Annotated in this window: 67 protein-coding genes and 2 riboswitches (1 of these 69 only partly in view); of the genes, 49 read left to right on the top strand and 18 right to left on the bottom strand. The window is 43.9% G+C overall.

Annotated elements, in window-relative coordinates; translation table 11 throughout:
- On the bottom strand, nt 1-375 hold the 5' end (the start) of the coding sequence (gene proC / locus FS666_RS00335; protein ID WP_144460267.1) for a pyrroline-5-carboxylate reductase. Its footprint begins 453 nt before the window's first position; the window shows 375 of its 828 coding nt (coding positions 1-375); the start codon lies at nt 373-375; its stop codon lies off the left edge, out of view.
- Between the two features lie 459 nt (nt 376-834).
- Between proC and FS666_RS00330 the strand changes: the two genes are divergently transcribed.
- Together FS666_RS00330 and FS666_RS00325 are read left to right on the top strand one after the other, a co-directional pair.
- Nucleotides 835-1,788, top strand: coding sequence for an MBL fold metallo-hydrolase (locus tag FS666_RS00330; protein WP_144460268.1), 954 nt, complete (start codon nt 835-837; stop codon nt 1,786-1,788).
- Between the two features lie 13 nt (nt 1,789-1,801).
- Nucleotides 1,802-2,602, top strand: a complete 801-nt coding sequence (locus tag FS666_RS00325; RefSeq protein WP_144460269.1) for an SDR family NAD(P)-dependent oxidoreductase — start codon at nt 1,802-1,804, stop codon at nt 2,600-2,602.
- A gap of 143 nt (nt 2,603-2,745) precedes the next feature.
- Here the strand turns inward: FS666_RS00325 and FS666_RS00320 are convergent, their stop codons facing one another.
- Nucleotides 2,746-3,090, bottom strand: coding sequence for a YolD-like family protein (locus FS666_RS00320; protein ID WP_144460271.1), 345 nt, complete (start codon nt 3,088-3,090; stop codon nt 2,746-2,748).
- Nucleotides 3,087-4,316, bottom strand: a complete 1,230-nt coding sequence (locus tag FS666_RS00315) for a DNA polymerase IV (protein WP_144460273.1) — start codon at nt 4,314-4,316, stop codon at nt 3,087-3,089. Before FS666_RS00315 ends, FS666_RS00320 begins: the two co-directional genes overlap by 4 nt.
- 217 nt (nt 4,317-4,533) lie before the next feature.
- Between FS666_RS00315 and FS666_RS00310 the strand changes: the two genes are divergently transcribed.
- From FS666_RS00310 to FS666_RS00295, 4 genes are all read left to right on the top strand, one after another.
- A complete protein-coding gene (locus FS666_RS00310) occupies nt 4,534-5,214 on the top strand; it encodes a toxoflavin lyase-like VOC family protein (RefSeq protein ID WP_144460275.1) in 681 nt (226 codons plus the stop codon).
- Between the two features lie 148 nt (nt 5,215-5,362).
- Entirely contained in the window at nt 5,363-5,908 is a 546-nt protein-coding gene (locus FS666_RS00305) for an RNA polymerase sigma factor (protein WP_144460276.1), read from the top strand.
- On the top strand, nt 5,862-6,809 hold the full coding sequence (locus tag FS666_RS00300; RefSeq protein ID WP_144460278.1) for a hypothetical protein: 948 nt from the start codon (nt 5,862-5,864) through the stop codon (nt 6,807-6,809). Before FS666_RS00305 ends, FS666_RS00300 begins: the two co-directional genes overlap by 47 nt.
- Nucleotides 6,810-6,877: 68 nt before the next feature.
- Complete coding sequence (locus FS666_RS00295) at nt 6,878-7,198, top strand: iron-sulfur cluster biosynthesis family protein (RefSeq protein ID WP_144460280.1); 321 nt, start codon at nt 6,878-6,880, stop codon at nt 7,196-7,198.
- Here the strand turns inward: FS666_RS00295 and FS666_RS00290 are convergent.
- The 3 genes from FS666_RS00290 to FS666_RS00280 all read right to left on the bottom strand — a co-directional run bounded on the left by FS666_RS00290 (nt 7,195) and on the right by FS666_RS00280 (nt 9,995).
- On the bottom strand, nt 7,195-8,091 hold the full coding sequence (locus tag FS666_RS00290; RefSeq protein WP_144460282.1) for a hydroxymethylglutaryl-CoA lyase: 897 nt from the start codon (nt 8,089-8,091) through the stop codon (nt 7,195-7,197). The two genes, FS666_RS00295 and FS666_RS00290, sit on opposite strands and share 4 nt — an antisense overlap.
- A gap of 75 nt (nt 8,092-8,166) precedes the next feature.
- Complete coding sequence (locus FS666_RS00285; protein ID WP_120068262.1) at nt 8,167-9,345, bottom strand: toxic anion resistance protein; 1,179 nt, start codon at nt 9,343-9,345, stop codon at nt 8,167-8,169.
- Nucleotides 9,342-9,995, bottom strand: a complete 654-nt coding sequence (locus FS666_RS00280) for a 5-bromo-4-chloroindolyl phosphate hydrolysis family protein (RefSeq protein ID WP_144460284.1) — start codon at nt 9,993-9,995, stop codon at nt 9,342-9,344. Before FS666_RS00280 ends, FS666_RS00285 begins: the two co-directional genes overlap by 4 nt.
- Before the next feature lie 204 nt (nt 9,996-10,199).
- On the opposite strand from FS666_RS00280, the gene FS666_RS00275 reads away from it, so the two are divergent.
- From FS666_RS00275 to FS666_RS00265, 3 genes are read left to right on the top strand one after another with little or no spacing between them, the layout of a single operon-like run.
- Nucleotides 10,200-11,396 carry an acetyl-CoA C-acetyltransferase gene (locus FS666_RS00275; protein ID WP_144460286.1) on the top strand — a complete coding sequence of 399 codons (1,197 nt, stop codon included), beginning with the start codon at nt 10,200-10,202 and terminating at the stop codon, nt 11,394-11,396.
- Between the two features lie 14 nt (nt 11,397-11,410).
- Complete coding sequence (locus tag FS666_RS00270; RefSeq protein WP_144460288.1) at nt 11,411-12,100, top strand: CoA transferase subunit A; 690 nt, start codon at nt 11,411-11,413, stop codon at nt 12,098-12,100.
- A gap of 16 nt (nt 12,101-12,116) precedes the next feature.
- On the top strand, nt 12,117-12,779 hold the full coding sequence (locus FS666_RS00265; RefSeq protein WP_144460290.1) for a 3-oxoacid CoA-transferase subunit B: 663 nt from the start codon (nt 12,117-12,119) through the stop codon (nt 12,777-12,779).
- Nucleotides 12,780-12,812: 33 nt separating this feature from the next.
- On the opposite strand, the gene sinI is transcribed toward FS666_RS00265, so the two are convergent.
- Complete coding sequence (gene sinI, locus FS666_RS00260; protein WP_144460292.1) at nt 12,813-12,974, bottom strand: DNA-binding anti-repressor SinI; 162 nt, start codon at nt 12,972-12,974, stop codon at nt 12,813-12,815.
- 21 nt (nt 12,975-12,995) lie between these two features.
- Nucleotides 12,996-13,325 (bottom strand): helix-turn-helix domain-containing protein, encoded by a 330-nt coding sequence (locus FS666_RS00255; RefSeq protein WP_120068244.1) that lies wholly within the window; start codon nt 13,323-13,325, stop codon nt 12,996-12,998.
- Between the two features lie 237 nt (nt 13,326-13,562).
- Here FS666_RS00255 and FS666_RS00250 point away from each other — a divergent pair, with 237 nt between their 5' ends.
- The 3 genes from FS666_RS00250 to sipW all read left to right on the top strand — a co-directional run bounded on the left by FS666_RS00250 (nt 13,563) and on the right by sipW (nt 15,595).
- Nucleotides 13,563-14,153: a CalY family protein gene (locus FS666_RS00250; RefSeq protein WP_144460294.1), complete on the top strand. Its 591-nt coding sequence runs from the start codon at nt 13,563-13,565 to the stop codon at nt 14,151-14,153.
- 150 nt (nt 14,154-14,303) lie between these two features.
- Nucleotides 14,304-15,035 carry a hypothetical protein gene (locus FS666_RS00245; RefSeq protein ID WP_144460296.1) on the top strand — a complete coding sequence of 244 codons (732 nt, stop codon included), beginning with the start codon at nt 14,304-14,306 and terminating at the stop codon, nt 15,033-15,035.
- Nucleotides 15,032-15,595, top strand: coding sequence for a signal peptidase I SipW (sipW, locus tag FS666_RS00240; protein WP_144460298.1), 564 nt, complete (start codon nt 15,032-15,034; stop codon nt 15,593-15,595). Before FS666_RS00245 ends, sipW begins: the two co-directional genes overlap by 4 nt.
- A gap of 124 nt (nt 15,596-15,719) precedes the next feature.
- Here sipW and FS666_RS00235 read toward each other — a convergent pair whose 3' ends face one another.
- The 4 genes from FS666_RS00235 to mciZ form a co-directional block, all read right to left on the bottom strand.
- Complete coding sequence (locus tag FS666_RS00235) at nt 15,720-16,040, bottom strand: helix-turn-helix domain-containing protein (protein ID WP_120068233.1); 321 nt, start codon at nt 16,038-16,040, stop codon at nt 15,720-15,722.
- Between the two features lie 92 nt (nt 16,041-16,132).
- Nucleotides 16,133-16,258: an anti-repressor SinI family protein gene (locus FS666_RS00230; protein ID WP_144460300.1), complete on the bottom strand. Its 126-nt coding sequence runs from the start codon at nt 16,256-16,258 to the stop codon at nt 16,133-16,135.
- Nucleotides 16,259-16,287: 29 nt separating this feature from the next.
- A riboswitch (cyclic di-GMP riboswitch) is annotated at nt 16,288-16,374 on the bottom strand.
- A 235-nt stretch (nt 16,375-16,609) separates the two neighbouring features.
- Entirely contained in the window at nt 16,610-17,530 is a 921-nt protein-coding gene (locus FS666_RS00225; protein ID WP_144460302.1) for an aldo/keto reductase, read from the bottom strand.
- Between the two features lie 223 nt (nt 17,531-17,753).
- Nucleotides 17,754-17,888, bottom strand: coding sequence for a Z-ring formation inhibitor MciZ (gene mciZ / locus FS666_RS00220; RefSeq protein ID WP_144460314.1), 135 nt, complete (start codon nt 17,886-17,888; stop codon nt 17,754-17,756).
- 70 nt (nt 17,889-17,958) lie between these two features.
- Between mciZ and FS666_RS00215 the strand changes: the two genes are divergently transcribed.
- From FS666_RS00215 to FS666_RS00140, 16 genes are all read left to right on the top strand, one after another.
- Complete coding sequence (locus tag FS666_RS00215) at nt 17,959-18,516, top strand: NUDIX domain-containing protein (RefSeq protein ID WP_144460304.1); 558 nt, start codon at nt 17,959-17,961, stop codon at nt 18,514-18,516.
- Nucleotides 18,509-19,669: an endonuclease Q family protein gene (locus FS666_RS00210; protein ID WP_144460306.1), complete on the top strand. Its 1,161-nt coding sequence runs from the start codon at nt 18,509-18,511 to the stop codon at nt 19,667-19,669. Before FS666_RS00215 ends, FS666_RS00210 begins: the two co-directional genes overlap by 8 nt.
- A gap of 99 nt (nt 19,670-19,768) precedes the next feature.
- Nucleotides 19,769-20,416: a stage II sporulation protein M gene (gene spoIIM, locus FS666_RS00205; protein WP_144460308.1), complete on the top strand. Its 648-nt coding sequence runs from the start codon at nt 19,769-19,771 to the stop codon at nt 20,414-20,416.
- A gap of 105 nt (nt 20,417-20,521) precedes the next feature.
- Nucleotides 20,522-21,004: a ferric iron uptake transcriptional regulator gene (gene fur / locus FS666_RS00200; RefSeq protein WP_120068213.1), complete on the top strand. Its 483-nt coding sequence runs from the start codon at nt 20,522-20,524 to the stop codon at nt 21,002-21,004.
- Nucleotides 21,005-21,165: 161 nt separating this feature from the next.
- Nucleotides 21,166-21,396, top strand: coding sequence for a YqzK family protein (locus tag FS666_RS00195; RefSeq protein WP_120068954.1), 231 nt, complete (start codon nt 21,166-21,168; stop codon nt 21,394-21,396).
- Between the two features lie 8 nt (nt 21,397-21,404).
- Complete coding sequence (gene xerD / locus FS666_RS00190; RefSeq protein WP_120068210.1) at nt 21,405-22,298, top strand: site-specific tyrosine recombinase XerD; 894 nt, start codon at nt 21,405-21,407, stop codon at nt 22,296-22,298.
- A 91-nt stretch (nt 22,299-22,389) separates the two neighbouring features.
- The gene (deoB, locus tag FS666_RS00185) at nt 22,390-23,583 is read left to right on the top strand and encodes a phosphopentomutase (protein WP_144460316.1); all 1,194 of its coding nucleotides are present in this window, start codon (nt 22,390-22,392) and stop codon (nt 23,581-23,583) included.
- Nucleotides 23,584-23,924: 341 nt separating this feature from the next.
- The gene (locus FS666_RS00180) at nt 23,925-25,088 is read left to right on the top strand and encodes a D-alanyl-D-alanine carboxypeptidase family protein (protein ID WP_144460310.1); all 1,164 of its coding nucleotides are present in this window, start codon (nt 23,925-23,927) and stop codon (nt 25,086-25,088) included.
- 109 nt (nt 25,089-25,197) lie between these two features.
- Complete coding sequence (gene spoIIAA / locus FS666_RS00175) at nt 25,198-25,548, top strand: anti-sigma F factor antagonist (RefSeq protein WP_120068202.1); 351 nt, start codon at nt 25,198-25,200, stop codon at nt 25,546-25,548.
- A gap of 2 nt (nt 25,549-25,550) precedes the next feature.
- Nucleotides 25,551-25,991, top strand: coding sequence for an anti-sigma F factor (spoIIAB, locus tag FS666_RS00170; RefSeq protein WP_120068199.1), 441 nt, complete (start codon nt 25,551-25,553; stop codon nt 25,989-25,991).
- 12 nt (nt 25,992-26,003) lie between these two features.
- Nucleotides 26,004-26,765 carry an RNA polymerase sporulation sigma factor SigF gene (sigF, locus tag FS666_RS00165; protein WP_120068196.1) on the top strand — a complete coding sequence of 254 codons (762 nt, stop codon included), beginning with the start codon at nt 26,004-26,006 and terminating at the stop codon, nt 26,763-26,765.
- A gap of 369 nt (nt 26,766-27,134) precedes the next feature.
- A complete protein-coding gene (locus tag FS666_RS00160) occupies nt 27,135-27,755 on the top strand; it encodes a stage V sporulation protein AA (RefSeq protein ID WP_120068193.1) in 621 nt (206 codons plus the stop codon).
- Nucleotides 27,742-28,167, top strand: coding sequence for a stage V sporulation protein AB (locus FS666_RS00155; RefSeq protein ID WP_144462897.1), 426 nt, complete (start codon nt 27,742-27,744; stop codon nt 28,165-28,167). The genes FS666_RS00160 and FS666_RS00155 overlap by 14 nt, the downstream gene beginning before the upstream one ends.
- Nucleotides 28,168-28,194: 27 nt before the next feature.
- Nucleotides 28,195-29,682, top strand: a complete 1,488-nt coding sequence (locus FS666_RS00150; protein WP_144462898.1) for a spore germination protein — start codon at nt 28,195-28,197, stop codon at nt 29,680-29,682.
- A gap of 132 nt (nt 29,683-29,814) precedes the next feature.
- Entirely contained in the window at nt 29,815-31,134 is a 1,320-nt protein-coding gene (gene lysA / locus FS666_RS00145; RefSeq protein WP_144462900.1) for a diaminopimelate decarboxylase, read from the top strand.
- A 245-nt stretch (nt 31,135-31,379) separates the two neighbouring features.
- Nucleotides 31,380-31,745, top strand: coding sequence for a GNAT family N-acetyltransferase (locus tag FS666_RS00140; RefSeq protein ID WP_120068181.1), 366 nt, complete (start codon nt 31,380-31,382; stop codon nt 31,743-31,745).
- 20 nt (nt 31,746-31,765) lie between these two features.
- On the opposite strand, the gene FS666_RS00135 is transcribed toward FS666_RS00140, so the two are convergent.
- Nucleotides 31,766-32,266 carry a DUF309 domain-containing protein gene (locus tag FS666_RS00135; protein ID WP_186306470.1) on the bottom strand — a complete coding sequence of 167 codons (501 nt, stop codon included), beginning with the start codon at nt 32,264-32,266 and terminating at the stop codon, nt 31,766-31,768.
- A 152-nt stretch (nt 32,267-32,418) separates the two neighbouring features.
- Here FS666_RS00135 and FS666_RS00130 point away from each other — a divergent pair, with 152 nt between their 5' ends.
- From FS666_RS00130 to FS666_RS00070, 13 genes are all read left to right on the top strand, one after another.
- Complete coding sequence (locus tag FS666_RS00130) at nt 32,419-33,177, top strand: segregation/condensation protein A (protein ID WP_144462904.1); 759 nt, start codon at nt 32,419-32,421, stop codon at nt 33,175-33,177.
- Nucleotides 33,164-33,748 carry an SMC-Scp complex subunit ScpB gene (scpB, locus tag FS666_RS00125; RefSeq protein WP_120068174.1) on the top strand — a complete coding sequence of 195 codons (585 nt, stop codon included), beginning with the start codon at nt 33,164-33,166 and terminating at the stop codon, nt 33,746-33,748. Before FS666_RS00130 ends, scpB begins: the two co-directional genes overlap by 14 nt.
- A 269-nt stretch (nt 33,749-34,017) precedes the next feature.
- Nucleotides 34,018-35,151: a D-alanyl-D-alanine carboxypeptidase family protein gene (locus FS666_RS00120; protein WP_120068170.1), complete on the top strand. Its 1,134-nt coding sequence runs from the start codon at nt 34,018-34,020 to the stop codon at nt 35,149-35,151.
- Nucleotides 35,148-35,741: a nucleoside recognition domain-containing protein gene (locus FS666_RS00115; RefSeq protein ID WP_120068167.1), complete on the top strand. Its 594-nt coding sequence runs from the start codon at nt 35,148-35,150 to the stop codon at nt 35,739-35,741. The genes FS666_RS00120 and FS666_RS00115 overlap by 4 nt, the downstream gene beginning before the upstream one ends.
- A gap of 2 nt (nt 35,742-35,743) precedes the next feature.
- Entirely contained in the window at nt 35,744-36,277 is a 534-nt protein-coding gene (locus FS666_RS00110) for a spore maturation protein (protein WP_120068164.1), read from the top strand.
- A gap of 128 nt (nt 36,278-36,405) precedes the next feature.
- A complete protein-coding gene (locus tag FS666_RS00105; protein WP_120068161.1) occupies nt 36,406-37,131 on the top strand; it encodes a pseudouridine synthase in 726 nt (241 codons plus the stop codon).
- A 120-nt stretch (nt 37,132-37,251) separates the two neighbouring features.
- On the top strand, nt 37,252-37,797 hold the full coding sequence (gene resA / locus FS666_RS00100; RefSeq protein ID WP_120068158.1) for a thiol-disulfide oxidoreductase ResA: 546 nt from the start codon (nt 37,252-37,254) through the stop codon (nt 37,795-37,797).
- A gap of 6 nt (nt 37,798-37,803) precedes the next feature.
- Nucleotides 37,804-39,447, top strand: coding sequence for a cytochrome c biogenesis protein ResB (gene resB / locus FS666_RS00095; protein WP_120068155.1), 1,644 nt, complete (start codon nt 37,804-37,806; stop codon nt 39,445-39,447).
- Entirely contained in the window at nt 39,444-40,637 is a 1,194-nt protein-coding gene (gene ccsB, locus FS666_RS00090) for a c-type cytochrome biogenesis protein CcsB (RefSeq protein WP_120068152.1), read from the top strand. The genes resB and ccsB overlap by 4 nt, the downstream gene beginning before the upstream one ends.
- A gap of 106 nt (nt 40,638-40,743) precedes the next feature.
- The gene (locus tag FS666_RS00085; protein ID WP_120068149.1) at nt 40,744-41,460 is read left to right on the top strand and encodes a response regulator transcription factor; all 717 of its coding nucleotides are present in this window, start codon (nt 40,744-40,746) and stop codon (nt 41,458-41,460) included.
- Nucleotides 41,457-43,235 carry an ATP-binding protein gene (locus FS666_RS00080; RefSeq protein ID WP_144462906.1) on the top strand — a complete coding sequence of 593 codons (1,779 nt, stop codon included), beginning with the start codon at nt 41,457-41,459 and terminating at the stop codon, nt 43,233-43,235. The genes FS666_RS00085 and FS666_RS00080 overlap by 4 nt, the downstream gene beginning before the upstream one ends.
- 195 nt (nt 43,236-43,430) lie before the next feature.
- A riboswitch (FMN riboswitch) is annotated at nt 43,431-43,566 on the top strand.
- Between the two features lie 159 nt (nt 43,567-43,725).
- Nucleotides 43,726-44,307, top strand: coding sequence for an ECF transporter S component (locus tag FS666_RS00075; protein ID WP_120068143.1), 582 nt, complete (start codon nt 43,726-43,728; stop codon nt 44,305-44,307).
- A 158-nt stretch (nt 44,308-44,465) separates the two neighbouring features.
- Nucleotides 44,466-47,468 (top strand): efflux RND transporter permease subunit, encoded by a 3,003-nt coding sequence (locus tag FS666_RS00070; RefSeq protein ID WP_120068139.1) that lies wholly within the window; start codon nt 44,466-44,468, stop codon nt 47,466-47,468.
- Nucleotides 47,469-47,502: 34 nt separating this feature from the next.
- On the opposite strand, the gene FS666_RS00065 is transcribed toward FS666_RS00070, so the two are convergent.
- Nucleotides 47,503-47,751 (bottom strand): ferredoxin, encoded by a 249-nt coding sequence (locus FS666_RS00065; RefSeq protein WP_120068136.1) that lies wholly within the window; start codon nt 47,749-47,751, stop codon nt 47,503-47,505.
- A 314-nt stretch (nt 47,752-48,065) separates the two neighbouring features.
- Between FS666_RS00065 and FS666_RS00060 the strand changes: the two genes are divergently transcribed.
- From FS666_RS00060 to FS666_RS00040, 5 genes are all read left to right on the top strand, one after another.
- Nucleotides 48,066-48,653, top strand: a complete 588-nt coding sequence (locus tag FS666_RS00060; protein WP_144462908.1) for a CPBP family intramembrane glutamic endopeptidase — start codon at nt 48,066-48,068, stop codon at nt 48,651-48,653.
- A 14-nt stretch (nt 48,654-48,667) separates the two neighbouring features.
- Nucleotides 48,668-49,303, top strand: a complete 636-nt coding sequence (locus tag FS666_RS00055) for a LysM peptidoglycan-binding domain-containing protein (RefSeq protein ID WP_186306468.1) — start codon at nt 48,668-48,670, stop codon at nt 49,301-49,303.
- 244 nt (nt 49,304-49,547) lie between these two features.
- Nucleotides 49,548-50,003 carry a DUF2663 family protein gene (locus FS666_RS00050; protein ID WP_164876239.1) on the top strand — a complete coding sequence of 152 codons (456 nt, stop codon included), beginning with the start codon at nt 49,548-49,550 and terminating at the stop codon, nt 50,001-50,003.
- A 184-nt stretch (nt 50,004-50,187) separates the two neighbouring features.
- Nucleotides 50,188-50,739, top strand: coding sequence for a DJ-1/PfpI family protein (locus FS666_RS00045; RefSeq protein ID WP_120068124.1), 552 nt, complete (start codon nt 50,188-50,190; stop codon nt 50,737-50,739).
- A 167-nt stretch (nt 50,740-50,906) separates the two neighbouring features.
- Nucleotides 50,907-52,124, top strand: a complete 1,218-nt coding sequence (locus tag FS666_RS00040; RefSeq protein ID WP_144462914.1) for an MFS transporter — start codon at nt 50,907-50,909, stop codon at nt 52,122-52,124.
- 49 nt (nt 52,125-52,173) lie between these two features.
- Here the strand turns inward: FS666_RS00040 and FS666_RS00035 are convergent, their stop codons facing one another.
- The 4 genes from FS666_RS00035 to FS666_RS00020 form a co-directional block, all read right to left on the bottom strand.
- Entirely contained in the window at nt 52,174-52,359 is a 186-nt protein-coding gene (locus FS666_RS00035) for a hypothetical protein (RefSeq protein ID WP_144462916.1), read from the bottom strand.
- 27 nt (nt 52,360-52,386) lie between these two features.
- Nucleotides 52,387-52,956 carry a manganese catalase family protein gene (locus FS666_RS00030; protein WP_144462918.1) on the bottom strand — a complete coding sequence of 190 codons (570 nt, stop codon included), beginning with the start codon at nt 52,954-52,956 and terminating at the stop codon, nt 52,387-52,389.
- Between the two features lie 218 nt (nt 52,957-53,174).
- Entirely contained in the window at nt 53,175-53,435 is a 261-nt protein-coding gene (locus FS666_RS00025) for a spore coat protein CotJB (RefSeq protein WP_120068111.1), read from the bottom strand.
- Complete coding sequence (locus tag FS666_RS00020) at nt 53,435-53,662, bottom strand: spore coat associated protein CotJA (protein WP_120068108.1); 228 nt, start codon at nt 53,660-53,662, stop codon at nt 53,435-53,437. Before FS666_RS00020 ends, FS666_RS00025 begins: the two co-directional genes overlap by 1 nt.
- A 168-nt stretch (nt 53,663-53,830) precedes the next feature.
- Here FS666_RS00020 and FS666_RS00015 point away from each other — a divergent pair, with 168 nt between their 5' ends.
- The 3 genes from FS666_RS00015 (at nt 53,831) to FS666_RS00005 (ending at nt 56,337) form a co-directional block, all read left to right on the top strand.
- Complete coding sequence (locus tag FS666_RS00015; protein ID WP_244943806.1) at nt 53,831-54,595, top strand: metallophosphoesterase; 765 nt, start codon at nt 53,831-53,833, stop codon at nt 54,593-54,595.
- A gap of 81 nt (nt 54,596-54,676) precedes the next feature.
- Complete coding sequence (locus FS666_RS00010; protein ID WP_144462922.1) at nt 54,677-55,255, top strand: adaptor protein MecA; 579 nt, start codon at nt 54,677-54,679, stop codon at nt 55,253-55,255.
- A gap of 89 nt (nt 55,256-55,344) precedes the next feature.
- Entirely contained in the window at nt 55,345-56,337 is a 993-nt protein-coding gene (locus tag FS666_RS00005; protein ID WP_144462924.1) for a YpdA family putative bacillithiol disulfide reductase, read from the top strand.
- Nucleotides 56,338-56,499: the final 162 nt, after the last annotated feature.

Genomic DNA, 56,499 nt, shown 5'->3' with positions numbered 1-56,499 from the left:
GACACTTGCGGATGTATTCGGCATGGCCCTTGCCACAGCGCATGGCACTTTTAATTTTTCTTCCATAAATGCAATGGATATGCCAGCCATGACGGATATGAAAAATGTATCCATCCGGATGTATGGCTGGATCTTCTGAAGGACGGAGTCCGCATCTTTCGGCTTCACTGCAAAAATGACAATGTCGGCGCCTTTGAACAGTCCTTCCATGTCATATGTCGGCCGGATTCCGTAACGGCGCTTAAGCTGTTCTAATTTCTTCCGGTCCTCACGGTTGGTGACAAGGATGTCTTCCCCCCGGCAAATATTTTTTTCAATTAAACCGGCAATGATTGCCTCTGCCATGGATCCGGCCCCGATGAATGAAATCTTCATATGTTCTCCCTCCATTTAAAAAAGCGCAAGCGCCTTGTTCAGCGTGTATAAAAACAAAAAACCCTTCATCCATCAAAGGACGAAAGGGTTGACTTTCGCGGTACCACCTTTATTAACTGCCAACGAAAAGCAGTCATCTCAAACCCTGTAACGCAGGGGGACGGTCAGTTTTGGCTGACAGCTCACTTGGGCAGGTTCGATAAGATAGTGGATGATGGAGCCTTCCAGCCGCTGGACTCCAATCTCTTTCATCATTTGCTTATCTACTGATCCCGATCATCGCTGTTTTAAGTCAAGTTTATATAAGATTATGCTGACAGAATACAAAATTGTCAAGGGATATAGATGAACAATTCCCTGTTTCTATCCAAATATAATGACATTATACGCAAAAATCGATAAACTATACATGTTTATGTTATGAATTCTTTTTTAAAATAATGAAGTTGAGGGATAAGTATGGACGAGAAAATTTTTAAGCTGGTTTTGCCAACACCGTTTGACGTGGGAGACGTCAATGTTTATCTTGTCAAAGGAGATTCTCTGACCTTGATTGATGCAGGGGTCAAAACCGAAGAGGCATGGGAAGCATTTAAGAAGCAATTCAAGGAAACAGGCTTTAAGCCCAGAGATATTGAACAGGTCGTATTGACGCACCACCATCCGGATCATGCAGGGCTGCTCGAATGGCTGCCGGAAGATATTCCTGTATACGGCCATCCGTATGTCCGCCCATGGATTGAAAAAGACAAAGAGTTTATAAGATCATATGATCAGTTCTACAGCCGCCTTTTCACTGAATTTGGCATGGAGGGGGACTCTGAGAAGATGCTTGCAGCTTTGAAAGCACCTCTCCGGTATTCGGCAAAGCGTGCGCTGACTTATGAAATTGAAGAGAGGGACGTCATTCCGGGATTTGAGAATTGGACGGTATTCGAAACACCGGGGCATGCGCAAAGCCATTTGGCTTTTTACCGTGAAGAAGACGGGACGCTGATTGCGGGGGACCACATCCTTGCGTCCATTTCTTCCAACCCGCTGCTTGAACCATCTCTTGACCCTTTGAAGGACCGCCCAAAGCCGCAGCTTCAATATAACAGGTCACTTCGTAAAATGCTGGATTTGGAGATCCGCGAAGTCTTTACGGGCCATGGGCCTGAGGTGAAAAAGGCGCACGAATTGATCGAACGCCGCCTTTCAAGGCAGCATGACCGCGCCATGCAAGTGCTGGAGCTGCTGAAGGAAAGGCCGTTCACAACATTTGAATTGACGAAAATCCTTTTTCCTGCTGTCTATGAAAAACAGCTCGGACTGACATTGTCTGAGACGACAGCCCAGCTTGATTATCTTTTGTCAAACGAAGCAATTACGAAGCGGATAAGCGATAATGGTACGGCTTATTTTTCAGCGTGACGGAGAATAGAAAATGAGAAAAAATGAGCGTTTAAAAGGGAAAACGGTTGTTATTACCGGAGCTTCGGGGGGATTGGGTGAACAGACGGCTTACCGGTGTGCAGCAAGCGGTGCAAATCTTGTACTGCTTTCCCGCAATGTGAAAAAGCTGGAAGAGATGGCTGAAAGCATCCGTGAAAAATACGGCGTAAGCTCCTTGGCCTTGAAGCTTGACATCTCCAGGCACGAGGACATTCCGGCTGTTTTTCGGGCCATTTTTGAAAAAACCGGCCACATCGACATTCTGGTTAATAATGCCGGTTACGGAATATTTGCCGAGGCGAAAGACGTGACACCGTCGGATGTCGAGGGGATGTTTGCAGTTAATGTCGTCGGGCTGATTGTCTGCACAAAAGAAGTGATCCCTTCCATGAGGAAAAGAAAATCCGGGCATATCATCAACATTTCCTCGCAGGCGGGAAAGCTGGCCACCCCAAAATCGAGCGTGTATTCAGCGACGAAGCATGCGGTATTGGGCTACACAAACAGCTTGCGTATGGAACTGGCCGGTGACGGCGTTTTTGTGACGGCCGTTAATCCGGGTCCTATGGCTACGAATTTTTTTGATCTTGCGGATCCGAGCGGAAACTATGTCAAAAACCTGGGCCGGCATATACTGTCCACTGAAAAGGTGGCTGAAAAAGTTGTGGATGCGATGCTGACGAACCGCAGGGAGATCAATTTACCCGGCTGGATGAACGCGGGCAGCATCCTGTACACTTTGTTTCCGAAGCTTGTTGAACGCCTTGGGAAAAAAGCATTTTTTAAAAAGTAATTTGGTGGAGCTATGGGTGCCCGTTAATCTTTTAAATTGCGAAACCCAGTCGCAGATTGTTCAACGAAATAGACAATCCCTAAAATTGTTCAGGTCTCAAGGGAGGTCTATTTCTTTTTTTCTTGTGATAGGTAAGGCCACCACTAATTAATTTCGGCATTTATAATTCTTTTAAAGGGAATAGTGAGAGTCTCTTCATTATGAACCATTTTTAACCAACCTTCATGTATATCTACTTTTTGAATCCACCCAAAAAAGTTTGCCGGCCCATGTTTTTTTGCATAAGTAATCGTAACAGCCTGCCTTGTTTCAATTGATTTAATGATTACACGATTGATTTCTTGAAGCTGATCGTTGTCTAGTATGGCAGGCGTAAATTCTTGCTGTTTACGCCTTTCCTCCAGTAACTGCTCCCTATGTTCAGGCAGCATCATTCTACTTGATTCCCAACGTAAATTGTAACCAGGAGTGAGCTTATTGGCCCTCATTTATAATGACCTCCAATTTTGTGCGCTCTCTCATGAGCTTGCCCGGCATTTGTGATGGATGAAGCTCTATATATGGCAGTACGTCCATATTTATCCCAGATGCTATCTAGCGCTGTATTCAACTGCTCCCGATAAAGGTAGTTGTCAAATAAATCGATCTGATACTGATGGGATGGCTGAAGATGAGACAAAGACACTCCTAAGCTTCGGATGGGTTGGCAATCCCAGTATTTTATAAATAATTTGTATGCCGCATGAAAAATGTCCAGGTCGTAATTGGTTGGAACCGGCAGCGTCACTTGCCGATTAAATCCGGTAGGACAATTAAAGTCTGCACCCCTGACGCTGCATGATACAGTTACACCCATATATCCTTTTTTTCGACATCTTCGAGCGACCTCGGTACACAATTCAAGGAGTACTATTTTTATGTCCTCTATTTTCGTGTAGTCTCTGGGCAAAGTCATATGATGGCCAACTGCTTTTTGTTGGTTATGGGTCTTGACAGTGACGGGCGAATAGTCGATCCCATTGGCTGTCTGCCATAAAACCTCTCCATTAATGCCCCATCTTTTCTTCAGCAATTCAACTGGAAATTTAGCCAGTTCTCCAATTGTAGAAATTCCCATTCCTCGCAAATGTCTCCCCATTTTTTCACCTACACCAAGTGTCTTTTCAATTGGCAATTTCCATAGTTGATCGATATTATCTTTATCTAATCGAAAAATGCCAACCTTATTTTTTTTGGCAAAATGATCGCATGCCATTTTGGCCAGCACTTTATTAGGACCGATGCCGATTCTTGAGTAGACGCCTATATCATTCAGTATTTTTATTTGCAGTTTTTTAGCCATCTCAAATTGATGGCCAAATATTCTTTGGCTGCCTGTGACATCCATAAACTGCTCGTCTATTGAATATGGTTCGACTAAATCAGTAAATTCTTCCATGATTCGGCTAATTTGAAGAGATACATCGATGTACAGCTGCATGTGAGGGCGGACCACTTCTACATGAGGACACTTTAGCTTTGCGGACCCTAAAGTCTCGGCAGTCGTGATGCCGAACTTTTTGGCTAATGGACATGCAGCTAGAACAATTCCGCTTCTGCGTTCCGGATCTCCTGCGACGATTACAGGTTTATCCTTTAATGAGTGGTCACGGACCTTTTCAACTGATGCGTAGAACGATTGGATGTCTGCAAGGAAAATCACTTTATTCTTCATTCAGTTATCTCCCACCTTTAAAACAGAACATATATTCGCATATTTATTATATGGGAATATATGTTCTTTTAATACTGGGAATTAATGTATTTTATCACAAGAGGACAAGGCAAGAGTTCAATAAATCAAAAAATTTGCTTAAAGGAGAAGTTCTATGGATATTAGATACAGAAACAAACATTTAAAGTACTTGAATTTTTAGGAGGGGATATTGTTTATGGAAATCAAGTTGCTGACGTTGCAAACTGCTCAGTTAGAGACGATGAAAGAATTTTATACGGAATGTTTAGGTTTTTCTCTTCGTGGTGAAAGTCCAAATGCTTTTCAAATCCAAGTGGGAACAAGCATTTTAGAATTTATCGATGAAAATGTAGCAGGGACCCCTTATTATCATTTTGCTTTCAATATTCCATCCAATCAATTTCAAGAAGCAAAGGCATGGTTGAAAGGAAAAACAACGCTGTTATTAGAGGATGGGGAAGATGAGGCAGATTTTTCATTCTGGCCTGCACATGCTTGTTATTTTGAAGATCCATCAGGAAATATTGTCGAACTCATTGCACGATACAGGGAGAATCCGATGAAGGAATCACCATTTTCGGTAAATCATATTTTGAATATCAGTGAAATTGGGTTGGTTGTAAAAGATGCGCCCAAAGTCGGCGAACAATTGAAAGCGATCAACATTTTTGAAAGTGATAATGAACCAATTACTCATTCTTCTCTACATTTCATGCAAGAAAATAAAAACGGGGTTTTCATAATTTTAACGAGCGTCGGTAGAAGGTGGTTGTTCTCCGAAAAAAAATCTGAAATTTTCCCACTGAAAATAACACTTGATAAGGCCGTTTTAGGTGTAAATGAACAAAATGAATTTTTTATAAATAACCGGCTGTAACAGGGCAGAGGACAAATTCCATGCAAATGAATAAAGCAGTTGTATGCGCGGGGAAATGGTTCTTTCGCGTGCTTTTTTATGGTATGAAATTTCATTGTAAGATAATTCATCCCCGATCGTCTAATATGTAGAGGAGAGGAGGGACGGTGTGAAGGAATATTCGATTGAAGACTGGTTTGAGAAATACGAGCGGGATATTACAAGCTTTCTTATTTACTATACAGGATTTACAGATGTGGAAGACCTGGTCCAGGACACTTTCCTGATCGCAATCAATAAAATTTCCAAATTCAAGGGGGGCTCCAATCCGAAAACCTGGTTAATAGCCATTGCGAGAAACATTGTGATAGACCGTTATAGAAGAAAAAGAGTCTGGCAGAGGATCAAGCATTATTTCACCTCCGATCAGGAGCAGGTCCCCGGATCGGAGGACATCATCATCCAAAGCCAGGAACAGCAGCAATTATACGATGCCATTGAACGGCTTTCTTCCCGGCAAAAGGAAGTGGTGATATTACGGGGGATTTTGGAGCTGTCATCCAATGAAACTGGCGAAATATTAAAATGCACTCCAAACAGCGTGAATGTCACTTATCACAGGGCATTGAAAAAGTTGAAGGAATTAATGGAAGAGGAGGGGTTTGATTTTGAGGGAAACAGAGCAAATCAAAGAAAGTCTAAAGAGCCTTCCTAAATATTCATTATCGAAAAAGCAGCGGCAAAATATATTATCGAAATTGCAGCAAGACAGCACTTATAAAAGAAAAAGCTTTAAACCGGCAGCAGCCATCGGTTCTCTTTCAGTCATTTTATTTATTCTGGTCTTTTCGCAGTTTGGAGGAAATTTTATTCAGGAACTCGCAATGAACAGTGAATCTTCCGAGATGGAATCTTCCATCGCCGACAAGGCTGAAATGTCGTTGGATATGGAGTATGCAGCGGAGGGACGCACCTTTACACTCCCGGATACAAAGCAGGAAGTCTTCGGCATTGAAGGAAAAGTCGGGATTTTAAATGTCTTTGACCATTTCGTCGCGGAAGATCCGAGAAGGGTTGCCAAGCTGATGATTTTCTTTTGGGGAAATCCCGAAGAGCTTGCCGGGAAGGATTATGAGATTGAAGCGGCGAACAATAATGAAAGGATCATTTTATCAGAAGGCATATTATCGGAGGGTCTTTACGGGGACGATGCCCATGTGTTGACACAATTTACGCCTTTTCCCGAGGAAGGGTTATGGCAGCTCTCGTTTTATGTGGATGGCCAATTATTTGATAAATTTTCATTGGAAGTCCTGCCTCCATTCCCTAAAACGGAAAACTATACGCTTGAAAAATCTCCAAAAGAAATGGAGATTCGCAAAGAAACAGACATGACGATAGAAAGTTCAGGGAAAGATAAAAAGAAAATTGGCGTACAATTATTAAATGAGGATGGAAAAACAGTGTCTGAGCATACTTTTGTGCAAGAGACCGAACATATTGATGCTTCGACGAACAGTCCTATTTATATATACGGCGGAAAACTGTCTTTTCCGGAGAAAGGGACCTGGAAGTTAAAAATTGATGGAGAAGAAACAGGAAGTTTCGAAAACTGAAATTGTGCTTCTCGTTTAGGCTTCCAGTACAAACCCTCCTAAAAAAGAGCAGGAAGGATGATAGAAAAATGGTCAACATTACCTTAACTCCCGAAGCAGCCAATCAAATCAAAAAAAAGCTTGCAGGCAGGGATTTGGACCTGAAGCTGATGTATGACATCGATGGCTGCTCCCTCAGCGGCATTCCCACCCTCAGGCTTATGGATAAGCAAGAGAGGGGAAGCGACGAGATATCGGTGCAGACAAACGAAATGCCTGTATGGGTGGAGAAATCAAAGCTTATTTTTTTTGATGATCATCTTGAAATTGATTTTTCTGAACAGAGTCATACCTACCAACTTGCCAGCACCGCTGAAATCTTGAACGGCAGAATGAGCCTGCTCGATTAGCTGGATGTTCCGGCCAATTGATAATAGCCGGTATTGATTGGCCTGGAGACGGCAGGAGCGATCAGGTCAATCGCTTCAGTCAGTTTGTCAAGGTCGATTCCCGTATCGATTCCCATGCGCTGCAGCATATAGACGACATCCTCCGTTGCCACGTTTCCGGTAGCTCCAGGAGCAAAAGGGCAGCCGCCGAGTCCGCCTGCTGATGTATCAAAGCGGTCGATGCCCGCTTGCAGTGCGGCAAAAATATTGGCCAAGGCTGTCTTTCTAGTATCATGGAAATGAGCCGCAACCATCAGTTCAGGAAGTTCCTTTTTGACCTTTGAAAAAAGTGAAAATGATTCAGTCGGCACAGCCATGCCGATCGTATCAGCCACGCTCAGCTCATCCACACCGGCTTCTGCAAATTCCCGGCAGAGCGATACTGTATCGGTTTCCGCTATTTTTCCCTCATAAGGGCAATAAAAGGCGGTAGAAATACAGGCCCTGACGAAATAGTTCTTCTTTTTCAATTCGGATATGACAGGTTTTAATTCCTCCATGCTTTCTTTCGTCGGCTTGTTGATATTTTTCTTGTTGAAGGTGTTGCTGACGCCTACAAATACTGCAACCGATTTGACGGAGGTTTCCATCACCCGGTCAACGCCGCGGCGGTTTGGAGCCAGCACGATGCTTCTGACCCCGGCAGGGGCGGTATGAACGATTTCAGCGGCATCGCGCATTTGCGGAACCCACTTGGGGGAAACAAAGGAAGTGATTTCCATTTCTTTGATTCCTGAAGCCGCCAACAGCCGGATGAATTCTTTCTTTACATCGGTATCCACAAAACTTTGTTCGTTCTGAAGGCCGTCCCTGGGACCGACTTCAATAATGGTCACATTTTTTGGTAAATTCACGTAAACACCCTCCCTAAGCCAGAAAAGCCGGACTATGCGTATCCGGCTTTTCGTGGTGTTGTTAGGTTTTGTTGGTCATTTTAAGCTAAGCAGCTTTTGCTTCAATTCGTTTTCCATTGTGACAAGCTCCTGCTCGGCCTGGGCGCGTTTCGTCCGGCCTTCTTCCTGGATCTTGATCGTTTCTTCCAGCGTGGAGATCAGGCTGGCCTGTGTTTTTTTCAAAGTCTCGATATCGACAAGGCCGCGCTCGTTTTCCCGGGCTGTTTCCAACGTATTGGATTTAAGCATTTCAGCGTTTTTAAGAAGCAAATCGTTCGTTGTTTTTGATACCTGTTTCTGTGCTTCAACAGCCTGCCGCTGGCGGAAAAGGGAAAGTGCAATCGCAATTTGGTTTTTCCAAAGCGGAATGGCCGTCACAATCGATGTTTGGATCTTTTCGGCCAAAGCCTGGTTCGTGTTCTGGATCATCCGGATTTGCGGGGCGCTTTGAATCGTTATTTGCCTGCTTAATTTAAGGTCATACAGCCTTTTTTCAAGCCGGTCGGCAAATTGGATCATATCATTTACATCCTGAAATGCCATCTGGTCCCCTGAGGCTTCCGCCTTTTTCTTCAGGGCAGGAATCGTTTCCGTCCGAATCTCCTCAAGCTTTACCTCGCCCGCTGCAATAAAAATATTCAATGCATGGAAATATTCTTTGTTTTTCTCATACAATTGTTCCAACATCTGTATATCTGAAATAAGCACATCTTTTGATTGATTCAGCTTCACGCTGATCCGGTCGATCTGGGCGCCGGTTTTTTGGTATTTTGACATCGTTTCCTGGATGGAGTTCGATATTTTTCCGAACATTTTCGAGAAAAAGTTCTTTTTCTCTGGTGAAAGCTCTTCGGGATTAATCGATTTCAGTTTCCCCATCAATTCATTCAAAATATCGCCAATCGGCCCGATATCCTTATTTTGAACATGGTCCAGCATGGAGCTTGAAAAATTGAGAAGCTGTGACTGCGCCTGCGTACCATATGAGATGATCGCCTGATGATTGGAAGGATCAATTTGCTTTGCAAGATCCAATGCCCGTTTTCTGCTTTCTTCCGGCAGGGCATCCACAAGCTTGGCTGGCTTGGGGGCAGCGGGCTCCGCCGATTGCGGCTCCAGGGCAAGCTCCTGCTCCCCGAACGGATTGGCAAGCAGATCATCCAATCCATCCGTAAATTCGTCTTTCAATACTTTTTCATTCAATGGTTCACTCATTCTTTCGTGCTCCTTTCATCATCAAGGGGGTGGTATTCCAATTTTTTCAGTGAGTGTTTTGCAACATCCAACTCGAATTGTAATTCATCCACATCCGTTGACAATACATGGTAAATGTCTTTTTTAATGGATTCATTCAGATCTTCGAGAGTGCTTTGCGTTTCTTTCAGCGATAGATAGATTTGATCATTTTTCACCGGCTGGGCAGCAAGCCGCGCATACCGCTCGGATATTTCAACAACCGAGTCAAGATGATAGAAGAAGAAGCGCTCCGACTGGTAAAATCTGCGCGGGTCTTTTTTGACAATGGAGTACATCCTTTTCACCAGTCTGTTTAGTTCATACAGCTGCTTGAAGGCTCCCATCGTCCTGACGGAAAAAAATGATTTTTGCAGGCGCGCCAGCTTCTTTTTGGCTTCCTGCAGATTTTTCTGGATGTAGGCATACTCTTTTCTGGTCAGCCTGTTCTTTTTTAAAAACCGGTAGTCTGAGACGAACTTGACCCCGCAGAATGTCAAAAAGCCCGCCAGGATCGAGATGCCTGAAGACGCAAGAAAGCCCATGTCAAAGCCCAAGAACAAAATAAGCCATATAAGAACTGCTTCAGCAGTAGCTAACATCCCCAGAAAAAAAGAAAAAACTGATTTCAAGCTGCATCCACTCCTGTCCATACTTGCTTATATCTTTAAATACGGTTGTCATCTATAGAAGTTTCATTATCTTCATTATAAGGAATTCAAAGATTTATTGAAAGACCGAGTGCCGGTTTTCACCCTTTCCTTTATCAAAAAGAGGATTTCTGTAATTTTTCACGAAAAAGTTACAGTAGGTACTATTCAAAGGAGGCTAAAAAAATGAGCCAGCAGGAAGTGGTGATTGTCGGTGCAGTCCGGACAGCAATTGGAAGTTTTCTAGGAACATTGAAAAATACGCCGGCCCCTGATTTGGGAGCGGCAGCCATCAAAGAGGCACTGCTTAGGGCAGGAGTTAAACCGGAAGATGTGGATGAGGTGATAATGGGGAATGTTCTCCAAGCAGGGATCGGGCAAAACCCGGCGCGCCAGGCGGCAATGAAGGCGGGTATTCCTGAAAACGTTTCCTCTATGACGATCAATAAGGTATGCGGATCGGGCTTGAAGGCCGTCCATCTGGCTGCCCAGGCTATTTTGGCCGGTGATGCGGAAATTGTTGTCGCCGGAGGAATGGAGAATATGTCCCAGGCACCGTACCTTTTGAAAAATGCCAGAGAAGGCTTCAAAATGGGTGACCAAAAACTTGTTGACAGTATGACGAGCGATGGCCTTACCTGCGTTTTCAATAATTATCATATGGGAGTCACGGCTGAAAATTTATGTGAAAAATATAATATCAGCCGGGAAGAACAGGATGAATTTGCTGCATTGAGCCAGGAAAAAGCGGTAAAAGCGATCGAGGAAGGGAGATTTAAAGAGGAGATTGTTCCAATTGAAATTCCGCAGAGAAAGGGGGAGGCGATTATTTTTGACACGGACGAATATCCGCGTAAAGGTACGACTGCTGCAAAGCTTGCAGGTTTAAAGCCCGCATTTAAAAAGGACGGAAGCGTCACTGCCGGAAATTCATCCGGCATCAACGACGGAGCTGCCGCTGTTGTCGTCATGTCAAGAAAAAAAGCGGATGAACTCGGCGTCAGCCCGCTTGCTTTTATCAGTGCCAATGCCAATGCCGGGGTTGATCCGGGCATTATGGGAATCGGGCCTGTATCGGCTGTGAAAAAGGCACTTCAAAAGACCGGTCTTTCATTGGATGATATGGAGCTGATCGAAGCAAACGAGGCATTTGCAGCCCAATCGCTTGCGGTGGACAGGGAATTGAATTTTGATAAGTCCATCCTGAATGTCAATGGAGGGGCGATTGCACTTGGACACCCGATCGGCGCCAGCGGAGCGAGAATACTGGTTACACTCCTGCATGAGATGAGAAGAAGAGGGGCAAAAAGGGGGCTTGCTACGCTTTGCATCGGCGGGGGCCAGGGAGTGGCAACCATCGTTGAACTGGCGGAACAACTTTAAAGGAGGCTGGCGGAATGAAAAAGATATTTGCAACATTTCAGGAAGCGGTGGCTGATATCAGTGACGGTTCCACCCTGATGGTCGGGGGATTTGGCCTGTGCGGGATTCCGGAAAACCTGATAATGGCACTTGTTGATAAGGGAGTGAAGGATTTAACCGTCATTTCGAATAACTGCGGAGTGGATGAATGGGGGCTGGGCCTTCTTCTTCAAAATAAGCAGATCAAAAAAATTATCGGCTCATATGTAGGGGAGAACAAGGAGTTCGAACGTCAGGTATTGGCGGGCGAAATCGAAGTGGAATTGACTCCTCAGGGGACTCTTGCGGAAAAAATCCGTGCCGGCGGTGCAGGAATTCCGGCTTTTTATACACCCGCAGGAGTTGGCACACCCATTGCTGAAGGGAAGGAAATCCGTGAATTTAATGGAAAGGAATATGTGCTGGAAGAGGCGCTGACGGCGGATTTCAGCCTTGTCAATGCTTGGAAAGGAGATAAGATGGGCAATCTCGTCTACAGAAAGACTGCCCGGAATTTCAATCCGATGATCGCGGCTGCGGGGAAAGTGACGATTGCGCAGGTTGAAAGCCTGATGGAGGTCGGCGAGCTGGAGCCTGACTGTATTCATACCCCGAGCATTTATGTCCAGGGATTGATACAGGGAGAGCTTGAAAAAAGGATTGAGAGAAGGACAGTCAGATCATAGAAAGGGGGTTGGCAAATTGAGTAAAGCTGCCGTAAGGGAAAAAATTGCCAAAAGAGCGGAAAAGGAAATAAAGGACGGATATTATGTAAATCTCGGCATTGGAATGCCGACTTTGGTGGCCAACTATATTTCAGACAACAAACAGGTGGTACTTCAGTCGGAAAACGGACTGCTCGGAATCGGGCCCTATCCGACGGAACTGGAAGTGGATGCCGACTTGATCAACGCCGGGAAGGAAACGGTGACTGCCATTCCGGGAGCTGCCTATTTTGACAGTGCTGAATCTTTTGCCATGATTCGTGGAGGACATGTGAATCTGGCTATTCTGGGCGGGATGGAAGTTTCCAAAGACGGTGATCTGGCCAATTGGATGATTCCCGGCAAAATGATCAAGGGCATGGGAGGAGCGATGGACCTTGTGCACGGTGCCGGAAAAATCATCGTGATCATGGAACATGTCAACAAAAACGGCGATCCGAAAATATTAAACGAATGTGTGCTGCCATTGACAGGCAAGAAGGTGGTTGACCGGATTATCACGGATCGTGCTGTGATAGATGTAACGGAAAATGGACTGGTGCTGAAGGAAGTGGCAAAGGGATATTCCGTCGGTGATATTAAGCAATCGACGGAGCCGGAACTTGATGTCAGTGAGGATGTTATCATGGATGCGTATTAGAAATAGAGCCTGGTTTTTGGCAAAAACCAGGCTCTATTTCATTTTAGTTTTTAACAGCTCGCGTTCAATTCTTTTACTCTTAAAAAATATTCGAATCTCTTCTTTTCTCATGTTCAACTGCTTGGCTTCTTTCAGCAGCAAAACCCATTCGTAATCCAGATCAAGATATTGACTGTCCCCTTTATACTCACCCATATTGGCATCCCCCTTGGAAATTCATCTTTTTTTGTGGCGGTTTTTAAATTGAATGAACTCATAATATTCCAGAAAATCCTCTTTTTTCATCCCGGCGTGTATTGCTTTTTGTACCAGTAATTTCCATTCATTATCCAGTTTGATTTCTTTTTGGATACTTTCCTGCAAAAGCTGTTCAACTGTAACTCCGAGAGGGCGGGCAATTTTGGAGAGAACTTGAAGTGAAGGATTTTTTTGCATGTCCCGTTCTATGTAGCTTAAATAAGACTTTGATATGCCGGCCTTTTCTGCAAGTTTGGAAAGCGAGTATCCCTGCTGTTCTCTAAGTTCTTTAATATGCAGCCCGATCACATAACATTACCACCTTTCAATCGTTATGTTCATTATAAGGAACAAAATGTTCTTAATAAAGTCGAGAAATAGTAAGAAAGAAGGAGAAAACGGTTGCATTTGTGAGATTTTAGTTCTTAATTAAGAATAAACGGCGAAATTTGAAGTTTTTATAATCAGGTCATTTGAACTATAATCAAACCAACCATTCGTTATAAAGAACGAAAGGAAAAACAAAAAGGGAAAGAGGAGATTGGTATGAGTATTAAAAAAAAGTTGGGTATGGGAGTAGCATCGGCGGCATTGGGGATCGCACTTGTGGGGGGAGGAACGTTCGCGTATTTTAGTGATGTAGAAGCGACCAATAATACATTTGCAGCAGGAACGCTGGATTTGGCAGTAAATCCAACAACAATTATTGATGTAAGCAATCTTAAACCAGGGGATTGGATGCCAAGAACATTCAAACTTGAAAACAATGGCTCCTTGGATATTTCAAAAGTTCTGATTGAAACAGATTACACTGTAGAAGGAACTGATGAAGATTTTGGCAAGCATATCAAGGTTAACTTCCTCAGAAACGAAGACAAAAGTGGAGTTCTTCTCCCTAGCAATGTAATTGTAAGTAAGACTTTGTATGAATTAAAAACTATGAGTCCAGACGCTGTTAAAAACTTAAGTCACAGTATTTTTGCTGAAAAGAGCGGGCTTAAAGCAGGAACTAATGATAAATTGGCGGTCCAGTTTGAGTTCGTTGATAATGGACAGGACCAAAACGAGTTCCAAGGAGCTTCCTTACAGCTAAAATGGACATTTACTGCAGAGCAAACAAAAGGTGAAAAGAGGTAACAAATAAAAGGCGGGCACTCCCGCCTTTCTCTATATAATTTATAGGCACGAGCATGGGAGGTGGACTCCATTAGGAAATCACGTTTAAGAACACACGGCAAAAGAAACAAAAAATTGAGAAGTGCTGGAAAGGCCGGAGCGTTTTGGTATATGTCCGTGTTTGCTGCTGCCACTTTCGTTTCACCTACTTTGGCAGAGTTCACAGATTCGAAGGAGATAGCAGGAGAGATCCGGGCAGGGACGTGGCCGGTTCCGTGGATACAGACAGATGTCAGCTTAACAGTTGGGGATAAAGAGATTGAGAGTTGTGACCCAGTTGAACTGAAAGCGAAGTTTACGAATCAAGGAAAATATAGAACGGAAAAGGGATCTTGGATAATGATCGATGAATCAGAAGGCCCGCATGAGGTGAAAGAATTAAAGCCTGGAGAAAGTGTATTGCTGACATATAAGGCCGGTGAGCCCGGAATTTATACATTCAAGGTATATCAGGAAGGAAAACATCCAAGTGAATTTCTAAAGAAAGTCACCGTGGCATGTGAAAAGCCGGAAGAACATAAGGAAGAAGAGAGCGAACAAGAGCTCCAAGAGAAAGCAAATGAGGATAATACCAACGTAGAAGAAAAGCAACCACCAAAACCTGAAAACGATGAGAAAAAAGATAAAGAGCCGTCACAACCAATTGAGCCGGTGCAACCGGCAGAAAAGCCGCAACCCCCTGCTGACAATGACAATAAGCCTCAGGAGACAGAGCCGGCACCTGAATCGAAGCCAACTGCTCCTGCTGCGGAACCTAAGCCGGAATCACAACCGGAACCCGAACCGCCTGCGGTTAAGGAAGCGCCTGTAAATTCCAATTCAGTAAAGGATGAAGAAGAATGAAATTAGTTTGGAAGATTATCAGTAATACGATCAGCGCTGTATTGTTCCTTATTTTTATCCTTATGGTCTTTTTAGTCATATCATCAAAAGCCTCAGGCGGAGAGCCTCAATTTCTTGGCTATCAATTGAAATCCGTCCTGTCAGGCTCGATGGAGCCGGGAATCAAAACAGGTTCGGTTATTGCAGTTAAGCCCGGAGGAGATATGACCCGCTTTAAGGAAGGGGACGTCATCACCTTCATGCAAGATGAGAATACACTGGTCACTCACAGAGTAGTGGAAGTGGATAAAAGCGGAAAGCATGTCATGTATACAACGAAAGGCGATAATAACAACGCTGCAGACATGGAGCCTGTACTTTCCGAAAATGTCGTCGCAGAATATACGGGAATCACTGTTCCATATGTCGGTTACTTCGTCAGTTTTGCCCAGTCAAAAGAGGGGAGTGCACTGCTTCTTATCCTTCCGGGACTTCTGCTTTTGGGCTACTCAGGTTTTACAATCTGGAGTGCCATCAGACAATTGGAGCCCAAAGAAAAAACGGTCAATAAAACGACATAGGCGAATAAAAAAAAACGCTGCCAAGACGGCCAGCGTTTTATATTTATGAGCAATTATCGATGAACTGCGCTCACCATTTTTCACAAAAATAAAAACGCCCAGACGAATCATCGCCACGGAACGTTTATTTGTTCTTCATTTTCCATTTATTGAATTCCAAAAACTCGCGGAATTCATCTTTTGAGATGCCTGAAGACATTGCTTCGCGAACCAGCTCTTCCCAATCGTGGTCCAATTCGATTTCACCTGTTTCCCCGTGAAGGAGAACATGGACGGGAACATCGAGCACAGATGAAAGTTTTTCCAGTATTTGAATGGACGGATTGGACTGGATATTGCGCTCAATCGAACTCAAATAGGATTTGGCAATACCCGCTCTTTCAGCCAATTCGGATAATGATAATTTTTTTTGAAGCCGATAATCTTTTATTCGTTGACCTATCATCTACACAGTCACCTACTCTTTACACATTATAACACATAATAAAAGATTATGAATAGCGCAAAATTCCCGATTGGCGAATTTCTTATTATGTATTATTGGCGTTCTCTAAAAAATTCCTTGATCTCCCTGGGACTGATTCCTGTACCTAGCGCAAATAATATAAGCTCTACCCATTCCTTGTCCAGCTTTTCCTGTTTCGTTACGACTGATTTTTTCATTGTTACCTCCCATAAATACACAATTGTATTCGGGTAACCCAGCCGCCATAGTCAAATTGACCTTAGGCCTGTGGCTTTGCGTCTCTGACTTTCGAACAGATTTGCCTTTTTCGCTAAGTGTTTATCTTAGTATAAGCGTTTCTAAAGTCATAGTCCTGAAAAAAATGTCGTCGTCGAAGAGCGGCGAAACGAGCCAAATCCTTGTCATATTAACGAAAAAGCTGTCGAGCTGATCCTAAATATTTCCGGTAAAAGAAATTCTAATTCCATATTACCATGATACTGGAATAACCGGGCAAAATATATGCAGAAGTATCAGAAAAAAGTTAAAAGTTTGACGAACAATTATTTTCAACGATGGGCTGTATATCGGCTTTCCTTGGCGGCCAGTTGTAAAAATGCCAATTCTTCTTTTGATAAGGCAGGAGAATTGACCGCCCGTGCATTGTCTTTTACTTGCTCAACTGTACTTGCGCCTGCCACAACAGCCGCAACTGCCTGATTTGCCAAATTGAACTGAAGCGCCAATTCATTCAGGGTCCTGGCATGTAAAAGTTTGGCTTGAATGCTCTCTATCAGTTCCTTAATCTCATTTGAAGAGTAATCCAGATATTCCGTGCCTTCCCATTGATCTTCTTTCATTCCCAGCATCTTATCGCTTAATAAGCCTTTTGCCACAGATCCTCTTGTGACAACGCTTATTCCACTTTCCGAAAGCATCGGCATAATTTCTTCCGGACGCCGGTCCAGAAGGCTGTATTGCATCATAACGCTAACAATGGAAGAACGGGCTGCGTATTCCCGGATGACATTTGGCCTGATGGAGGATATTCCGTAATGGCGAATCAGGCCTTCGGACTTCAATTCTTCAAAAGCTTCGATGGTGTCATCGATCGGGTCATCAATGGTCCCGCCGTGCAGCTGGTATAGGTCGATATAATCTGTGCCAAGCCGCTTGAGACTCTTTTTCACCGCTTCTTTTATATATTTTTTAGAAGGATCCCAGCTCCATCCGTCTTTCTTTTCTGTCCAGCGGTTCCCGACCTTTGTGGCAATGACCACTTGGTCCCGTAACGGCCCGAGGGATTTTCCCACTATTTCTTCATTTACGCCGAAATCGTATAAATCGGCGGTATCAAAATAGTTGACGCCTTCATCCAGTGCCGTTTTTATGATTTTTTCGGCCTTGGCGGAATCTGTTCCAAGTGACATGCAGCCAAGCCCCATTTCTGATACAAATAAGTCTGATTTCCCAAGCCTGCGTTTTTCCATTCATATCCCGCCTTTCTCAAAAGCTAAAGAAAGTATAAAATTTTACCGAATTTTCTCTTCAAACAAGATTAACGTAATGTCCAGCTTCAGGCGCCATCCGAGGTCATAAGCCAATCGCTGATGAAGGCAAACTACGCCTTCTTCAGCGCTCGTCTAGCTTTGCGCCGATAGACGGGCGCCTTGCGCTTTTCTTAATTGTCTATTTTATCTAAAGACGGCTCCATTATTCAATTATTGTGCAGGACTCCAGCCAATCTTTTACCAGCTTATGCTGTTTTGCATATTTTCGAAGCAGAGCTTGGATTTCCCATGCTTTTCCAGACAAAATAATTCGGTCTTCACCAATATTCACTCTCATCATGATCCCTCCCTGATGTATGGTAAAATGTATGATTACCAGCTAATGAAATAGAACGAAGGAGCTGAACATGGTGAAGAAGTTTGAGGAAAAAACAGTAAGCACGGAAACAATTTTTGAAGGGAAAATCATCAGCGTACAAGTGGATGAAGTGGAACTTCCAAACGGGAAGCTGTCAAAACGTGAAATTGTCCGCCATCCCGGCGCTGTTGCCCTGATTGCATTGACGGATGAAAATAAAATCGTCATGGTGGAACAATATAGAAAACCACTGGAAAGATCATTGCTTGAAATTCCTGCCGGGAAATTGGAGCCGGGGGAAAAACCGGCGGCTACAGCGGAAAGGGAGCTCGAGGAGGAAACCGGTTATCGTGCCGGTAAAATGGAATATATCTCCTCTTTTTATACGTCTCCCGGTTTTGCCGATGAAATCATTCACCTCTATTTGGCGACCGGGCTGGAAAAGGTGGAAAATCCGGCGGATGGCGATGAAGATGAATTTGTTGAACTGTTTGAACTTACGCTTGAAGAAGCGCTTGAGTGTATGAGAAATGAACGGATCTATGATGCCAAAACCTTGTTTGCCGTTCAATATTTACAGTTGATGGAGAAGATATGGTATGAATGAGTATTTTGTAGACCTGCATATTCATATAGGCAGGACTTTTACGGGAAAGCCCGTAAAAATCACCGCAGCTAAAACCCTGACACTGACCAATATCCTGCAAACAGCCAAGTTTCCCAAAGGGCTGGACATTGTTGGAGTCATCGATTGCCATTCTCCGGAAGTGATTGCAGAAATGGAACAGCTCCGTGAAAAGGGCCGTTTAATTGAAATGGAAGAAGGAGGTTTCCGGTTTGAGAATGAAGTGACATTGATTCCCGGCACTGAAATGGAAGTCCTTGATGAGAACTGCAATGGTCCGATTCATCTGCTGGCCTATTTCCCAGGCTTCAAACAGCTGAAGGAATTTTCCCGCTGGCTGTCACCGCGTGTTACGAACCTGCAGCTCAGTACACAGCGGGTATATGAAAAAGCTGTCAATATTCAAGAGAAAGTAAAGTCATTGGAGGGCCTGTTCATCCCCGCCCATGTTTTCACTCCGTTCAAAAGCCTGTACGGAAAGGGAGTAAAGCAATCGTTGAAAGAGGTTCTGGATCCGGAGTTAATAGACGGCGTGGAACTTGGTCTAAGCTCCAATACGATGATGGCTGACCGGATCGGGGAGCTGCACGGATTTACTTTTGTTTCTAACTCCGATGCGCATTCATTGCCCAAGATGGCCAGGGAATATCAAAAAATGACTCTTGAAGCACCAACTTTCAGCGCAGTCAAAAAAGCATTGCATGGTATGGATGGGAATTCAATTGACGAAAATTACGGCCTTAATCCATTTCTCGGTAAATACTACCGGACGGCATGTGCCAAGTGTTTCACATTGAAGCAGGGAGACACATGTGCAAATTGTGGTTCGAAAAAGTTTACAAAAGGGGTTTCGGAGAGGATTGCAGAGTTGGCTGACGAACGTACCACTCCCCCTGAAAGGCCGCCTTATATCCATCAAGTGCCGCTTGACTTTTTACCCGGGCTGGGAGCCAAAACAAAGGAAAAGCTTTACAGCCATTTTGGATCGGAAATGAATATACTGCATCGAGTGTCCGAAGGCGAATTGAAAAAGGTGGTGAAAGGCGGGCTGGCGGATTTGATTGTGAAAGCCAGATCAGGAGAATTGCAGCTGGAAGAAGGTGGAGGAGGGCGCTACGGTAAAGTTGCGAAATGATAGATTAGGCTGACGGATGAAATGATAGAGAGAAACGAGTCATATGCATTGTTTTTTCCTCATAAGATGTATCAATCGCAGGACAGGAGGAAGCAGCATATGCGGAAAAAACTTTATACCAATTATATTACACGGCACATTCAAACCTATTCTCCCATCTATTCATTCATCATGGTACTGTTTGTCATGGGCATCATTTTCGGAGCAGTCATTGTCAATAGTCTATCAATTGCACAGAAGGAAGATCTTTTTCATTACTTGAATCATTTTTTTGGACAAGTGGCGGATGGAAAAACCGGGCAGGCTGAAGATCTTTTAAAACTCAGCTTCTTCCATAATGTGAAATTCACCGGATTGATGTGGGTGCTTGGGATTTCAATCATCGGGTTTCCTTTGATTTTGATTCTGCTATTTTTAAAAGGGGTCGTTGTCGGGTTCTCTGTCGGATTTCTTGTGAATCAGATGGGCTGGAACGGCCTGCTCCTTGCTTTTGTGACCTTGCTGCCCCAAAATCTGCTGTTTATCCCTGTATATATTTTTATCGCTGTCATATCGACGGCATTCTCAATTAAGCTCATGAGAAAAATTTTTATAAGGCAGGGTTTCTCATTTCATTTTGTTCCGGAATTTGCACGTTATTTCTTGTCTTTTATAGCAGCTATGGCCGTGATCACGCTTGCAGCGAGCATTGAGGCATTCATTGCACCGGCACTGATGAAATCCATCATCGCTTCAATCGCTAAATGATAGTTATTTTCGACTGTAAACCTCCCATTTTTATAATAATTTTAATTTGATTATTGTTCACTGTCTGTTATAATAAAATGGATAGTGGCGAGGGAGGATCGTCTGATGGAAAGTCGCATTAATCGGATTAAGAAACAATTGCATTCCGCAAGCTATAAGCTTACTCCCCAGCGTGAAGCCACGGTTAGGGTGTTGCTTGAAAATGAGGACGACCATTTGAGTGCGGAAGATGTCTATTTGCTGGTCAAGGACAAATCTCCGGACATCGGCCTTGCAACAGTATATAGGACCCTTGAGCTTTTGACTGAATTGAAAGTGGTCGACAAAATTAATTTTGGAGACGGGGTTTCCAGGTATGATCTGCGGCAGGAAGGTGCCGATCATTTCCATCACCACCTTATTTGCATTGAGTGCGGAACGGTTGATGAGATACAGGAAGATCTTCTCGGAGATGTTGAAAAAATAGTTGAACATGATTTTAATTTTAAAATTAAAGATCACAGGCTGACATTTCACGGTATTTGTTGGCGCTGTCAGGATAAAGCGGAGAACGAACGGAAAGAGCCGCCAGCCGGCAAAAAAAAATGAAACTAAGCGTCCATCCTTTGTATCGAAGGGATGGGCGTTTTCTGTAGAAGTTATCCTCGAACATCAATAATATTCCCCGATACGTATAAACGCGGACATTTATTGCATATCATGTATTACTGGTACAAGCAGTCCGAATACTTAAAAAGGGTTTGATGAAGATGAGGAACGCGGCTAGGATGATATTCCAGGTGGTCAGGGTATTTCTGCTTTTTGCGGCATGTACGATCATGTTCTACTATGGTATTATATGGGTTAGCCAGGAATATGAAAATTACCGGAGATACGACGAGCCCGAGGGAACGGCTGTCAAGGTGATACAGCAGCATAGGAGTGATGAGGAGAGTGATTGGCTCTCCCGCCTGTTGTTTTTTTATTCGAATGGGGAGTAGGTAAGTATATGAAAGACCGCCTGCAGGATTTTATTCATTTTATGATTGTGGAAAAAGGGTTGTCCCAAAACACGGTGAAGGCTTATGAACGTGACTTGGTGAATTATCTTGCCTATATCCAAAACATATTGAAAATCGACAGTTTTGAGGACATTGCCCGCATGCATATTATACAATTTTTGGGACAGCTGAAAGCTGAAGGCAAATCCAGCAGGACGCTTGCCCGGCATATCGCTTCCATACGTTCGTTTCACCAGTTCCTTTTACGTGAAAAGGCTGCCGGGCATGATCCCACGATACATATTGAAACACCGCAGCAGGAAAAAAATCTGCCGAAAGTCCTTTCCGTATCTGATGTTCAATCCCTGCTTGAAGCCCCGGACCTTTCCACTCTTTTTGGAATCCGCGACAAAGCGATGCTTGAGCTTTTATATGGGACAGGTACACGGATCAGTGAGCTTCTGGATTTGAACCTGGATGACATTCACTTGGCCATCGGCTTTGTCAGGTGCAGGGGAAAAGGAAACAAAGAACGGATCATTCCAATCGGAACGGAGGCAGCAAACGCGATCGAGCACTATTTAAGAGACGCCAGGCCAAAGCTGCGGAAAGAGAAAAATAGAACCGATGCGCTATTTTTAAATCATCATGGCAAACGGCTGACAAGACAGGGTTTTTGGAAAAACTTGAAAAAGCTTGCTGCCAAGGCCAATATTGAAAAGGAATTGACGCCGCATACGTTAAGGCATTCATTCGCAACCCACCTCCTTGAAAATGGGGCGGATTTGCGGGCTGTTCAGGAAATGCTGGGCCATGCCGACATTTCAACAACACAGATATATACACACGTTTCCAAAACAAGACTGAAAGAGGTATACAAACAGTATCATCCTCGCGCTTAAAACCGCTTAACTCAAAAGCGGTTTTTTTAAACTGTGTAAACGGGTATGATACCATTAGAAAATATTCAGCTTTTGATTCGGAGGGATAATGGTGGAAAGTTCTCAATATAAACGGATTCACCTGATTGTACTGGATTCTGTAGGAATTGGCGAAGCGCCGGATGCGAAGGATTTCGATGATATCGGGGCAGATACACTGGGCCATATCGCGGAGAAAATAAACGGACTTGCCATGCCGAATATGGGCAGGCTCGGTTTGTCCAACATTAGGGAAATAAAAGGGATAGAGAAGGTTGAAAAGCCTCTTGCATTTTATACAAAAATGCAGGAGGCATCAAGGGGGAAAGATACGATGACTGGCCACTGGGAAATCATGGGGCTCATTACAAGCCACCCGTTTAAAGTGTTCCCGGACGGATTTCCCGAATTGCTCATCACACGCCTCGAAAAGGCTTCAGGAAGGACGGTCATTGGAAATATACCTGCGAGCGGGACGGAAATCATTGAACGCCTTGGTCCCGAACATATGAAAACAGGTGCGTTGATTGTGTATACGTCTGCAGACTCTGTATTGCAGATTGCCGCCCATGAAGAAGTCATTCCGCTTGCTGAGCTGTATGAAATTTGTAAAAAGGCGAGAGAAATTACACTTGCCGAGGAATATAAGGTCGGCCGGGTGATTGCGCGCCCGTTTATCGGATCGCCCGGGAATTTCCAGCGCACGGCCAATCGCCATGATTATGCTTTGAAGCCGTTTGGACGGACAGTGATGAATGAGCTGTCATCCAATGGCTTTGATGTGATAGCCATTGGGAAAATTCACGATATCTATGATGGCGAAGGAATTACGGAATCAATCAGGACCAAGTCCAATATGGACGGCATGGACAAGCTCGTTCAGGTAATGGAAAAAGATTTCACGGGTATCAGCTTTATCAATCTCGTCGATTTTGATGCCAAATTTGGCCATAGGCGGGACCCGGAGGGGTATGGGGCTGCATTGGAACAGTTCGATAAACGGCTACCTGAGGTTTTCGAAAGAATGCAGGATGATGATTTATTGATCATTACGGCGGATCATGGCAATGACCCTACACACCATGGGACAGACCATACAAGGGAATACGTGCCTCTGCTTGTATATTCCAAACGTTTTGATGGCGGCAGGGAGCTGCCGGTCAGAAAAACATTTGCCGATGTAGGGGCAACAATAGCACATAATTTTGGCATAGGCTGGAAAGGTGCGGGAGATAGCTTCCTTTCCGAATTGACAATTGAAAAATGATTGAAAGAAAAGCGTAAGCGCCCGTTTAGCGACGTACAAACTGGAGCCCTCCGCAATGAGATAAAGGAAACACGGCGAGGCACGAGCCGATGTTGACTTATCGTAGTGGAGGAGGGCGAAGTTTGCTAGTCGCTGGGTGCTGAAGCTGGACAAAGCAACTGATATTTCAAAAAAGTATTCATAAAAACTTTTATACTCCCTCTTTATACTAGGCCTTGCGGTTTTATGACCGCAGGGCTTTTTTTTGTAAAAAACAAAAGTATAAAAAAACCTTTCCGGGAGACAATGGTGATAGTTGGTAAACATTACCGTTTTTTATCATAACAAATGGAGGGGTTAGGATGAAAAGGTTAGCCGGTATATTTTTTTCTTTCTTGCTCATATTCTCAATGGCAATACAGCCGGTATTGGCGGAGGAGAAGCAAAAAGAGCTGTCGGACGATTCTCGGTCGGCGATTTTAATAGAAAGGGATACAGGAAAGGTTCTGTATGAGAAGAACAGCCATGAAAAACTGCCGCCGGCTTCGATGACAAAGGTGATGACGATGCTGCTCATCATGGAAGCACTCGACAGCGGACAGCTTAGCATGGATGAAAAAGTGCGGGCGAGTGAGTACGCCGCTTCGATGGGCGGTTCCCAGATTTTTCTTGAGCCTGGCGAAGAGATGACGGTAAAAGAAATGCTGCTTGGAATTGCAATCGCTTCAGCCAATGATGCTTCCGTTGCCTTGGCGGAAAAAGTGTCGGGAAGTGAAGAGGCTTTTGTTGCTAGAATGAACGAACGTGCAAAGGAATTGGGCTTGAAAAATACCAAATTCCAAAATACGACAGGCTTGACTGTAAAGGACCACTACAGCACCGCCCATGATATGGCGATCATGGCGAAGGAACTTTTGAAGCATGAGGAAATCACCGATTTTACAAAGCTTTATGAATCCTACTTGAGAGAAGATTCAGACAAGAAGTTCTGGCTTGTCAATACAAACAAACTTGTCAAATTTTATCCTGGAGTCGACGGCTTAAAAACAGGCTTTACAAGTGAAGCGAAGTACTGCCTCACAGCCACGGCGAAAAAAGATGGCATGCGGGTCATTGCGGTTGTCTTTGGTGCGCCTACTTCGAAAAGCAGGAATGCCCAGATAACCAAAATGCTTGACTATGCATTCTCCCAATATGCCACTCACTCCCTTTATAAAAAAGGCGAGAATCTTGGAAAAGTGAAGGTGAGCAAAGGGAATATCAAAGAGATCAACGCACAGACCGGCGAACCGGTTTCCCTCTTGACAAAAAAAGGTGAGAAAGCGAAGGATTTTTCCACTGAGCTGAAACTGAAAAAAAACTTGAAAGCCCCAATTAAAAAGGGTGAAATCATCGGAAAGATCATTATTAAGAAGGATGGAAAGAAACTGGCCGAGTCCGACTTGGTCGCGGAAAAAGGTGTTAAGAAAGCTTCGTGGTGGCAGCTGTATAAAAGGTCCTTCGGACTTTTTACACAGTCAAAATGATGAAAATTCTATAATATTAGCGAATAGGTTCTAGTTTTGTCATGAAGAAGGATTCGGGTGCATGGAGGTAGAATTGACTCACTATACGACACATAAGGAGGCCTTGCATGTGGGATTGAAGATTGACATGGAAGTGAAGCAAGACGTTCTATGCATCCGGCTTTCCGGCGAACTGGACCACCATACGGCGGAACATCTGCGGGATGAGATCACAGAGGCAATGAAAGCTCACAATATTTTGCACATCGTCCTGAACCTGGAAAAGCTATCTTTTATGGACAGTTCCGGGCTGGGGGTAATCCTCGGAAGATATAAGCAAATTAAATTGAAGAAGGGAGAAATGGTCGTCTGTTCCATTTCTCCGCCAGTAAAACGATTATTTGAAATGTCGGGTTTATTCAAAATCGTCCGCTTGGAGTCTTCTGAAAAATTTGCGCTTGAAAGATTGGGGGTTGCCTAATAATGAGAAACGAGATGCAAATTCAGTTCAGTGCGCTCAGCCAAAATGAATCCTTTGCCCGCGTGACAGTCGCCGCATTCATTGCCCAGCTGGACCCAACTATGGATGAGCTGACAGAAATCAAGACAGTGGTGTCTGAGGCTGTTACAAACGCAATCATACACGGTTACGAACAGAACCCGGCAGGAATTGTCTATATTTCAGCTGTCATAGAAGACGGAAAAGTTGACCTGGTCATAAAAGACACAGGGGTCGGCATCGCGGACATTGATGAAGCGAGGCAGCCGTTATTTACAACAAAACCGGAAATGGAACGGTCCGGAATGGGTTTTACAATTATGGAAAATTTCACCGACCACTTGGAAATACAATCCCACCCTGGGACAGGCACAACCATTCGTCTAATCAAGTATTTGACGAAAAATAAAGCGTTGTGCAATTAAGGAGCCGCGCCTATGGATGTGGAACTTAAAAAAAACTCAAACACATCATATCTGAAAGATGACGAGGTAAAGGAATATATCAAGAGAAGCCAGAACGGGGACCAAGAAGCCCGGGATATCCTTGTTGAAAAAAACATGAGGCTTGTCTGGTCGGTCGTTCAGCGCTTTCTAAACAGGGGCTATGAACCCGATGACTTATTCCAGATCGGAAGCATCGGTTTATTGAAATCCGTTGATAAGTTTGACCTGTCATATGATGTCAAATTTTCAACCTATGCCGTTCCGATGATTATCGGGGAAATTCAGCGGTTCATCCGCGATGACGGCACGGTAAAGGTAAGCCGCTCATTAAAAGAACTGAGCAATAAAATCCGAAGGTCAAAGGATGAGCTTGCGAAGAAACATGGGAGAGTGCCCACTGTTTCAGAAATCGCAGAGCATCTTGATGTGTCTTTGGAAGATGTGATCATGGCCCAGGACGCAGGGCGCACTCCGGCGTCCATCCATGAGACAGTCTATGAAAATGACGGTGATCCCATTACGTTGATGGATCAGCTGTCAGATCAGGATGAACATAAATGGTTTGATAAAATTGCCCTCGAAGAAGCGATACGCGGGCTTGATGAGCGGGAACGGCTCATTGTCTACCTGAGGTATTATAAAGACCAGACACAGTCTGAGGTCGCAAAACGCCTGGAAATCTCACAAGTACAGGTGTCAAGGCTTGAAAAGAAAATACTTGAACAGATGAAAGAGCGTATGGATACCACTTAGCCGGGTCCATACGCTTTTTTATATGTTTAGCGTATAAAATGCTCAGGTTGTGAGTAACTTATTTGTCACTTAGTGCTACGTCCGGCTCCGACGGACAGGAAGTCCTAGCGCCGGCGCCACAGGACGTGGCGCTTTAAGGCGGCCAGCGCCTATCGACTAGCAGACTTCACGCTTCTTCCTACGATAAGTCAACATCGCTCCGCTCCGCTGCGCGTGTTTCCTTTATCTCGTCAGAAGCGCTCCAGTCTGTACGTCGATAAACAGGCGCTTGCGCCTTTGTTCATGAATACACCTTCTAAATAAATGAATGGTTGAATTGGAATGTAGCATAATAAAAAACAGACAAACAGCAATGCGGGATGTGGAATGATGGAGAAGACAGTATACATTCAAATGAAGCATCGCCTGACAATTCAAAAGGGCGCCAGCGTGAAGCTGGGAGATATGGCGCAGATCATTGTCCCGGAGGGGATGAATAACCTCTATGAAATGGTGGTGCTTTCGAATACTTCCGAAGTTGAGAAAAAATTTATTGTCCTCGATGTTATGAATGTCATCAATAAAATAAAGAGCCGGTATCCCGACTCGGATATCCAGGTCATCGGGCCGTCGGAAACAATCTTTGAAATAACGGAAAAGAGGAAGACAGCTCCTTTCCTTTTGTTTGTTCTCGTTTGGCTGCTGCTTTTCGTCGGCTCCGGACTGGCTATTATGAACTTCCATGAGGAAACAAGCATGCAGGCGATGCATCAAAAAATTTACTGGATGATGACAGGGAAGATGAATACCACTCCATATATTGTCCAGATTCCTTATTCACTTGGGCTTGGGTTAGGCATGATTCTGTTCTTTAACCATCTATTCAAGAAAAGGATCAATGAGGAGCCCAGTCCATTGGAAATAGAGATGTTCAATTATCAGCAGGACCTTGATCAATATGTTGTCCTAAATAAGCATAAAGAAAGCACGAAATACAGTGACGACTATTAAAGCTGTTGCATCCATATTTGCGGGCCTGTCAGGGGGCATTGCCGTTGGAATAGGATTTGTCGCATTTTTAACCGTGCTTGGCGTTATTCCACGGCTCACACAGCTTACAAAAACTGGAAAGTATATCCGTTTCTATGAATGGTCGGTCGTTATCAGCGTTGTTGCGGCCAGTTTTGCGGATTTAAATAACTTATCATTCCCGGTAGGCGCATGTTTTTTGATTCCCATCGGACTTGCCAGCGGCATTTTTATCGGCATGCTTGCGGCGGCTCTTACCGAAGTGCTGAATGTATTGCCGATTCTATCGAAGAGGATCGGGATGGAAGGATTGATTATCAGTCTTCTGATGGCCCTTGTCATCGGAAAGGTGGCAGGTTCTTTATTTCAATGGTTGGTTTTTGTGAATTATTGAAGCTGCCTGTGGAAAGGAGCTCCCTGAATGGAAAAAAAAGCAGGAAAAAATTTCAAAAAAATTCCCCATGAACTGGACAGGTTGGAGCAATACTTCAAAGAAAGGGTAGGGCTTGGGACAAGCTTTGATATCGGCCAGAGAAAACTGGTTATATTGAAAACCAATGTGCAATTGTATTACGTAAACGGTCTTTGCGAGTCGTTATATATCATTCAATTAGTTAAAGAGCTTGTCAATTTGAATGAACATGAACGGCCGTCCAAAAATGTTTTTGAAATTATCCGGAACAGGCTTATCCACGAATCGGTTGAAGTTGTAAAGACTATTGATGAGATGGCTGACCAGGTATTGTCCGGGCTGTTGGCAATCGTTGTGGAGGGCGAGGAGTGCGCTCTGATTATCGATGTACGCAACTATCCCGGAAGACAGCCGGAGGAACCAGATACCGAGAAAGTTGTCAGGGGGTCGCGGGATGGCTATGTGGAGAACATTGTTCTCAACACCGCGTTGACAAGAAGAAGGATAAGGGATGAGAATTTAAGATTTGAAATATTTAAAGTAGGCGAACGATCAAAAACGGATATTGCGATCGGCTATATCGATGGTGTGGCAAACCCGGAGTTGGTTGAAACGATAAGGAAGGAAATTTCCAGCATCGATATCGACGGAATCTCCATGGCGGATAAGACGGTAGAAGAGTATTTAATGAAGCAGGGATATAATCCATACCCCCTTGTCCGGTATACGGAAAGGGCAGATGTTGGAGCCATCCACCTTTTGGAAGGCCACGTACTGATCTTCATTGACACTTCCCCCAGCGTGATGATCACGCCGGCTACTTTTTTCCACCATGTCCAGCACGCTGAAGAATACCGCCAGTCTTCCGCTGTGGGGACATTTGTGAGATGGACAAGGTTTCTTGGAATTTGGGCTTCCATATTTTTATTGCCGCTATGGTTTCTATTCGTATTGGAACCTTCCCTTCTTCCTGAAAAGCTTGCTTATATAGGACCGAATAAAGAATCTGACGTTCCTTTGATCATTCAATTGCTGATTGCCGATCTGGGAATAGAATTTTTAAGAATTGCAGCCATCCATACCCCCACCCCGTTATCGACGGCGATGGGTTTGATTGCAGCCGTTTTGATTGGACAGATTGCTGTGGATGTCGGACTGTTCCATTCCGAAGTGATCCTGTATGTTTCGATTGCGGCGATTGGAACGTTTTCTACTCCCAGCTACGAATTGAGTGTTGCGAATAAAATCTTCCGAATGATTTTGTTGATTGCCGTTGCCCTGTTTAAAGTGCCGGGATTCATCGTAGGGTGCACAGTTTATATGTTGTATCTGATATCGTTGCGACCGCTAAACGCGCCATACATGTGGCCGTTTATCCCATTCAATCCGATAGCCTTTATCCAGGTGCTCATTCGGAGGCCGGTTCCGGGAAGCAAGCTTCGGCCGAGCATCGTCCATCCCCGCAACAGATTCCGGCAGCCGGAGAACAAGCCGTGACACCCCGTTGCTAAAAGACATAAAATATGATAAAGTAGTGCTTACTTATTTTTTGATTTTTGTTTATTTGGTGAAGCAATCGGTGACATCCGGTTGCTTTATTATTATAGATATCCGTTTGGAGGGAAAGAGATGTACTTACATGGAACCGCATCAATCAATGATGAAGGCCATCTTGAAATTGGCGGATGCGACACAGTGGAATTGGTTGAAAAATATGGCACCCCTTTATACGTTTACGATGTAGAATTGATCAGGACTCGTGCGCGTTCTTTTAAAAAGATGTTTGAAAAGCATGGGGTCGATGCGCAGGTCGCCTACGCAAGCAAAGCATTCTCGTCCATTGCGATGCTTCAGCTTGCCGATGAAGAGGGCCTTTCCCTGGATGTGGTCTCCGGCGGGGAACTGTATACGGCTATTGCTGCCAAATTCCCTGTAGAAAAAATCCATTTTCATGGAAACAACAAAAGTGAAGAAGAACTGGAAATGGCGTTGGATCACAATATCGGCTGCATTGTTGTCGATAATTTCCATGAACTTCATATGCTCCATCATCTGTGCCAGGAAAGAAAGCAAAACGTTCATATATTGCTTCGTGTGACCCCTGGAATTGAGGCCCATACTCATGATTATATCCTCACGGGGCAGGAAGATTCGAAATTTGGATTTGATCTTGAAAACGGCCAGGCCGAGACTGCACTTGCTGTCTGCTTGGACAGTGAGTATCTGAATTTGCTGGGGATCCATTGTCACATCGGATCACAAATCTTTGAAACTTCCGGATTTAAGCTTGCTGCAAGAAAAGTTTTGGAAAAATTAAGCCTATGGAATGACGAATATGGTTTTATCTCCCGGGTTCTAAACCTTGGAGGCGGATTTGGCATCCGTTATACAGAAGAGGATACACCCCTTTCTCCTGAACAGTATGTCGAAGAAATGATATTTGAAGTGAGAAAAGAAACAGAGCGTTTGTCGCTGCCGATGCCTGAAATTTGGATTGAGCCCGGCAGGTCGCTAGTAGGAGAGGCGGGCACAACCCTATATTCGATCGGTTCCAGGAAAGATGTCCCGAATGTAAGAAAGTATGTGGCGGTTGACGGCGGTATGACCGACAATATCAGGCCGGCTTTATACGACGCCAAATACGAAGCGGTACTTGCAAACAGGCCGCTTGACAAGCATGATGAAGTAGTATCGATCGCTGGCAAATGCTGTGAAACAGGCGACATGCTTATATGGGACCTGCCGCTCCCCGAACCGGGAACAAATGATATTTTAGCTGTTTTCTGTACCGGAGCATATGGCTACTCCATGGCGAACAATTATAATCGTATTCCCAGGCCCCCGGTTGTATTCGTGGAGAATGGAAAAAGCCGCGTTGTGATTAAAAGGGAATCATATGAGGATCTCGTCCGGCTGGATGTCCCGCTTAGTGAAAAGTCAACCATTTAAGGTTTCAAAACGGACAAACATTTGCGTTAAACGGCGAATACCGGTAAAATGGTCGGTGTTGGATTAAATGTTATAATATTTAAAACTGATCATCATTATTGGCGGGAGTGTTTGTTTTTGCGCAAAAACAACATTATTTTGTTTATTGTCCTTTTTGCCCTGGCGTTCGTATGGGGATTGATTTATTGGCTTTTTATTGTGCCAAATAAATAAAATACTATTCGAAAAGTGATGAGGGGTAAATGATGTTAATTCGCTATAAAAAAGCCTTTGAAAAAATTGCAATGGGCCTTCTTTCGTTCATGCCGAATGAAAAAGACCTGAAGAAGCTGCAGCAAACGATGAAACAATATGAAGAAGGCGAAAATTGGCAGCTTTACCTGTGGAAAGCAGAAGATGATATCATTGGACTGGTTGGTGCCATTATTGAAGAGGATACAATCAGGATCCAGCATATCTGTGTCACTCCTTCTCACCGGCATGAAGGAATAGGGCAGAGTATGGTAAAAGCATTAAAACAGCTCCATGCGGACAAAAAGCTGTGTCCAAACGAAGATACATCGGCATTTTTTGAAAAATGCTGTTTGAATGAAGAAAACCCGGACGAATAATTCTCCGGGTTTTACTATTGTTATTTAAAGGCTTTTTCAAGGCGGTTTTTTGTCAACGGACCTTTCCTGGCAATATGCTTATGGATGATGTATTCATTGAGATCATCCTTGCCGCCCCATTCAAATCCGAGGGATCGTACACGTTCCTTGCAAACGGCCAATAATTCGGAATCCTGTATGGGAAGGCTGATGGGCTGATAGGGCGCACCCAGCTGCATATCCCGGCAACTCCTGATCAGGATCGACAGCAGGTGCTCGTGGCTGATTCCTAAAGAATGAACCTCGGCCCTTTTTTTATTTAAAATTTCAATGGCTTTTTCCATCATCTTGACGGCACCTTTTTTGTTTCCCCGGCGGTAATGGTAGAAACTTACGGCGACTTGGATCAAGCCGACCCATACAGAGTTTTTTTCCATTCCGATCTTCTTCCAATGCTCTTCGATAACTTCATGACACTCAAAAAAATCCCTGTCCCCATGAAAATGGGAGAGAAATTCAATATATGATAAAGGAAAAATCAACAGTGGTGCTCCTTCCGATTCAATAGCTTCATAACTCAGTGTAACATATACAAGGGCAGCTTATCTAAAAAATAGTGACCACACCAAGAGGAAAGTATTGTATGATGATAAGGTAGAAATATCAATGTTTATGTCGAAATTGGTGATATTTTATGTCTTACCAAATTAAAACAGAAGTGTTCGAAGGCCCATTGGATCTCCTGCTGCATTTGATCAAACGGATGGAAATTGATATATATGATATTCCAATGGCGGAGATCACGGATCAGTATCTTTTATATATACATACGATGGCTGAGTTTGAGCTTGATCATGCAAGCGAATATCTTGTCATGTCGGCCACACTGCTGTCAATAAAAAGTAAAATGCTCCTTCCACAAAATGAAGAGGCTCAGGAAGAGGAGCTGCCTAATGAAGATGAAGATCCGCGGACGGAATTGGTCGAACAGCTGATCGAATATAAAAGATTCAAAGAAGCTGCGTTGCTTTTCCAGCAAAAGGAAAGTGCGAGAAGCGAGATTTTCACAAAGCCTCCCAGCGACCTTTCCCAGTTTGCTGGTGAACTTCCCAAGGCCCAGGCATCTACAGTGACGGTTTACGATATGATTGGCGCGTATCATAAACTTTTAAGGAGAAAAAGAATTAAACAGCCATTGACCGCCAAAGTGGCCAGGCCCAAAATAACGATTCAACAACGGATGGATGAATTAATGGCTGCACTTGAAAAAAGTGAAGCAATGCTCAGTTTTTCCGCCTTTTTCCATATCCCTGATAAGGAGTTCATCATTATTACTTTTCTGGCCATGCTGGAATTGATGAAATCCAATGCCATTATTGTATCGCAAAATCATAATTTCGATGAAATTTATTTATCAGCAAGAGAGGAGCCATTAATACTTGAAAGCAGTTAATTTAAAAGCAGCACTGGAAAGTCTGCTCTTTGCTGCGGGGGATGAAGGGTTGACTCCAAAGCAGATTGGAACAGCACTTGATATATCTGAGACAGAAGCGGACAGATTAATTGAAGATCTACGTGATGAATATGAATCGGATGAAAATAGGGGCCTTACGATCGCCAATCTTGCCGGTACGTGCCAGCTTGTGACCAAAAGAAAATTTTCTTTTGTCCTGCAAAAACTTGTGGAGAACACCCAAACAGATTCCATTTCCCAGGCGGCATTAGAGACTTTGGCAATTATTGCTTACAAGCAGCCAATTACAAGGGTGGAAATTGAGGAAATCCGCGGGGTGAAGACGGAACGTCCGCTCCGGACTCTTTTGGCGAAAGGCTTAATCAGGGAAGCGGGAAGACGGGAAGGAATAGGCAGGGCCATTTTATACGCCACCACCCGGGAGTTTCTCGACTATTTCGGATTGAGGGATATAAAAGAACTGCCGCCATTGCCAGAGCCGGCCAAGCAAAAGCCGGAGCTTGCAGAAGCGGGCCCTCTCTATGATTTAAGAGCTGGTACAAGCGAATAAATTTATTAAATGGCTCCCGAAGGGCTATTTTTTTACAAGTAAAAAAAGTATAACTTGCTTAGAAAAAATTTTATTCAAAAGAAGCTATTCTTTGTCCAGCTCCAGCGCCTAGCCCCGCAAGGATCAAGCCGCTTCCCTGTGGTGGCTGAAGAACTGCCTCCTCGGGAATCGTCTTGTTTGCCCACGCTGATCGAGGCGCTTCCGTTTTTTTTATCATATCGACCCGTTCGATGCATAGACTTGTACAAACGTACGAGAGGGGCGGGAGGATGTCGTCTTTGAAAGGTTTTTTGGTCATTATCATCATAAGTGCAATATTGCTTTCCGCCTTTTCGCAAAAAGAAGATCCGGATTTGCCAGTGAGCGCCTCCAGTGCTGTTTTGATGGAGCAGAAGACAGGCAGGGTCCTCTTTGAAAAAAACCCGCACGAAGTCCGTAGAATTGCCTCGATTACAAAAATAATGACAGCCATACTCGCCATTGAATCCGGAAAAATGGACGATACCGTGAAGGTCAGCCGCTCAGCGGCTTATGCGGAAGGCTCATCCATCTATCTCGTCCCGGGAGAAAAAATTAAATTAAGGGATCTGGTTTACGGGTTGATGCTTCGCTCCGGCAACGATGCAGCAAATGCCATTGCGGAGCATGTGGGGGGCAGCATGGAGGGGTTTGTCTTCATGATGAATCAAAAAGCGAGAGAAATCGGCATGACGAATACCGTTTTTTCCAATCCTTCTGGATTGGACGGTCGTGAAAAGCATTATTCAACGGCTTATGATATGGCCCTTCTCATGCGCTATGCGATGCATGACGAAACATTCCGCACCATATCCGGTACAAAAGTATATTCCTTTGAACGCGAAGACCGTTCGCAGCATTGGAAAAATAAGAACAGGCTGCTGACCGAAAAATACAAATATGCCACCGGCGGGAAAACCGGATATACGAAAAGGGCCGGCAGGACGCTTGTCACAACAGCCTCGAAAAAGGACAAGGATATGATTGCAGTCACACTGAATGCCTCTGATGACTGGAATGACCATATATTCATGTATGAGTACGGTTTTGGCCATTTTAAAATGATGAAAATTTTGCCTGAAGGCCCATTGAAGGATGTGCAGCCGTTTAAAGGAAAAAGGACGTTATTTATAGAGGATCCGGTGTATTATCCCTTGATGAAAGAAGAATACCAGGATGTACGCGTTCGTTACAGGCTGCTTTCCCCCAAGGACATGAGAAAAACGAAAGATGGCGAGGTGGGCAGGGCTGTCATTTATTTACAGGATCAAGCTGTCCGCAAAATACCGGTTTATATAACAGAGGAAGAAAAGCAGGAAAAAGTGTCGTGGAAGAAAAAACTGAAGGCCCTGTTTTTTGGGCGGACAGGGGTCATATTGCCATGATCAATATTATTTGGGTTGCAATGACAGTGATCGGGCTCATCTTTGCTGCAGCAAACGGGAAGATGAAAGAAGTGAATGAAGCGATTTTCGCTTCAGCCAACGAGGCGGTAACGCTTTGTATCGGATTGATCAGCGTGCTCGTTTTTTGGCTTGGTATGATGCGGATTGCGCAGGATGCCGGTTTGCTTCAAAAACTATCCAATTTATTCAAGCCTATTATATTGAAACTTTTTCCGGATGTTCCGGGCGATCATCCGGCGGTCGGCTATATTTTGTCCAATATCATTGCCAATATGTTTGGCCTTGGGAATGCTGCCACTCCGCTTGGAATTAAGGCGATGGAACAGTTGAAGGCATTGAATGGCGGCAAGTCTACAGCAAGCAGGTCGATGATTACTTTCCTTGCATTGAATACTTCCGGGCTGACTTTAATACCGACAACCGTGATCGCCATCAGGATGAACTACAATTCCTCCGGTCCGACAGACATTGTAGGGCCTACATTGGTTGCGACCATTTGCGCCACTGCCGGTGCTATCATCTTCGACAGATATTTTTACTATCGCCGGGCCAAAAAGGGAGATAAATGACAATGCAAATGATCTCTGTTATTTCGCTATGGATTGTTCCGGTCATCATAGCCTATATTTTGCTTTACGGAACATGGAAGAAAGTTCCAACTTATGAGTCTTTTGTTGAAGGGGGTAAAGAGGGCATCAAGATCGCTGTTTCCATCATTCCTTTTTTGGTTGGAATGCTCGTTGCCATCACCGTATTCAGGGCTTCAGGCGCAATGGATTTTTTCATAGGACTCGCAAAGCCCATCCTGAATCAAATCGGCGTGCCTGCAGAAGTTGTGCCGCTTGCCCTTATAAGGCCGATTTCCGGAACAGCTGCTTTGGGGTTGATGAGTGATATCATATCGGTACACGGACCGGACTCTCTGATCGGACGGATGGCTTCCACTATACAGGGAAGCACCGATACAACGTTCTATGTTTTGACGGTCTATTTTGGGGCAGTGGGAATCAAAAAAATGGGAGATGCCATCAAAGTCGGCCTGCTTGCGGACTTCATAGGCATATCGGCAGCAATCCTCATTGTAACCATTATGTTCGGCTTATAAGTCGGGCGTTTTTTTTTGCTTAAAAAATCTGTATTCCTAAAAAAATTTTGTCCAAAAGCTAAGATTCTTTGATTTTCCATTCTTGTGTGCAATAATTCATACAGAAAACGCATCCTTGAGGTGAGAGAATGGAAAGATTGCAAAAGGTCATCGCTCAGGCTGGAGTAGCCTCGCGCCGAAATGCCGAGAAACTGATCGCTGACGGAAAAGTGAAAGTGAATGGCCAGGTTGTGACCGAGTTGGGTACGAAAGTGGCCGTAACGGATAAAATAGAGGTGAATGGCGTTCCGCTTGTAGAAGAAGAGAAAAAATACTTTTTATTTTATAAGCCGCGGGGGGTTATCAGTGCTGTAAAAGATGATAAAAACCGAAAAGTTGTCACAGACTATTTTGCACAAATTCCCGAAAGAGTGTATCCTGTCGGACGTCTTGACTATGATACGTCCGGACTCCTGTTATTGTCCAATGACGGCGAATTTACTCATCTGTTGACGCATCCGCGGCATGAAATCAAGAAAACCTATGTTGCCAAGGTAAAAGGGATCCCTGAACGTGAAGCACTAAAAAAATTGGAAAGAGGAATTCTCCTTGAAGACGGCAAAACGGCCCCGGCAAAGGTGAAGCTTCAAACTGTGGACAAAAGAAAGAACAGTGCCATCGTGGAGCTTACCATCCATGAGGGAAGAAACAGGCAGGTCCGGAGAATGTTGGAAGCGATAGGACATCCTGTTTTAAAGCTTAAACGGGAACAGCTTGCTTTTCTCAATCTTCATGGTTTAAATGCAGGAGAATACAGGGAATTGACTCCCCATGAGGTAAAAAAGTTGAAAGTTCTTGCCCAAACAGGGCAATGATGGTGATAGGACTTTTAGTCAGTTTTCACATAACCTTCATATGAAAATCCTGAACCGAACTTTTATAGTGATATAATGTATGTCGAATATCTGTGCTCCAAGGAGGTTTGTTTCATTCAAATGGCTGCAAAAAAGAAGCGGCGTCTGGTCATCAGAACTGTCATTTTAACAGTAATGACCGCTGCTGTCATTTATACTTTATATGCAAACTTTACGAAGGAATCAAGATCAAAAGTTTCAGCAGGTGACAGGGCCCCGGATTTTGTTCTGGAAGATCTTAATGGGGATAAGCATCAATTGTCCAGCTATAAGGGCAAAGGCGTATTTCTGAACTTTTGGGGTACATGGTGCAAGCCGTGTGAACGGGAAATGCCTTATATGAACAACCAATATAAGGAATTCAAAGATCAGGGTGTTGAAATATTGGCAGTAAATGTCGGGGAACCTGAATTTTTAATTAATAAGTTTGTGGAGAAACACGGTTTGGATTTTCCGATTTTAAAAGATAAAAACAAAGATATCATGAACATGTACGGTGTCTTCAACTTGCCTGCCACCCTCTTGGTAAATCCGCAAGGGGAGGTTATAAAAGTCGAGGAAGGCGAATTGACAGAGCAAAAGATCAGGGAAATGATGGAGAGTATTAAACCTGCTAAGGGGAGCTAGTTATATATGAATGAAGTGAAATGTGTCTGCGGCCACGTAAATCCGCATGGAACCATCTTGTGTGAATCTTGCGGCCGTGCCCTCACTGAGGAGGCAAAGCGTGAAAATCTCCATGACATGCGTTATGAGGGGAGCGCACGCCGGTCACAAACATATAACAGGACATTTATCGACAAAACCTGGAACTTTTTTTCCTCGGTTAAAGTAGGGATTTGGCTGATCGTCATCACACTCATTGCTTCGGCGTTCGGAACCATTTTCCCCCAGGTGATGTACATACCGCCAAATGCCGATCCGGCACAATATTATGCTGATGAGTACGGCGTTTTCGGCCAAATATATTATTGGCTTGGCTTTCATGATTTATACAGTTCCTGGTGGTACCTGCTGCTGATCGCTTCCATTGGAGTTTCACTCGTCATTTGCAGTCTGGACAGGGTGATTCCTCTTTACAGGGCATTGAAAAACCAGCGGGTGGATCGGCATGAAGGCTTTTTGAAAAGGCAGCGTCTTTTTAACCGCAAGGAAATAAATATTTCGGATGGGGATATTGAAAAATTCAAAAAAGGCCTTAAGGATAAAAAATATAATATCCGGGAAAAAGACGGAAGCATCCTTGCCGAAAAAGGAAGGTTCTCAAGGTGGGGTCCCTACGTTAACCATATCGGGCTGATCATATTCCTGATTGGCGGAATGCTGCGGTTTGTACCCGGAATGTATGTGGACGAAGTGCTTTGGCTCCGTGATGGGGAAACGAAAACAATCCCCGGGACCAACAACGAATATGTTTTGGAAAACAAAAAATTCACTGTTGAATTTTACGATAAGGAAAAAGATAAGGAAGTCTACAATTCAGCACTGGAGAAAGCCGGCCCGGTCGTGAAAGAATTTCAATCCGACGTAGTCCTTTACAAACGTGATCCCGAACAGACCCTTGGATCCGAAAGTGATCTTGTCGAGAAGAAAAAGGCGAAAATACGTGTAAATGAGCCGCTGAAATTCGATCATTTTGCCGTTTATCAGACGAGCTACAGGGAAGATGAATTTCAATCAATGACGTTTACCCTTATGAACAAGAAGCAGGAAAAGGGTTACGGAGAAGTGACGATCGATCTGTTTGATCCAAAGGACAGCTACGATTTGGGGAATGGATATAAGGTAGAACTGATCGGCTATTATCCGGATTTCTCGGGCTTTGCCGAGAATGGGGAGCCCCAGACAAAATCACCAAATCCAAACAACCCTGCCTTTGTATTTAACATGATTTCTCCGGAACACCCTGAGGGGGAAGTCAGCTTTACAGCCATCAGGCAGACGGTGGAACCGCTGGGGGAAACCGATTATAAAATGGCTTTCAAGGGCATTGATACAAGAAATGCAACTGCACTCACTGTCAGAAAAGACATGACCCTGTGGATTTTGGGTGTCGGTGGCGCCATCTTTATGATAGGTGTCATTCAAGGCTCGTTCTGGATGCACCGGAGGATCTGGCTTCAGCGCAAAGACGGCGAAATTTTAATTGCCGGACATACGAATAAAAACTGGCATGGTTTGAAAAAAGATATATCTGATCTTATTAAAGATACTTCTATACCAGATGTCATAGACCAGACGGGAGAAAATAAAGGAAAAGAAAGTGGGAATACATGATGACAGGACTCGTCCAAATAAGCAGCAATTTGCTATATGCTTCACTTATTTTATATCTTGTTGCAACCTTCCTTTTCAGCGGAGCGATTCGCGATAAAAGGGGGAGGGAAAAGCAGACGGGTGTTAACCGCTGGGGAGTGCTCGCAATCTTTGCAACAATGATCGGCTTCATATCCCAGATTGGTTATTTCATTACAAGGTGGATTGCAGCCGGACATGCACCTGTCAGTAACCTTTTCGAATTTACAACTTTTTTCGGGATGATGATTGTTGCTGCGTTCATTCTCCTATTCTTTATTTATAAGCTGAATGTGCTTGGGTTGTTTGCATTGCCGACCGCTTTTCTTTTAATCGCTTATGGGAGCATGTTTCCCAGGGAAGTCACACCGCTTATTCCCGCATTGAAAAGTGACTGGCTGCATATTCATGTCACAACAGCGGCAGCAGGCCAGGCTATTCTGTCTATCAGCTTTGTGGCCGGCATTATTTATCTGCTAAAATCTGTTGACCCTACAGTAAAGGATAAAAGATCTTTTTGGCTTGAAGTGATCATGTACTGTGTTGTCGCGACTATCGCTTTTATCATTATTTCAACATCGTTCAGTTTAGCCCATTATAATGCAGATTTCGCCTGGGTGGATAAAAATGGCCGGCCGGCTGAAGCAAATTATCAGATGCCCGCCCTTGTGGGCCCGCATGAAGGCGAGCTGCTGACCAAGGACCGGATGAACCCGCTTGTAACCATGCCGGCTATCGTTAACGCAAAGAAATTGAACACCGTTATATGGACAGTAATTGCCGGCACAATACTTTACCTGCTGATTCGCCTTGTCACCAGGAAACGGGTAAGCCTGCTGTTAAAGCCGCTCGTCAAAAATGTCAACCTTGATCTTGTCGACGAGATCGGGTACAGGTCTGTCTTGATTGGCTTCCCGGTATTTACGCTTGGCGGTCTCATTTTTGCCATGATTTGGGCACAGATTGCCTGGACGAGGTTCTGGGGATGGGATCCTAAGGAAGTATGGGCACTGATCACATTCCTCTTCTATGCCGCATTTCTTCATTTGCGGCTATCAAGGGGATGGCACGGGGAAAGATCTGCGTGGCTTGCAGTCGTCGGGATTGCAATCATCATTTTCAACTTGGTGTTCGTCAACTTGATCATCGCGGGCCTTCATTCCTATGCATGATTAAGTGCTGAATTTGGTGCTCAAAGCCCTCACTCTTTAGGTGTGGGCGTTTTTCTTATACAATAGTAAGTAAGTACGCTAAGATGAAGGCAAGGGGGAAAGAAAAATGGAACAAGAAGTCAAAATTTTGGTTGTAGATGATGAAGACCGCATCCGCAGATTATTAAAAATGTATCTTGAACGTGAAAACTATATAATCGATGAGGCGGCGGATGGTGAAGAGGCGCTCGAGATGGCGTTGAATAATGACTATCACTGTATTTTGCTTGATCTAATGATGCCGAAAAAAGACGGAATTGAAGTTTGCAAAGAGCTTCGCGAAGAAAAAGCGACTCCCATCATCATGCTGACTGCAAAAGGAGAAGAAGCAAACAGGGTCCAAGGCTTTGAAGTGGGGGCTGATGATTACATTGTCAAGCCGTTCAGCCCAAGAGAAGTTGTCTTGAGGGTGAAGGCGGTGCTGAGAAGATCTTCGCAGACAAGCTTTCTCCAGACTGACCCGACAGCACGCGATATTATTGTCTATCCGCATTTGTCGATCGACCATGATGCCCATAGAGTTACCGCCGACGGCAAAGAAGTGAATCTGACGCCGAAAGAATATGAGCTACTTCACTTTTTGGCCAAATCACCTGACAAGGTATTTGACCGCGAGCATTTATTAAAAGAAGTTTGGCAATATGAATTTTTTGGCGACTTGAGAACAGTGGACACTCACATAAAGAGATTGCGTGAGAAGTTGAATCGCGTCTCGGAAAAAGCAGCAGGAATGATTGTCACTGTTTGGGGAGTCGGTTATAAATTTGAGGCAGGCAATGAATGAGACTTTGGCGCAGCGTTGTCGGGAAGCTATGGATGACCATTCTGCTGCTGGTCTCCTTTGTTTTAATCATTCTTACCATTTTACTGATACAGTTTTTTGAAAAATATCATGTAGACCAAATTGAACAAAGTTTATCAGATACAGCTGAAAAAATATCGGGGATCATTGAATCTCATCGAAATGACGGACTTGGAGAGGAAATTGTCTTTGAAATCGTGGACGATCCCATGGCAGTTGCTATTGCATACGATAAAGAGCGGTTTCATTATTCTCCCGACACAAATGAAAGCAACAAGATCCCCCCGTACGTATTTTTAAACGATAAAGAATTGGGCAAGGTATTCACTGAACAGAAAGTGATCAAGAAAGAACTGTCGATGTCTGATGTTCATGACCCCGGAAGCAGGTTTAAAAACTACATCGTGGCCGGTGTACCGCTGCACCTGAACGATAACGAGACTGGCGCCATTTTCATATACCAGTCGTTGGGAGTATTGAAAGAAACAACGAAGCAGACAGCTAATCTCATATTGCTGGCTGCCGGAATAGCGATTGTTTTGACGACCTTTTTCGCTTTCTTCTTATCTACCAGGATCACCGCGCCGCTGCGTAAAATGAAAGAAGCCGCATTAGAATTGTCAAAAGGCAACTTTGATACGAGAATTCCGTTCCTGAGCCATGATGAAATCGGGGAATTGGCCATCGCTTTTAATCAAATGGGTAAACGCCTGAAATTCAATATGAACGTTTTAAGGCAGGAGAAGGAACAGCTGACCAATATTTTAAGCAGTATGGCAGATGGAGTGATGACGTTCAGCCGTGATGGCACGATTTTGATCACGAACCCGCCGGCTGAAAGATTTTTGCAGCAGTGGCCTATTGACGGCAGCGAAGCGAATGGCCCGATTCCACCTGAAATGGCGGAACTTTTGGGACAGGCGGTAGCTGATGAAAAAGAACATACGGGTGAACTGTCGGTTCAGGGACGGTACTATGTTGTGATTGTCAGCCCACTGTATACGCATGATCAAAAAAGCGTCCGCGGGGCAGTGGCTGTAATAAGGGACATGACAGAGGAACGCCAATTGGATAAACTAAGAATTGACTTTGTTGCAAATGTGTCGCATGAACTTCGCACCCCTATCGCGATGCTTCAGGGGTACAGTGAGGCAATCATAGATGATATTGCAGGATCCGAAGAGGAAAAGCAGGAAATCATTAAAATCATTTATGACGAATCACTGAGGATTGGGCGCCTCGTCAATGAACTGCTTGATTTGGCAAGAATGGAAGCGGGCCATATCACTCTGAATTTCGAAGAAGTGGATGTCGGTGCATTTGTCGATAGGATCACCTCTAAATTTCAAACAATCGCACGTGACAATAATATTGAGCTGAAAAGCCATATTGAAAAAGAAGATATCATTTTTTCGCTTGATCCGGACAAAATTGAGCAGGTGTTAACGAATCTGATAGATAATGCAATAAGATATACTCATGAAAATGGCAAAATAACAGTTACCCAGTCCGTTGTAAAAGGCGGAATCACGATATCGGTTGAAGATGATGGAACTGGGATACCAGAGGAGGATCTGCCATTTGTTTTTGAACGCTTTTACAAAGCGGACAAGGCTCGAACGAGAGGAAGGGCCGGTACGGGGCTTGGGCTGGCCATTGCCAAAAACATTGTCAATGCGCATCAAGGCCAGTTGACAGTGGCAAGCAAGCTTGGGGAAGGAACAACTTTTACCCTTTTTCTCCCAAATAGAAAATGAAGAATAATGCAGAAGATTGGCGTCTAATCTTGTTTCATGCGTAACATACCGTAAAATGGAAGGAGCTGCATTTGGTCATCAAGTGCAGCTTTTATATATAAGCCAAATGCCAAATGCGTAAAACAAAAAGGTTTTTGACATATATCTTCACAAATCAGGACTCTTGTTGTATAATAAATCCAAACAACATATACGATTCATCTTCGGGGCGTGGTGAAATTCCCGACCGGCGGTAATGAGACAACAGGTTTCTGAGCCCGCGAGCCTGGTAAAGGCAGGATTTGGTGCAATTCCAAAGCCGACAGTATAGTCTGGATGGGAGAAGATGAAGGTAGCCGCCGTACGTTCAAAATGCAGGAATTTGAACGTTTATTCGAACATGCCTTAATTCTCCCTCAAAAGTTTGGAACTTTGAGGGATTTTTCATTTTAGGCAGCGATTTTGGCTAACCTTTCTTCGACATGGGATGAATCTCAAAGGAGAGAGGATTTTGAGAAAATTCAATACGAGGTCATTTGTAGCAATCGGGATGCTGAGCAGCCTATCTTTTGTACTGATGCTCATTAAATTCCCAATCCCGCCGTTTCCGGCCTATCTGACAGTGGACTTCAGCGATATTCCTGCATTGATCGCTGCGTTGATGTTTGGTCCGCTTGCCGCTATCTTGGTGGAACTGATTAAAAATATCATTGATTATTTAATGATTGGCAGCGAAGCGGGAATTCCGGTTGGAAATTTTGCGAACTTCCTGGCAGGGATCATGTTCGTTTTACCAACTTATTATGTATTCAAAAAGTTGAAAATGAAATGGGGATTAGCCGTATCGTTAATCTTCGGAACGATATTTATGGCAGTTTTCATGAGTGTGCTGAACTATGTGGCCATCCTGCCTGCTTATATACTTTTGCTTGGATGGGACCCGATGTCCACTTCGGATCTCCGCCAGCTGGTTGTAGCGGCAATCCTCCCATTTAACATCATCAAAGGGCTGATTGTAGCAATGGTATTTCTATTGGTATACAGCCGCATGCGCAACTGGATTGACAAGCAAGTGGTTTACCGGAATATATAACTGAGAGAGCCAGCAATGAAGCTTTTCATTGCTGGCTCTTATTTTTAATCTTACTAAATACAAAGTAGTAAGAAAAATTACGACTTAAGTCTATATGATCAATCAATAAATAAACTATACTGATGTTGTTGGGTATTATACTTTTTGGGGGGAAATGAATGATCTGGTTTACAAATTGGGCATTGAGAAACAGGGCAGCTGTCATTTTGCTGATTGTTTTGACTTTAGGGCTCGGAACTCTCAGTTATTTTACATTGCCAAAGGAATTTTTGCCTGCTGCAAATAATCCTGCAGTAACAGTCATTGTCATGGGGCAAGGGACGGATGCAGATACCATGGCTGAACAGGTTACAAAGCCGATTGAGAAAGCCGTTGGTTCAGTCAAAGGTAAAAAAGATGTTTTTTCCACATCTGCGGATGGGTATTCATCCATCGATATTACACTCGATCCTTCAATGGATATGAAAGAAGCCAAAACCCAGGTTCAGGAGGCATTAACAGGCGTTGAACTTCCGGAGGGATATTCCAAACCAATCGTCTCACAATTGAACATAGATATGATTCCTTTATGGCAAGTCGGTCTTTCCTTTCCAAAAGGTGCCAATCGAGATGAGATGGAAAAAGTTGAAAATGAGATTATACCAATGTTTCAGGGACTCTCAGGAGTATCGGATGTGCTTGTTTATGGAAAACAGCAAACACAGGTGAACATCACGCTTGACCAGAAAAAAATGTCTGATTTTAACATCCCTATTCAAGCATTGATGGGGCTTCTTCAAGGGAAAAATTTGGCAGTAGCAGTGGGCGAAGAAACAGTTGGTGACAGAAAAGCCAATCTTAAAGTGATTGGCCAGATAGAAGGGATAAAAGAACTTGAGAACATGCAGATTGCAGCGGAGACTCGGCTAAAGGATATTGCAAAGGTAAGTATCAGCGACTCCAGTGAAACATTTTTTACCCGGGTGAATGGGGAGGAAGCAGTGGCTTTACTTCTCCATAAAGAGTCGAATGCCAATGCAGTTTCGGTCGGTAAAAAAGTGAACCAGACTATGGAAAAAGTGAATAAGGAATTTGGTCCGCTTATAGAAGCATCTATGCTCGTTTCGTTTTCAGAATTTATCACAAATTCTGTAGACAGCATGATGCAGGCAGTACTGCTCGGGGCTTTATTCGCCACAATTGTGATTTTCGTCTTTTTACGGCATATCAGGATGACGCTCATCACTATAGTAAGCATTCCGCTGTCTCTTGGGTTGACATTATTTCTGCTTTCACAATCAGGCATTACATTGAACATTTTAACTATTGGGGCTGTTGCCGTTGCCGTGGGCCGGCTTGTCGATGACAGTATTGTTGTGATAGAGAACATATTCCGAAAAGTCCAAAACGGTAATTTTTCGAAAGAAGTGATAGTAGGCTCAACAAAGGAAGTGGCAGCAGCCATCACCTCATCAACCTTGACAACGGTTGCTGTGTTTTTGCCAATGGGACTTGTGAAGTCACTTGAGGAATTATTGCTTCCATTTGCGCTGACAATTACATATGCGCTTCTATCCTCACTCCTTGTTGCATTGGTTGTTGTTCCGCTTATGAGCTCACGTATGCTGAAACAGGGAAAAATGCCTGTGTATAAAAAACCGAAACGGTATATGAAAATATTGGATTGGTCCTTAAGGCATAAATGGGTACCGCTTTTACTTTCACTCTTTATCTTTATCGGAGCTGTTGGCATGTACGCTGTCATGCCAAAGGGAGCTGCGGATGCTTCTGACAATGATGTTTCAATAAGTGTTGTCTACCCGGATGCTGTGCCTTTTTCAAAAGTAAAAGATGAAGCTTTTGAATTCGAGTCCTTTTTGACGGAGCAACCCGAAGTGAAAGAGGTCATCACATTTCTTGGATCGAACCCTGAAGATGCCCAATTCAGCCAGGTCAATTCGCAAAACCAGGGGAGTTTCCACGTAGTGATGAAAGAAGACGCCAGTACAGAAAAAGTGATGAAAAAAATTGAAAAGCAAAAAGAGAAATACCCTGAAGCGGATTTCGACATCATGATGGTATCCATGGTGAATTTCAGTGATTCAACCATCACGTTGGATGTTGTCGGCAACGACGCCAGCAAATTAATCGAAGCATCCAAGCAAGTGATGGATGAAGTGAAAGGAATCGATGGAGTAGAAAAAGTGACAAGCAATCAAAATGAGCTTAAAACAGTCTATGATATTAATATTAATCAAAAGAAAGCAAACACAGAGGAAGTGGCCGGGCAAGTACAGATGCTGCTTAATCCATTTCCAATCGGCATGATCAAGGTGGAGGGCAAGGATACGCCGGTTATGCTTGACAGCTCCATCCATCCCAAATCAGAGAAAGAGCTAAAGGATATTTCTGTGATGACTGGTGAAAAGCCGGTGAAGCTTTCATCCATTGCAAAAATCGAGAGAGCGGAGAAGCCGACAAGTGTTCTTCGTAAAGACGGCAAGGAATATGTTCGCGTCAGCGTGGAGGCAGATCCGAAAAACCTGTCTAAAATAGCAAGCGAGGTCAATATGAAGGCTGGAAAATTGTCTTTGCCTGATGGCATTTCATTGGAATATGGAGGAGCAGCGAGTGCGCAGTCGGAACAATTTATGGAATTATTCCAATTGATGGCTGTCTCCATCGGTCTTGTCTACTTGATCATGGTCCTGACATTTAAAACGCTCCGGGCACCGCTTGTCATTTTGTTCACATTGCCATTGGCCTTGATTGGAGCTATTCTTGGACTGCTTGTTTCCCGGACACCAATTGATATCGGAGCTATGATCGGGGCGCTTATGTTGATTGGGATTGTTGTTACAAATGCCATTGTCTTACTTGACCGGGTAAGGCAGAACGAAAAGACGATGCCGATTCGAGAAGCTTTGCTTGAGGCCGGAGCTACAAGGTTCCGTCCGATCATCATGACAGCTTTGGCCACCATCTTTGCCATGATTCCGCTTTTGATGGGCAAGGAGGAGATGGGAAGCCTCGTTTCCAAAGGTCTGGCGGTTGTTGTGATTGGCGGATTATCGGTTGCCACTTTGCTGACATTGGTCATCATTCCTGTGGTATATGAGCTATTTCATTTTAAAAAAGCAAAAAAACAGCGGCTGGCGAAAGAATCTGACATTGCAATGTAAAGAGAAGAGGGAGCGATCGCTCCCTCTTTAAAATCTATTCGAATTTCAATGGATCTCCGTCAAATGGTTCGTCGGCGACCTTTATGGATTCGGTCGGGCAGCCCTCAAAAGCATCCATCATATCATCTTCCAAAATATCGGGCACTTCCGCAATTCCTTTGTTGTCATCAAGGACGACATATGCCAATCCTTCATCATCATAGTCATATATATCAGGAGCCGCCGCTCCGCAAGCACCGCAGGCAATGCACGTATCTTGGTCGACCATAGTAAACTTGGCCACTTTTCATCCTCCCATCACTTATCTATGTCAATGCTGTTTAAAAACATGCAATCGAAAAAGATTTATTTCTATACATATATTAATCCTCCAGAAACAACATTTCAACATTGTCGAACTATTTTATTTATCGGAAGATCATAGAGAACATAGTCGAAACAACCGATTCATGATAAAATCAAAGAGAAAACGGCATGATGCTATTTTTCCCCAATGCCGCTCCGTACAATTTATAAAAAAATATGACAGGTAATAAAATGGATGGCATTACCATACATATGATGGATTGACGGTTTTTAAAAAAAGAGTGATTGTATATGAGACAAAGCAGACAGGCAAATCTTATCAAGCAGATGACCCATCGGGAAATTACAGCCCATTTGTACCTGACCCAATTGATTTTGCTGATCGTTTCCCTTATAGCAGGAGCAATATTTTTAGACATGGCTGAAATTTTAGCGAGGTTCAAATTTGATTCCAGGTGGGTTTTCTGGGGAGTCGTTAACGGGGCGGCAGTTGCAGGTATCGACATCATGTTGATGAATTTATTGCCGGAAAGATATTATGATGATGGCGGAATCAATAATAAAATATTTAAAGCGATGCCTTTTTGGCAAATCCCCCTTGTTGCGCTCGTTGTTGCATTTACCGAGGAGCTGCTGTTTCGGGGGATCGTGCAAACGTCGATCGGACTTGTGGCTGCAAGCATCTTATTTGCCGTCATACATTTACGGTACTGGACACATTGGTATTTAATGGTGAACGTCATTATACTGAGTTTCTGGATTGGCATCGTGTACGAAATGGCCGGTCAGCTGTTATGGCCCGTTATTGCCATGCATTTTACCATAGACTGTTTGTTGGGGATATATATAAAATTCGGTTCTTTCCGAAAGGATTTGTAAAGAGGGGATTAAAGATGGAAATGAATCAAAATAGCGGCGATTGGCAAAAAGACCATAAAGAAAACGAACGCGTTGCAGGAAAAGATGCGCTCCCTTCAAGAGCTGAATATCACGGTAAAAAGAGAAAGCCCGGGAATAAAAAGAAAATGAAAGTGTCCATACCGCTTGTTCTTTTGCTGATTTTACTGATGCTCCCGATCGGCATCCTGTCCATCATCAACAGCGGTGACCGCTCAAACGCGAATCCTGTCAGCGGGGGTTCAGGCGAGGAAGTGTCCTTTGAAACAGAAGATCCGGTGAATGAACCGGAGCCTGAAACGAAAGACAAAAAAGAGAAGGAAGCAGAAAAATCAGCTGATGAATCGGACAAAGAAGATAAGAAAGGCGAAGCCAAAAAAGAGGATCCTGTAAAAAGCGAAGAGAAGACTGCGGAAACTGAAGAGCCGCCTGCAGAAAAGCAGGACGAACAAAATGAAGATAATCCTGGAGAAAAAGTCACCTATCATACGGTCCAACAGGGGGAAAACCTTTTCCGGATTGCGATGAAATATTATAATTCCCAGGAAGGCGTTGAAAAGATCCGGCAGGCAAACGGTTTGGCAGGCAACGAAATCAGCGTAGGCCAAACATTGAAAATACCGCTGCCCTAAATAATTTCATAAAATGGACCGGCCCCTCATACGATTAGGATGAGAGGCTTTTTGTAATCCTAAAAATTAGACAAAACTGTGATATGTCTAGCTCCAGCGCCTATCGACTAGCAGACTTCGCGCCTTCTCCTACGATAAGTCAACATCGGCTCCTTCGTCGCCGTGTTTCCTTTATCTCGTCGAAGGCACTCCAGTCTGTACGTCGATGGACAGGCGCTTGCGCTTTTCTAATGGAGGGCATGGCATGGACAAAATTATGCTTACGCTTGATGAACAGGTGGACGAAGCAACAAAAAGAATGATCCAGCACTTGATTGAGAAAAAAATGAAATATGACCATTATAAAAATACACATTTCTTTATTCTGTCTTTTTTTATACTATATTGTCTGACCCTGTTATTTATCTGCTACACGCTCGTCATCGTTCCAAATGGATACTCCATCATGAACAGTATTACGGCATTGCTTGGGACAAACCATCTGATTTTGCTTTTTTTAATGGCGGTGCTGCTGTTCGGGGCTTTAAAATTTTATTTCGAGAAAAAAGAGAAAGCCGAAACGGAATTTCATGATTTAAGATGTGAAATTATCGAAAAAAGCCAAGATATTTGGAACGAAGAACACTGGCCCAGCCGCCACCGTGTGTTTGATGAAATGAAAAAAAAGTACGATATCAATTTATATTACGAAAGCAAGTGAAATGGCCCAGGAAGGAATCCTGTGGGATTGGAATAATATAAGGCTATTTCATGATTATATGCTAACCGGATTTTTAGGATTAATAAGTACGTTATACGTCCTTGGATTTTATCTCGTATGGCAGGAAATTGGGAAAATTAGTCGAATATTATGAAGTAATCAAAATTGATTGGGGGTAATAAGTGTGAGCAGAAAAATCTTGATTGTGACTGGGGATGCAGTAGAAGCACTAGAAATATTTTATCCTTACTATCGTTGTCTGGAAGAGGGGTTTGATGTAACCATCGCCTCTCCTTCAGTCAAGAAACTGCAAACAGTAAGCCATGATTTTGTAGAAGGGATGGAAACATATGTTGAAAAGCCTGCCTATGGTATTGATTCTCATGCTGCATTTGCCGATATTGATCCTTCCGAATATGATGGACTGATCATTCCGGGCGGACGTGCGCCGGAATATATCCGCCTTGATGAATCAATGCCGGGTATCCTTCGCCACTTCTTTGAGGAAAATAAACCGGTAGGCGCAATTTGCCATGCAGCGCAGGTGCTGGCCATCGTCCCGGATGTGATGAAGGGCCGTGAATTTACGGCTTATACTGCATGCAGGCCTGACGTATCCGCATGTGGAGCCACTTATATCGAAGAACCTCTCCATACACACGAAAATCTTGTTTCCGGTCACGCATGGCCTGATTTACCAGGTTTTATGCGTGAGTTTATAAAATTATTAAAGTAGAGATTTGAATAGTAATAAAATGCAGCCTCTTAACCTGCCTTAATGGTTTTGGGGCATTTTTTTGTTTTTGTTTTTTCAAACAATGATCTTTTTGATACAATTGAGTACACCATTGTTCTAAATTTTTTGATAGAACAGTATTATTTATTTTCCGGCGGGGTGGGGGAATGGAACAGCGGAAAAGAATGTTGATTTACGCTATAGTCAGCATGATGGTCACGATATGCATTTCAGGATTTGGCAGGATGGCATATGGGATTTTGATGCCCTATATGAGGGACAGTCTCCACCTTTCCTATCAGCAGGCAGGGATGCTGGGTACTTCCACTGCAATCGGTTATCTTGTCATGGTATTGCTTGTTGGAATCATGGCGTCCAAATGGGGATCCAAGCCGCTTGTGGCCATCAGTCTTTTGCTTCTTGCCGGGGGCTGCTTCATTTTATTTAATGCAGACAGCTATGCCGCTTCTCTTATTGGAATGGTCATACTCGGTGTCGGTACCGCTTTCGGCTATACGCCGCTTGTAAATATTGTTGTAGGATGGTTTCCGGATAACAGGGGGTTGATGATCGGCCTTCTGTTAAGCGGGATGGGGCTGGGAACCCTTGTCGCAAGTATGCTGGCACCAAACTTTAATTTGTGGTTTGCCAATGACGGCTGGCGATATCTTTGGCTTCTTTTTGGTGCTGTTTCCGTCATAACCACTTTTATTGCTGTCAGAGTATTAAAGGATCCGCCTGTACCTTTGCGCCAAACGGGAACACAGCGCGCCTCTTTATTTAAGGAAGTTTATTTTCATAAAGGCGTATTGCTGGTCGCCGCCATTTACGGGTTGGTCGGTTTTGCCTACCTAATACCGCAAAGTTTCTTTTTCAGCTACATACTGGAGGCTGGTGTAAATGAAAGCAGCGCAGGGACGATTATGGCTTTAGGGGGGATCATGAGCATATTCAGCGGTCCGGTATGGGGAGCCATCTCCGATAAAATTGGAAGGAAGCTGTCTTTGTGTATGACTATTTTCCTTGGGGGAGTATCGATATTGATTCCCATATTGATTCCGGCCTTTTCAAGTTTCATCATCAGCCAAACGCTTTGGGGCTTTACTTTTGTGGGCATGCTTTCCCTTATCCAGGCACTGTCTACAGAACAAATCCACCAATCATATGCGCCAATCGCTTTGGGGTATGTGACCATCTATTTTGCCGGGGGACAGATGCTTGGTCCCGGTCTTGGAGGATTGCTGGCAGACAATTTGGGTGGAATATCGGCTGCCTTATGGCTATGTGTCGGATTATTGGCAATGGCCCTAATACTTGCGCCAAGGCTGAACCAGACCTCAGCGGATGATTTAGAAGAGGCGTTGCCGGAGATTACTTCAAGATGAAAAAATCTGCTTAATTCTTTCTTATATTTGAAAAGGAAATCAAATTTAATTAGTTGATCTTGCTTTCTTTTCCTTTTTCCCTGATCTGGCTGAAAAATGTACTAAGAAAACTTTCCCAAAGTTCTCCGACATGTTTTTTTGCGGCGGGGTTTGCTTTCATGGCATCAATACTGATGGTTAAAGCCTCCTGCAAATGTTCAAGTGCTTTACTTGACGAAACGAAGGTGACTGTCATTGACGACAGTCACCTTGATTATAAAGCTTAAAAGATCTTTTTCCTGTCCCGTTCTTCTTTTAAAATTTCCACTGCTTCCCGGAAACGCTGGGAGTGAATGATTTCCCGCTCCCTCAAAAAACGCAAGCCGTCATTCAAATCCGGATCATCGCTCATATTAATAATCCACTGGTACGTGGCACGCGCCTTTTCCTCAGCGGCTATATCCTCATATAAATCAGTAATAGGATCGCCTTTTGCCTGAATATACGTAGCCGTAAAAGGAGCTCCGGCGGCATTATGATAAAATAACGCTTTATCATGGTCGGCATAATGGGCTCCAAGCCCCGCTTCCTTCATTTGTTCGGGAGTGGCATCCTTTGTCAGCTTGTAAACCATCGTGGCGATCATCTCCAAATGCGCAAGCTCCTCCGTGCCGATATCCGTTAAGAGCCCGATCACTGAATCAGGAATCGAATAGCGTTGGTTCAAATAACGCAGAGCCGCAGCCAATTCACCATCTGCGCCTCCATACTGCTCAATTAAAAATTTTGCCAGCATTGGATTACATTGGCTTACACGGACTGGATACTGCAATTTTTTTTCATATACCCACATAAGGGGGAGGACCTCCTTGAATTATGGTTTTCTTTTTTGTTGTTGAGCGTACTATAAAATTCCATATTTTTTCTTCAAACAAAGATTACATAATGTCCAGCTCCAGGCGCCATCGGCGCAAGGATCAAGCCGAATTGCTGTGGTGGCCGAAAAGCTGCCTCCTCGCAATTCGTCTTGTGCTTGTCGCCTAAGGCTGCGCGCCTTGCGCTTTTCTTATCTCAGACTTGCCACGGCCATGGCGCTTCTTTCCATTCCCATGGATATTTGGAATAACTGTACCCGAAGCTGGTGAGCGGCCCAAATTCTTTTTCAAATTGCTTAACAAATGCTTTTCTTTTCTTTACATACTCATTGTATTGCCGGACGGCCTCCATATCGCCTGGATGTGTATCCAGGTAGAGCGTCAGCTCTACAATAACAAAATCCATTACCTGAAGCTCTTCCAGCTGTCTGTAATATTCAGGAGGCATTTGCCTCATTAGTCTGAACCCTCCTTTGCTCTTTCATAAGGGCTGTAATATGGATCATAAAACACCTTCCACAATGTACCGTTTTTCAACGCTTCCCTGGGCGGAAATTGAGGCAGGTTTGGCGGCTGGAATCCTAAATAAAGATGGGGAGGGGTGGAATAGGATTTAACCGCTATCGGCGGGCATGGATCAAAAGGGCTGATATACGGCTGGTATGTCTTATGATGTGTGGGCACACAAACTCCTCCTTTTATGTGTCATCATTAATACTATATTGGGGTTGGCTTCCATATATTCTTTTATGAGGGGCAAGGCTGTTTTTTTAATGTGTTCATATGTTAAGATGGGGACCGGATAACATTTGCACTACCTGCGCGGGAAAGTTGAAAAACCAAGGTGATGGCATGATAGGAATTTTACTGGCGGCAGCGCTTGTTGGAACAGCACTTCTTATTTTAATGATGGTCTGTAAGGCTTTTGCGGATACCGTCCGGGAGGATGTATTGGCTTTTGGTGAATATCCTGCCGGGATTGATGATTTGACCATATTCTTCATTTCGGATATTCATCGAAGGAGCATTCATGACAGTATCATTTTTAAGGCAAAAGGAAAAGCGGATGTTGTTATCATCGGGGGAGATTTGACTGAAAAAGGTGTTCCTTTTTCACGGGTCAGGGAGAATTTAAAAAAACTGATTGAGATTGCACCGGTTTACTTTATTTGGGGAAACAATGATTACGAAGTTGATATACAAAAGCTTGGTGAATTGTTTCGTGAGTTTGATGTGACTGTTTTGAAAAACAAATCTGTTTTTTTGCCGGCATTTGATAATCAAATTGTATTGATTGGTACTGACTATGGAGATACAATCGAATCAATGCAGGCTATACTCTATTCAATAAAAAAGTCCGCGTTCAGAATCGTATTGTGCCACAGTCCCGTGCTTGCAGAAAAAGTGGCTGAATCGGACAACGTTTCCCTTATTCTAAGCGGGCACACACACGGCGGGCAAATTCGCATGTTCGGATTGGGCCCGTATGAAAAAGGCGGAATCAAGAAATATCCATGGACAACATTGTTAGTAAGCAACGGGTACGGAACCTCCTTGCTGCCGCTTAGGCTTGGCGCTCCCGCTGAAACACATCTGCTCACCGTCAAAAAAGGATGAGGGTTCAGCCTCCACGACATGAACCATCCGGCGCCTCCTTCATAGTATGAGGATAACAGTATCCTTGGGAGGCGGGGTCAAATGAAGCTGGAGAGAATATCATCAAATAAAATCAAATATTCGATTACATTTGAAGAGTTGACGAAAAAGGGCTTTTTGCAAGACGAACTGCTGAGGGACTCTTTTGTATGGGATGTTTTATTTGATGAAATGTTAGACGAAGCAAGCCGGATTTATGAACTCAATGACTTTGGGGCCGTCTCCATCGAGATTTTTTCCCTTACATCGAGGGAGCTCGTTTTAATTTTGACATTGGAAGAGGAAGAACCTTGGCAGAATTCGCCGTCCCCGGCAAAGGATGAGCTGCCGAAATCAAAAAGCAGTCTGGGACTTTTATATAGATTTGAAGAGTTTGACGATATCATTTTGTTTGTAAAAAGGGTTGCATCATTAAATAAAAGTTGTGACAGCAGTTCTTTGTTTGCGTTTGGAGACAGTTATTATTTAAAAATTGACGGTGTCTGCGGGTTGAGTGAAACAATCGAGAGCCTTTGCAGCGAATATGGTGAAAAGGCCGGTCTGTCGGAAGCGTATTTGGAGGATTATGGAGTCAAAATCATAGATAAAGAGGCGTTTCCATTAATACGCAGCCATTTTTAAAACTTAATTTTTGCACAGAAAGTCGAAATCTCCTATCATGAAAGAAAGGAGATTTTTTTAGTAATTGTAAGATAGGAGAGTCGGTGTCCATGCAGCAAGAGGAATGTATCATAGTCGGCGGAGGGCCGTGCGGTCTTTCTGCAGCCATTGCATTGAAACAAATCGGCAAAAACCCCTTAATCATTGAAAAAGGAAATATTGTAAATGCCATCTACCGTTATCCGACTCACCAAACTTTCTTTAGTACGAGTGAAAAACTGGAAATAGGCGATGTCCCGTTTTTGACAGTCAACCGGAAGCCAAAGCGGAATGAAGCCCTTACCTATTACCGCGAGGTGGCCAAAAGAAAAGATTTAAGAATTAACAGGTTTGAGATGGTGGAATCCGTTAAAAAGCGTGATGGGTTTTTTGAGGTTACAACTGATCGGAACGAGTTTGAAGCGCGATATGTCATCATTGCAACAGGATATTATGAAAATCCAAACATGATGGGGATCAAGGGGGAAAATCTCGATAAAGTTTCCCATTATTTCAAGGAGGCCCATCCTTATTTTGACACGGATGTAGCTGTCATCGGCGGGAAAAATTCAGCGATCGACGCGGCGCTCGAACTTCAAAAAGCAGGAGCAAGAGTGACGGTGCTATACCGGGGAAACGAATATTCTTCCAGCATCAAGCCATGGGTGCTTCCGGACTTTGAGGCATTGGCAAGAGACGGGGAAATTACGATGCTGTTTAATGCCGAAGTGAAAGAGATTACCGAAACCAGCATCATTTATGTTACAGATAAGGGGAAAAGCGAAATTCCGAATGATTTTGTGTTTGCCATGACCGGATATCATCCTGATCACTCTTTTATAAGGGCAATGGGCGTGCAAGTGGATGAAGTGACCGGCAGGCCTGAATTTGATCCTGAGACAATGGAAACGAACATCCCCGATTTATTTATTGCAGGAGTCATCGCGGCAGGCAATAACGCAAATGAAATATTTATTGAAAACGGACGCTTTCATGGAAGCCAGATTGCCGCTGCCATCAAAAAAAGAGAGGCTTATCATACTGCATCCCGGCCATTCAATTAACCGGGATGCTTTTTTGTTCAAAGAGTAAGAAAGCATAGGATTTTTTAGCTTTAAAATTTTGAACAAAGCCTTTTGTTGTCTAGCTCCAGCGCCTATCGGCTAGCAGACTTCGCACCTCCTCCTACGATAAGTCAACATCGGCTCGTTCCTCGCCGTGTTGTC

This window comes from Siminovitchia fortis (assembly GCF_007681465.1).
GTDB classification, from domain to species: domain Bacteria; phylum Bacillota; class Bacilli; order Bacillales; family Bacillaceae_C; genus Siminovitchia; species Siminovitchia fortis.
The sequence above is the reverse complement of the archived record's forward strand: the minus strand, read 5'-3'. Positions and strand labels throughout refer to the sequence as shown.

Bases quoted from the DNA above. Each gene is read 5' to 3' on its own strand.
- FS666_RS00110 (WP_120068164.1), top strand. From the start codon at position 35,744: ATGCAAATGATCTCTGTTATTTCGCTATGGATTGTTCCGGTCATCATA.
- FS666_RS00315 (WP_144460273.1), bottom strand. From the start codon at position 4,316: ATGAAGAATAAAGTGATTTTCCTTGCAGACATCCAATCGTTCTACGCA.
- FS666_RS00245 (WP_144460296.1), top strand. From the start codon at position 14,304: ATGTCCGTGTTTGCTGCTGCCACTTTCGTTTCACCTACTTTGGCAGAG.
- FS666_RS00195 (WP_120068954.1), top strand. From the start codon at position 21,166: ATGAGGAACGCGGCTAGGATGATATTCCAGGTGGTCAGGGTATTTCTG.
- FS666_RS00330 (WP_144460268.1), top strand. From the start codon at position 835: ATGGACGAGAAAATTTTTAAGCTGGTTTTGCCAACACCGTTTGACGTG.
- FS666_RS00055 (WP_186306468.1), top strand. From the start codon at position 48,668: ATGGAAATGAATCAAAATAGCGGCGATTGGCAAAAAGACCATAAAGAA.
- FS666_RS00005 (WP_144462924.1), top strand. From the start codon at position 55,345: ATGCAGCAAGAGGAATGTATCATAGTCGGCGGAGGGCCGTGCGGTCTT.
- FS666_RS00270 (WP_144460288.1), top strand. From the start codon at position 11,411: ATGAAAAAGATATTTGCAACATTTCAGGAAGCGGTGGCTGATATCAGT.
- spoIIM (WP_144460308.1), top strand. From the start codon at position 19,769: ATGCGGAAAAAACTTTATACCAATTATATTACACGGCACATTCAAACC.
- FS666_RS00105 (WP_120068161.1), top strand. From the start codon at position 36,406: ATGGAAAGATTGCAAAAGGTCATCGCTCAGGCTGGAGTAGCCTCGCGC.
- FS666_RS00320 (WP_144460271.1), bottom strand. From the start codon at position 3,090: ATGAGGGCCAATAAGCTCACTCCTGGTTACAATTTACGTTGGGAATCA.
- lysA (WP_144462900.1), top strand. From the start codon at position 29,815: ATGTACTTACATGGAACCGCATCAATCAATGATGAAGGCCATCTTGAA.
- FS666_RS00210 (WP_144460306.1), top strand. From the start codon at position 18,509: ATGAATGAGTATTTTGTAGACCTGCATATTCATATAGGCAGGACTTTT.
- FS666_RS00310 (WP_144460275.1), top strand. From the start codon at position 4,534: ATGGAAATCAAGTTGCTGACGTTGCAAACTGCTCAGTTAGAGACGATG.
- FS666_RS00070 (WP_120068139.1), top strand. From the start codon at position 44,466: ATGATCTGGTTTACAAATTGGGCATTGAGAAACAGGGCAGCTGTCATT.
- FS666_RS00325 (WP_144460269.1), top strand. From the start codon at position 1,802: ATGAGAAAAAATGAGCGTTTAAAAGGGAAAACGGTTGTTATTACCGGA.
- FS666_RS00010 (WP_144462922.1), top strand. From the start codon at position 54,677: ATGAAGCTGGAGAGAATATCATCAAATAAAATCAAATATTCGATTACA.
- xerD (WP_120068210.1), top strand. From the start codon at position 21,405: ATGAAAGACCGCCTGCAGGATTTTATTCATTTTATGATTGTGGAAAAA.
- FS666_RS00285 (WP_120068262.1), bottom strand. From the start codon at position 9,345: ATGAGTGAACCATTGAATGAAAAAGTATTGAAAGACGAATTTACGGAT.
- ccsB (WP_120068152.1), top strand. From the start codon at position 39,444: ATGATGACAGGACTCGTCCAAATAAGCAGCAATTTGCTATATGCTTCA.
- FS666_RS00215 (WP_144460304.1), top strand. From the start codon at position 17,959: ATGGTGAAGAAGTTTGAGGAAAAAACAGTAAGCACGGAAACAATTTTT.
- FS666_RS00160 (WP_120068193.1), top strand. From the start codon at position 27,135: ATGGAGAAGACAGTATACATTCAAATGAAGCATCGCCTGACAATTCAA.
- FS666_RS00060 (WP_144462908.1), top strand. From the start codon at position 48,066: ATGAGACAAAGCAGACAGGCAAATCTTATCAAGCAGATGACCCATCGG.
- FS666_RS00040 (WP_144462914.1), top strand. From the start codon at position 50,907: ATGGAACAGCGGAAAAGAATGTTGATTTACGCTATAGTCAGCATGATG.
- resA (WP_120068158.1), top strand. From the start codon at position 37,252: ATGGCTGCAAAAAAGAAGCGGCGTCTGGTCATCAGAACTGTCATTTTA.
- FS666_RS00275 (WP_144460286.1), top strand. From the start codon at position 10,200: ATGAGCCAGCAGGAAGTGGTGATTGTCGGTGCAGTCCGGACAGCAATT.
- FS666_RS00015 (WP_244943806.1), top strand. From the start codon at position 53,831: ATGATAGGAATTTTACTGGCGGCAGCGCTTGTTGGAACAGCACTTCTT.
- FS666_RS00025 (WP_120068111.1), bottom strand. From the start codon at position 53,435: ATGAGGCAAATGCCTCCTGAATATTACAGACAGCTGGAAGAGCTTCAG.
- sipW (WP_144460298.1), top strand. From the start codon at position 15,032: ATGAAATTAGTTTGGAAGATTATCAGTAATACGATCAGCGCTGTATTG.
- FS666_RS00180 (WP_144460310.1), top strand. From the start codon at position 23,925: ATGAAAAGGTTAGCCGGTATATTTTTTTCTTTCTTGCTCATATTCTCA.
- FS666_RS00295 (WP_144460280.1), top strand. From the start codon at position 6,878: ATGGTCAACATTACCTTAACTCCCGAAGCAGCCAATCAAATCAAAAAA.
- spoIIAB (WP_120068199.1), top strand. From the start codon at position 25,551: ATGAGAAACGAGATGCAAATTCAGTTCAGTGCGCTCAGCCAAAATGAA.
- sinI (WP_144460292.1), bottom strand. From the start codon at position 12,974: ATGGGTGAGTATAAAGGGGACAGTCAATATCTTGATCTGGATTACGAA.
- FS666_RS00140 (WP_120068181.1), top strand. From the start codon at position 31,380: ATGTTAATTCGCTATAAAAAAGCCTTTGAAAAAATTGCAATGGGCCTT.
- FS666_RS00035 (WP_144462916.1), bottom strand. From the start codon at position 52,359: ATGACAGTCACCTTCGTTTCGTCAAGTAAAGCACTTGAACATTTGCAG.
- resB (WP_120068155.1), top strand. From the start codon at position 37,804: ATGAATGAAGTGAAATGTGTCTGCGGCCACGTAAATCCGCATGGAACC.
- FS666_RS00115 (WP_120068167.1), top strand. From the start codon at position 35,148: ATGATCAATATTATTTGGGTTGCAATGACAGTGATCGGGCTCATCTTT.
- FS666_RS00230 (WP_144460300.1), bottom strand. From the start codon at position 16,258: ATGAAAAAATCAGTCGTAACGAAACAGGAAAAGCTGGACAAGGAATGG.
- FS666_RS00120 (WP_120068170.1), top strand. From the start codon at position 34,018: ATGTCGTCTTTGAAAGGTTTTTTGGTCATTATCATCATAAGTGCAATA.
- FS666_RS00080 (WP_144462906.1), top strand. From the start codon at position 41,457: ATGAGACTTTGGCGCAGCGTTGTCGGGAAGCTATGGATGACCATTCTG.
- mciZ (WP_144460314.1), bottom strand. From the start codon at position 17,888: ATGAGAGTGAATATTGGTGAAGACCGAATTATTTTGTCTGGAAAAGCA.
- fur (WP_120068213.1), top strand. From the start codon at position 20,522: ATGGAAAGTCGCATTAATCGGATTAAGAAACAATTGCATTCCGCAAGC.
- FS666_RS00030 (WP_144462918.1), bottom strand. From the start codon at position 52,956: ATGTGGGTATATGAAAAAAAATTGCAGTATCCAGTCCGTGTAAGCCAA.
- FS666_RS00225 (WP_144460302.1), bottom strand. From the start codon at position 17,530: ATGGAAAAACGCAGGCTTGGGAAATCAGACTTATTTGTATCAGAAATG.
- FS666_RS00250 (WP_144460294.1), top strand. From the start codon at position 13,563: ATGAGTATTAAAAAAAAGTTGGGTATGGGAGTAGCATCGGCGGCATTG.
- FS666_RS00235 (WP_120068233.1), bottom strand. From the start codon at position 16,040: ATGATAGGTCAACGAATAAAAGATTATCGGCTTCAAAAAAAATTATCA.
- sigF (WP_120068196.1), top strand. From the start codon at position 26,004: ATGGATGTGGAACTTAAAAAAAACTCAAACACATCATATCTGAAAGAT.
- FS666_RS00050 (WP_164876239.1), top strand. From the start codon at position 49,548: ATGGACAAAATTATGCTTACGCTTGATGAACAGGTGGACGAAGCAACA.
- FS666_RS00150 (WP_144462898.1), top strand. From the start codon at position 28,195: ATGGAAAAAAAAGCAGGAAAAAATTTCAAAAAAATTCCCCATGAACTG.
- FS666_RS00130 (WP_144462904.1), top strand. From the start codon at position 32,419: ATGTCTTACCAAATTAAAACAGAAGTGTTCGAAGGCCCATTGGATCTC.
- FS666_RS00085 (WP_120068149.1), top strand. From the start codon at position 40,744: ATGGAACAAGAAGTCAAAATTTTGGTTGTAGATGATGAAGACCGCATC.